This window comes from Frankia sp. CgMI4, assembly GCF_001756285.1.
GTDB classification, from domain to species: Bacteria; Actinomycetota; Actinomycetes; order Frankiales; family Frankiaceae; genus Frankia; species Frankia casuarinae.
Genome location: NZ_MAQZ01000043.1, coordinates 115343 through 173013, shown reverse-complemented (window position 1 = coordinate 173013; position 57671 = coordinate 115343). Strand labels below are relative to the sequence as shown.

General features: G+C 69.7%; 46 protein-coding genes (2 of these 46 running past the window's edge). 20 read left to right on the top strand and 26 right to left on the bottom strand.

The features are described 5' to 3' along the window. The 3 genes from sdhC to Manayef4_RS03900 form a co-directional block, all read right to left on the bottom strand. Positions 1-243, bottom strand: the 5' portion of a protein-coding gene (gene sdhC, locus Manayef4_RS03910) for a succinate dehydrogenase, cytochrome b556 subunit (protein WP_011435134.1). Its footprint begins 153 nt before the window's first position; only the first 243 of its 396 coding nucleotides appear in the window; the start codon lies at positions 241-243; its stop codon lies off the left edge, out of view. Positions 244-493: 250 nt separating this feature from the next. Continuing rightward, positions 494-2518 (bottom strand): serine/threonine-protein kinase, encoded by a 2025-nt coding sequence (locus Manayef4_RS03905; protein WP_070130631.1) that lies wholly within the window; start codon positions 2516-2518, stop codon positions 494-496. 93 nt (positions 2519-2611) lie between these two features. Then, the gene (locus Manayef4_RS03900; protein ID WP_070130652.1) at positions 2612-4771 is read right to left on the bottom strand and encodes a serine/threonine-protein kinase; all 2160 of its coding nucleotides are present in this window, start codon (positions 4769-4771) and stop codon (positions 2612-2614) included. A 121-nt stretch (positions 4772-4892) separates the two neighbouring features. On the opposite strand from Manayef4_RS03900, the gene Manayef4_RS03895 reads away from it, so the two are divergent. From Manayef4_RS03895 to Manayef4_RS03880, 4 genes are all read left to right on the top strand, one after another. Further along, positions 4893-5327: a cytidine deaminase gene (locus Manayef4_RS03895; protein WP_035730893.1), complete on the top strand. Its 435-nt coding sequence runs from the start codon at positions 4893-4895 to the stop codon at positions 5325-5327. Continuing rightward, positions 5324-6628, top strand: a complete 1305-nt coding sequence (locus tag Manayef4_RS03890; RefSeq protein ID WP_070130630.1) for a thymidine phosphorylase — start codon at positions 5324-5326, stop codon at positions 6626-6628. The genes Manayef4_RS03895 and Manayef4_RS03890 overlap by 4 nt, the downstream gene beginning before the upstream one ends. 87 nt (positions 6629-6715) lie before the next feature. Continuing rightward, complete coding sequence (locus Manayef4_RS03885; protein ID WP_070130651.1) at positions 6716-7816, top strand: adenosine deaminase; 1101 nt, start codon at positions 6716-6718, stop codon at positions 7814-7816. A gap of 167 nt (positions 7817-7983) precedes the next feature. Then, on the top strand, positions 7984-8574 hold the full coding sequence (locus tag Manayef4_RS03880) for a DNA-3-methyladenine glycosylase I (protein WP_035730889.1): 591 nt from the start codon (positions 7984-7986) through the stop codon (positions 8572-8574). A gap of 102 nt (positions 8575-8676) precedes the next feature. Here Manayef4_RS03880 and deoC read toward each other — a convergent pair whose 3' ends face one another. Further along, a complete protein-coding gene (deoC, locus tag Manayef4_RS03875) occupies positions 8677-9456 on the bottom strand; it encodes a deoxyribose-phosphate aldolase (RefSeq protein ID WP_108913196.1) in 780 nt (259 codons plus the stop codon). Positions 9457-9496: 40 nt separating this feature from the next. Here deoC and upp point away from each other — a divergent pair, with 40 nt between their 5' ends. Further along, the gene (gene upp / locus Manayef4_RS03870; RefSeq protein WP_070130629.1) at positions 9497-10135 is read left to right on the top strand and encodes a uracil phosphoribosyltransferase; all 639 of its coding nucleotides are present in this window, start codon (positions 9497-9499) and stop codon (positions 10133-10135) included. Here the strand turns inward: upp and Manayef4_RS03865 are convergent. Continuing rightward, positions 10081-12105, bottom strand: a complete 2025-nt coding sequence (locus Manayef4_RS03865) for a phospho-sugar mutase (RefSeq protein ID WP_070130628.1) — start codon at positions 12103-12105, stop codon at positions 10081-10083. The two genes, upp and Manayef4_RS03865, sit on opposite strands and share 55 nt — an antisense overlap. A gap of 18 nt (positions 12106-12123) precedes the next feature. Next, entirely contained in the window at positions 12124-12936 is an 813-nt protein-coding gene (locus tag Manayef4_RS03860; RefSeq protein WP_070130627.1) for a purine-nucleoside phosphorylase, read from the bottom strand. Between the two features lie 39 nt (positions 12937-12975). On the opposite strand from Manayef4_RS03860, the gene Manayef4_RS03855 reads away from it, so the two are divergent. The 4 genes from Manayef4_RS03855 (at position 12976) to Manayef4_RS03840 (ending at position 18075) form a co-directional block, all read left to right on the top strand. After that, positions 12976-13362, top strand: coding sequence for a hypothetical protein (locus Manayef4_RS03855; RefSeq protein ID WP_023839883.1), 387 nt, complete (start codon positions 12976-12978; stop codon positions 13360-13362). A 199-nt stretch (positions 13363-13561) separates the two neighbouring features. Next, positions 13562-15412 (top strand): aspartate--tRNA ligase, encoded by a 1851-nt coding sequence (gene aspS, locus Manayef4_RS03850; RefSeq protein ID WP_070130626.1) that lies wholly within the window; start codon positions 13562-13564, stop codon positions 15410-15412. A gap of 221 nt (positions 15413-15633) precedes the next feature. After that, the gene (locus tag Manayef4_RS03845; RefSeq protein ID WP_070130625.1) at positions 15634-16782 is read left to right on the top strand and encodes a glutamate--cysteine ligase; all 1149 of its coding nucleotides are present in this window, start codon (positions 15634-15636) and stop codon (positions 16780-16782) included. 75 nt (positions 16783-16857) lie between these two features. Next, the gene (locus Manayef4_RS03840) at positions 16858-18075 is read left to right on the top strand and encodes an amidohydrolase (RefSeq protein ID WP_070130624.1); all 1218 of its coding nucleotides are present in this window, start codon (positions 16858-16860) and stop codon (positions 18073-18075) included. A gap of 88 nt (positions 18076-18163) precedes the next feature. Here Manayef4_RS03840 and Manayef4_RS03835 read toward each other — a convergent pair whose 3' ends face one another. Beyond that, positions 18164-18604 (bottom strand): gamma-glutamylcyclotransferase, encoded by a 441-nt coding sequence (locus tag Manayef4_RS03835; protein WP_070130623.1) that lies wholly within the window; start codon positions 18602-18604, stop codon positions 18164-18166. Between the two features lie 193 nt (positions 18605-18797). On the opposite strand from Manayef4_RS03835, the gene Manayef4_RS03830 reads away from it, so the two are divergent. Continuing rightward, positions 18798-20279 carry an NAD(P)H-quinone dehydrogenase gene (locus tag Manayef4_RS03830; RefSeq protein WP_070130622.1) on the top strand — a complete coding sequence of 494 codons (1482 nt, stop codon included), beginning with the start codon at positions 18798-18800 and terminating at the stop codon, positions 20277-20279. 190 nt (positions 20280-20469) lie between these two features. On the opposite strand, the gene Manayef4_RS03825 is transcribed toward Manayef4_RS03830, so the two are convergent. From Manayef4_RS03825 to Manayef4_RS03810, 4 genes are all read right to left on the bottom strand, one after another. Continuing rightward, positions 20470-20880 carry a DUF5313 family protein gene (locus Manayef4_RS03825; protein ID WP_011435150.1) on the bottom strand — a complete coding sequence of 137 codons (411 nt, stop codon included), beginning with the start codon at positions 20878-20880 and terminating at the stop codon, positions 20470-20472. A gap of 71 nt (positions 20881-20951) precedes the next feature. Next, complete coding sequence (locus Manayef4_RS03820; protein ID WP_070130621.1) at positions 20952-22709, bottom strand: biotin carboxylase N-terminal domain-containing protein; 1758 nt, start codon at positions 22707-22709, stop codon at positions 20952-20954. A gap of 116 nt (positions 22710-22825) precedes the next feature. Next, on the bottom strand, positions 22826-23077 hold the full coding sequence (locus tag Manayef4_RS22375) for an acyl-CoA carboxylase subunit epsilon (RefSeq protein ID WP_083282261.1): 252 nt from the start codon (positions 23075-23077) through the stop codon (positions 22826-22828). A gap of 125 nt (positions 23078-23202) precedes the next feature. Then, positions 23203-24798, bottom strand: coding sequence for an acyl-CoA carboxylase subunit beta (locus Manayef4_RS03810; protein WP_070130619.1), 1596 nt, complete (start codon positions 24796-24798; stop codon positions 23203-23205). A 234-nt stretch (positions 24799-25032) separates the two neighbouring features. Between Manayef4_RS03810 and Manayef4_RS03805 the strand changes: the two genes are divergently transcribed. After that, positions 25033-25965, top strand: coding sequence for a biotin--[acetyl-CoA-carboxylase] ligase (locus Manayef4_RS03805; RefSeq protein ID WP_083282260.1), 933 nt, complete (start codon positions 25033-25035; stop codon positions 25963-25965). Positions 25966-26014: 49 nt separating this feature from the next. Further along, a complete protein-coding gene (locus Manayef4_RS03800) occupies positions 26015-26524 on the top strand; it encodes a PH domain-containing protein (protein WP_070130618.1) in 510 nt (169 codons plus the stop codon). 38 nt (positions 26525-26562) lie between these two features. Here the strand turns inward: Manayef4_RS03800 and Manayef4_RS03795 are convergent, their stop codons facing one another. The 3 genes from Manayef4_RS03795 to Manayef4_RS25655 all read right to left on the bottom strand — a co-directional run bounded on the left by Manayef4_RS03795 (position 26563) and on the right by Manayef4_RS25655 (position 29898). Beyond that, on the bottom strand, positions 26563-27276 hold the full coding sequence (locus Manayef4_RS03795) for a hypothetical protein (protein WP_011435156.1): 714 nt from the start codon (positions 27274-27276) through the stop codon (positions 26563-26565). A gap of 29 nt (positions 27277-27305) precedes the next feature. Next, positions 27306-28571 (bottom strand): hypothetical protein, encoded by a 1266-nt coding sequence (locus tag Manayef4_RS23850; protein ID WP_139139992.1) that lies wholly within the window; start codon positions 28569-28571, stop codon positions 27306-27308. An 874-nt stretch (positions 28572-29445) separates the two neighbouring features. Further along, positions 29446-29898, bottom strand: a complete 453-nt coding sequence (locus tag Manayef4_RS25655; RefSeq protein WP_139139991.1) for a hypothetical protein — start codon at positions 29896-29898, stop codon at positions 29446-29448. A gap of 315 nt (positions 29899-30213) precedes the next feature. Between Manayef4_RS25655 and Manayef4_RS25650 the strand changes: the two genes are divergently transcribed. Beyond that, entirely contained in the window at positions 30214-30720 is a 507-nt protein-coding gene (locus tag Manayef4_RS25650) for a hypothetical protein (RefSeq protein ID WP_175443309.1), read from the top strand. A 216-nt stretch (positions 30721-30936) separates the two neighbouring features. Here Manayef4_RS25650 and Manayef4_RS03780 read toward each other — a convergent pair whose 3' ends face one another. Both Manayef4_RS03780 and Manayef4_RS03775 read right to left on the bottom strand, forming a co-directional pair. Beyond that, the gene (locus tag Manayef4_RS03780) at positions 30937-31533 is read right to left on the bottom strand and encodes a TetR/AcrR family transcriptional regulator (protein WP_070130616.1); all 597 of its coding nucleotides are present in this window, start codon (positions 31531-31533) and stop codon (positions 30937-30939) included. A 358-nt stretch (positions 31534-31891) separates the two neighbouring features. After that, a complete protein-coding gene (locus tag Manayef4_RS03775) occupies positions 31892-32353 on the bottom strand; it encodes a GtrA family protein (RefSeq protein ID WP_049761041.1) in 462 nt (153 codons plus the stop codon). Between the two features lie 545 nt (positions 32354-32898). Between Manayef4_RS03775 and Manayef4_RS03770 the strand changes: the two genes are divergently transcribed. Continuing rightward, positions 32899-33417, top strand: coding sequence for a carbonic anhydrase (locus Manayef4_RS03770; RefSeq protein ID WP_232234962.1), 519 nt, complete (start codon positions 32899-32901; stop codon positions 33415-33417). Positions 33418-33495: 78 nt separating this feature from the next. Here the strand turns inward: Manayef4_RS03770 and Manayef4_RS03765 are convergent, their stop codons facing one another. The 4 genes from Manayef4_RS03765 to Manayef4_RS03750 all read right to left on the bottom strand — a co-directional run bounded on the left by Manayef4_RS03765 (position 33496) and on the right by Manayef4_RS03750 (position 39415). After that, entirely contained in the window at positions 33496-34830 is a 1335-nt protein-coding gene (locus Manayef4_RS03765) for a UDP-glucose/GDP-mannose dehydrogenase family protein (protein ID WP_070130615.1), read from the bottom strand. 159 nt (positions 34831-34989) lie between these two features. Further along, the gene (locus Manayef4_RS03760) at positions 34990-35895 is read right to left on the bottom strand and encodes a TIGR03089 family protein (RefSeq protein ID WP_011435163.1); all 906 of its coding nucleotides are present in this window, start codon (positions 35893-35895) and stop codon (positions 34990-34992) included. Then, positions 35892-37487, bottom strand: coding sequence for an LCP family protein (locus Manayef4_RS03755; protein WP_308726840.1), 1596 nt, complete (start codon positions 37485-37487; stop codon positions 35892-35894). Before Manayef4_RS03755 ends, Manayef4_RS03760 begins: the two co-directional genes overlap by 4 nt. A gap of 260 nt (positions 37488-37747) precedes the next feature. Further along, positions 37748-39415: an LCP family protein gene (locus tag Manayef4_RS03750; protein WP_070130614.1), complete on the bottom strand. Its 1668-nt coding sequence runs from the start codon at positions 39413-39415 to the stop codon at positions 37748-37750. Between the two features lie 284 nt (positions 39416-39699). Between Manayef4_RS03750 and Manayef4_RS03745 the strand changes: the two genes are divergently transcribed. Continuing rightward, the gene (locus Manayef4_RS03745; protein ID WP_070130613.1) at positions 39700-40776 is read left to right on the top strand and encodes a glucose-1-phosphate thymidylyltransferase; all 1077 of its coding nucleotides are present in this window, start codon (positions 39700-39702) and stop codon (positions 40774-40776) included. Here the strand turns inward: Manayef4_RS03745 and Manayef4_RS03740 are convergent. Continuing rightward, positions 40760-42583, bottom strand: coding sequence for a phospholipid carrier-dependent glycosyltransferase (locus Manayef4_RS03740; protein WP_070130648.1), 1824 nt, complete (start codon positions 42581-42583; stop codon positions 40760-40762). The genes Manayef4_RS03745 and Manayef4_RS03740 overlap by 17 nt on opposite strands. Positions 42584-42891: 308 nt before the next feature. On the opposite strand from Manayef4_RS03740, the gene rfbD reads away from it, so the two are divergent. From rfbD to Manayef4_RS03720, 4 genes are all read left to right on the top strand, one after another. Next, on the top strand, positions 42892-43800 hold the full coding sequence (gene rfbD, locus Manayef4_RS03735; protein ID WP_232234961.1) for a dTDP-4-dehydrorhamnose reductase: 909 nt from the start codon (positions 42892-42894) through the stop codon (positions 43798-43800). Between the two features lie 297 nt (positions 43801-44097). Then, a complete protein-coding gene (locus Manayef4_RS03730; protein WP_070130612.1) occupies positions 44098-44985 on the top strand; it encodes a TetR family transcriptional regulator in 888 nt (295 codons plus the stop codon). A gap of 49 nt (positions 44986-45034) precedes the next feature. Next, positions 45035-46720: an MDR family MFS transporter gene (locus Manayef4_RS03725; protein ID WP_070130611.1), complete on the top strand. Its 1686-nt coding sequence runs from the start codon at positions 45035-45037 to the stop codon at positions 46718-46720. Between the two features lie 98 nt (positions 46721-46818). Then, a complete protein-coding gene (locus tag Manayef4_RS03720; protein ID WP_070130610.1) occupies positions 46819-48231 on the top strand; it encodes a hypothetical protein in 1413 nt (470 codons plus the stop codon). A 1821-nt stretch (positions 48232-50052) separates the two neighbouring features. On the opposite strand, the gene Manayef4_RS22355 is transcribed toward Manayef4_RS03720, so the two are convergent. The 5 genes from Manayef4_RS22355 to Manayef4_RS03695 form a co-directional block, all read right to left on the bottom strand. Then, positions 50053-51279 (bottom strand): glycosyltransferase family 1 protein, encoded by a 1227-nt coding sequence (locus tag Manayef4_RS22355; RefSeq protein ID WP_011435173.1) that lies wholly within the window; start codon positions 51277-51279, stop codon positions 50053-50055. A 45-nt stretch (positions 51280-51324) separates the two neighbouring features. Continuing rightward, on the bottom strand, positions 51325-52929 hold the full coding sequence (locus Manayef4_RS03710) for a glycosyltransferase (RefSeq protein ID WP_070130608.1): 1605 nt from the start codon (positions 52927-52929) through the stop codon (positions 51325-51327). Next, a complete protein-coding gene (locus Manayef4_RS03705; protein ID WP_070130607.1) occupies positions 52926-54344 on the bottom strand; it encodes a glycosyltransferase family 2 protein in 1419 nt (472 codons plus the stop codon). The genes Manayef4_RS03710 and Manayef4_RS03705 overlap by 4 nt, the downstream gene beginning before the upstream one ends. Next, positions 54341-55603, bottom strand: a complete 1263-nt coding sequence (locus Manayef4_RS03700; protein WP_070130606.1) for an ABC transporter ATP-binding protein — start codon at positions 55601-55603, stop codon at positions 54341-54343. The genes Manayef4_RS03705 and Manayef4_RS03700 overlap by 4 nt, the downstream gene beginning before the upstream one ends. Before the next feature lie 119 nt (positions 55604-55722). After that, positions 55723-56679, bottom strand: coding sequence for an ABC transporter permease (locus tag Manayef4_RS03695; RefSeq protein ID WP_070130605.1), 957 nt, complete (start codon positions 56677-56679; stop codon positions 55723-55725). Positions 56680-57193: 514 nt separating this feature from the next. Between Manayef4_RS03695 and Manayef4_RS03690 the strand changes: the two genes are divergently transcribed. After that, positions 57194-57671: the 5' portion of a haloacid dehalogenase gene (locus tag Manayef4_RS03690; RefSeq protein ID WP_070130604.1), read on the top strand. Its footprint extends 2111 nt past the window's final position; the window shows 478 of its 2589 coding nt (coding positions 1-478); the start codon lies at positions 57194-57196; the stop codon falls past the right edge of the window.

Here is a 57671-nt window from a genome sequence, read left to right as displayed (position 1 = left end):
GATGCCGTTGAGGGCGTGGTACAGCACCGCCGCGACCAGGCCGACCTCGAGCAGGTTGACGATCGGGCTCTTGTAGACCTCGATCACCTCGTTGTACGACGTGGGGGAGACCCGGACGAGAGCGGTGTCGAGCACGTGGGCGAAGAGGAAGAAGAAGACCAGGACACCGGTGATCCGGTGGGCCACCCAGGACCACATACCCTCTCGACCGCGGTACAGCGTGCCCGCTGGTGCCTTCGGCAATGAAAGCTCCTCCGGATCGGCCCAGCCGATGGGCCGGAAAGGTCATGTCTGGGGGCGCTCTGGCGACCCGACACATCGTCGAGACGATGGTGCATCTCACCCAGATGCTAGTGCCGGGCCTGGTGGAGGGCATGTTCGGGCCGGGCGCGTCCGGGTGAACTCGGCCACAGGCGGCACTGGGACGCCCCACCCCCGGTTCCGGCGCCGTCCGGTGCCGGCCCGCTCCCCGAGCCGTCCCTCGACCGGGTCGTCAGGGCACGAAGGTGGTGGTTCCGGTCGGCGCCGGTGCCGTCGTCGAAACGACGGGCGGCGTTGTGCCCCCTGGAGAGGCCGGCGCCGTCCGGCTCGGCGAGGGGGTGACCCTGGGGGGTGGTGTCTGGGTCGGCGGCGGGGAGGTCTGAACCTGGGTGCTCGGCTGGGGAGTCGGGGTGGGTGTCTCCGTCGTCGGCGTCGTCGTTGGGGTCGCGGACGACGACGGCCGGGGGCGGGGGGTATAGCGCGGGGAGTCCGGGGCGACTACCTCAGACGCGGCGGACCGTGAAGTCACGGCCGGGGGGGATGAAGCGATGGTCGCGATGGGCGGTGGCGTGGTCTGCTGCGCGGTGACATCGTTCGGCCCGGGGGTCGAGCCGCCGGAGGTCAGACCGACGGTCAGGGCGATGGCCGCGCCCATCACGAGCATGGCCGCTCCGGCCACGACCGCGATCGTCCGCTGCCGACGCCGCTGGGGGTCGCCCGGTCCGCGACCGTGTCCGTCGTGGCGGGCAGGCTCGGCGCGGCGCCGGGCCTCGCCGAGGGGCAACAGTCCGGCGGCGTGATTGTCGTCGTCGAACAGATCCAGGTCGGAGGTCGCCGACACGGGGGTGACCGCGCCGATGCGGGTCACGTCGTCGTCCACCGAAGGCCCCGCCACGCTGTTGAGCCCGATGCTGGTCGGCGCGTCGTGGTCGGGGTCGGGCCGCGTCCGGCCGGGCGGTGCTGCGCGGTTCTGCGGCGTGGTCCGATCCGGCGGGATCACGCGGTTCGATGGGCCGGCGCGGTCGGGTTCCCTACGACCGGTGCGCGACCCGGCAGCGCCCGCGGCCGCCACGGCGGCCCCGCCAAGGGGGTTGAGCAGGGGATCCACGGTGACGTCGCGGTCAGCGGGGACGGGCGGCGCGGCGGCGGACGCCGGGCGGTTCGCCGGGCCCGGGACAGCCCCCTGGTCTCCCACGGCCGCCGAAGCTGCCTCGCCCGCCTGGACTCCCGCGGTCCCGGCGACACCGCCGCTCGACCCCGACCGGGAATCCGCGGCCGGTCCGGCGCCTGCTGCCGGCTCGGCCGGGTCGTCGAGGTTCTCCAGGCCGACGTCGACGGAACTCGCGTCCGTCTCCTCGTCAGTCCGAGGACGGGCGTGMATGACCGAAGCCGGTACCGGATTCGCATTGCGCGCGATCGGGATCAGCCGCCGGCGGATCTCCGTCACGTCGGGCCGCTCCTCGGCCGGCCGGTCCATCAGGTCACTGAGCAGGTTGCGCAACGGACCGGCTAGCCGGAAGGCCCGCCGGCGGCCCTCCACCACGGCGGTCAGTACGGCGTAGGTCTCCGGGCCCTCGAACGGAGGCTGACCCTCGACGGCCGAGTACAGCGTCGCGCCGAGCCCCCACAGGTCGCTCGCGGGAGTACCGGAGGAGCCCCGGACCCGCTCGGGAGCGATGTAGGCCGGGGAACCGACCAGGGCCCCAGTGCCGGTCAGGGTCACGTCGCCCTCGGTCGCGGCGATGCCGAAGTCGGTGAGCCKCACCCGGCCGTCCCGCCCGAGCAGGACGTTCCCGGGCTTGACGTCGCGGTGGAGCACGYCCGCCGAATGAGCCGCGGCGAGCGCGTCGGTCAGCRCCAGCCCGATCGCGGCGACCTGGTCGAAAGGCAGCGGGCCCTGGTTGCGGATCACATCGCCGAGGCTGTCCGCGTCGACGAGTTCCATGATGATCCAGTGCCGCTGATGTTCCTCGACCACGTCGTACACCGAGACGATGGCGGGACTGTGCAGCCTGGCCAGGGCGCGGGCCTCGCGAAGAACCCGGGCCCGAATCGCGTCGCGCTCGTTCTGCGCGCCGGCCATCGGCACGAGGATCTCTTTGATGGCGACCGGACGCTGGAGTAGTTCGTCCTCACCGCGCCAGACGACACCGGCTCCACCACGCCCGATGGGCGTGTCGAGCCGGTAGCGTTGCGCTACGTAGCGAGGTGTGCCGTGCCGGGAGGTGTCCGGGGGCACGCTTGCCGATTTAGCCATCGTGTCAAGTCTGACAGATGGACTGATGCGCGCGCCGGACGGCCCGCATCTTTCCGAACACTACGGGCACCGCAAATCCATCGATGACCGACATCACGGACCGGGCCGGAAGGTGGCGAACAACTGGCGCATCAACGGTTGATCCTGCAGCCACAGATCCTCCCTGGTATGCCAGTACAGGGCATATCCGTGGYCGTTGCGAATCGCACCCCGGTTGAGCACATGCACCATGACCCCGTCCGACCCGCGGTACCCGAACTCCCAGTCGGCCTGGTTGGTGCCATCCCCACCATCGCTGGKAGCCAGCCGTATCTGCCGATAATCCCGCACGCTCTGCCGGAAGCCGGCCTCGTTGCGTTGCCAGTCGCCGATGGCAGAGGTGTTTGCCTGCCTGACGCTACCGACACGTAGGAAGGACCGGGTAGCCGGGTCCACGAAGTCGACGTTTCCGGGTCCGCCGGGCCCCTCGCGGCGCTGCCAGTCCGAGGGGTACGCCACGGACCAGCCGGYGGTGGGATCGACGTAGGACACCCAGCCAGGCGGGCCCGTAACCGGGGTGGTTTCCCGGGCGACGGGGTCCCTGGCCGCCGCCGGATCCGCCAGGGCCGACCCGCCGGCTCCGGTCGGCGACGAGATGCCGCCGGTCTGGTTGGCCGAGGTGTCGCGGCTCCTGTCGTCCGGGCCCCCTGTCACCACGATCACGATGCCAATGATCGCGGCGGCGACCAGCGCCACGAGCGTCGCCACGGCGATGGTCACGCGACGTCGATCCCCGGCGCCGGGGTCGCGTGGCGGATCTTCCGCCGGCCCGATTCCTGCCGGCTCGATTCCCGCCGGCCCGTCGGGCGCCGGCCGCAGCCGGGCGGTCGACGGCGGGGAGGCCGGTGCGGCAGTGGCGAAGAGATTAGCCAGTTCGACGTCGCCGCCGGTGAGACCGTTGCCGTGCCCTCGGCCGATGAGCCGGGCCCGGGCCGGGATTCCGCCCAGGGCACGCATCCGGTCGATCGAGTGCATGCGCTCCAACGGCCCGGTGGGACGGGACCGAGGTGTCCGCGACGGCGTGGCCTCCTGACGCGTCTCGGTGTCCTGACGCGTCTCGGTGTCCTGACGCGTCTCGGTGTCCTGACGCGTCTCGGTGTCCTGACGCGTCTCGGTGTCCTGACGCGTCTCGGTGTCCGGCGTGGTCAGGGCGGCCACCGGTGCCGGGACGGCACTGATCCCGGAGACGGCACTGGTCTCCGACCGGACCTCGGTCTCCGGGAACCCGGTGACGTCGCCGGAGGGGACGGCTTCGGTGGCGGACTCGGCCGGTGTGGTCGGTATGGCCCGTGCGGCCGGGGAGGTGGTACGTGTCGATGAGCGGGGGCGAGTGGGCCGAGAAGGACGCGAGGGCCGGCGGACCGCATCTCGTTCGACTATCTCGCGCAGTCGCCTGCGTACGACGGTGAGYGGTGGTCGGCTCGCCTCGTGCGGGGCCATCAGGTCGTCGATCACCGGTATAAGCGGTCCGGCCAGCCGGAAGGGCTGGCGTCGTCCCTGAACCAGGGCGGCGAGCACCKAAATCGGGTCACCGCCGGTGAAGGGCGGGTAACCTTCGACGGTGGTGAACAGCGTGGCGCCCAGTCCCCACCGGTCACCCGCGGCGCTGCCGGCATCGCCACGGGCGCGTTCCGGCGGCAGGTAGGCGGGGGAGCCCATCACCATCCCGGTGCTGGTAAGCCGGGGATCCCCCTGGCTGACCGCGATGCCGAAGTCGGTCAGCCGGGCCCGGCCGTCCGCGGTCACCAGCACGTTGCTCGGCTTGACGTCGCGGTGCACCACGCCGAGCCGGTGCGCGGCCTCCAGGGCGTAGGCGAGGCTGATGCCGATCCGGCACGTCTCCTCGACCGGCAGCGGTCCGCGATCGTTGATGATTGTGGCGAGGGACCGGCCGTCAACGTATTCCATGATGATCCAGGGMAGCTCGCCATCGTCGATGACGTCGAGGACGGCGACGGCACCGGGATGATGCAGCCGACCGGCGGCGCGCGCCTCGCGCAGGACCCGCTCGCGGGTCAGGCCGCGTTCGTCCGCGTTCTCCCCGAGCGGCAGCCGTACTTCCTTGACTGCAACCACGCGCTGGAGCAGCTCGTCGGTGGCCCGGTGCACGACGCCGAATCCGCCGCGTCCGATGACCCCGTCGAGCCGGTACCGTCCCCCGACGAGGGTCACCGCCCTGGCCGAACCCGGATTGTCCGGGGACTCGCCTGCCATCCCGTCGTCCCTTCCGATCGCCGGTGGGGCCCGCGTCCATGGGATCACATCGTGGCCGGATCGTGGGGGGTCGGGCATGCTGGCRACAGCGACCGAACGGACCACGGACATGGGGTGGAGTGTGAACGACAAAGACTGGGAGCGGTTGCGGAACGCTGCTGTCCGTGTCGCACAGAGTGCCTACGCGCCCTACTCGGGTCTGCGGGTTGGTGCTGCCGCACTGGTCGTGGATCTGCCGGACGCCGCCGGACGTACCACCGGTGACGACCCGTGGATCGTCGTCGGCTGCAATGTCGAGAACGCGTCCTACGGCCTCGGGCTGTGCGCCGAATGCGGTCTCGTCTCGGCGCTGCACGCCAGAGGCGGTGGTCGGCTGCTGGCGTTCGCTTGCGTCGACTCCGACGGTGCGCCGTTGGCGCCCTGCGGACGGTGCCGTCAGCTGCTCTACGAGCACGGCGGGCCGGATCTGCTCGTCGCCATGGGCGACGGCGTGCGCACCATCGCGGACCTGCTCCCCGCAGCGTTCGGACCGCACGATCTGCCGGGTGTCGCGTGAGCGGAAGCTTCGACGTCGTCGATCTGATCCGGGCCAAGCGGGACGGTCGACCCGTCGATCCCCGGGCCGTCGACTGGCTCGTCGACGCCTACACCCGGGGTCTGGTTGCCGACGAGCAGATGTCGGCGTACCTGATGGCGGTGGTGTGGCGCGGGATGACTCCCGCCGAGCTGGACCGCTGGACCGCCGCAATGATCGACAGTGGGGAGCGCCTGGATCTGACCGGTGTGGGACGTCCCACCGTCGACAAACACTCCACCGGAGGGGTCGGCGACAAGGTCTCGCTCGTGCTGGTGCCGCTGGTCGCCGCCTGTGGGGCCGCGGTCCCACAGCTCGCCGGGCGGGGGCTCGGTCACACCGGTGGAACGCTGGACAAGATGGAGGCGATCCMCGGCTGGCGGGCGGATCTGTCGGCCGCCCGGATGCGTGAGCTCCTCGCCGAGGTGGGTGCGGTGATCGCCGCCGCGGGTGCCGGCCTCGCCCCGGCCGACCGCCGGCTCTACGCGCTGCGGGACGTCACCGGAACCGTCGAGTCGATCCCGCTCATCGCATCGTCGATCATGAGCAAGAAGATCGCCGAGGGCACGTCGGCGCTGGTCCTGGACGTCAAGGTCGGCTCCGGGGCCTTCATGACGTCGGTGGATGAGGCCCGTGAGCTCGCCCGGACGATGGTTCGGATCGGCGTTGCCGCCGGGGTCCGCACCGAGGCCCTGCTGACCGGGATGGACCATCCCCTCGGCCGGACCGCCGGGCATGCGCTGGAGGTGGCCGAGGCCGTGGAGACCCTCCGTGGTGGTGGGCCGGCGGATCTGGTGGAGGTCACCGTCGCGCTGGCCAGGGTGATGATCGACCTCGTCGCCGCCGAACTCGGCCACCGGTCCGGTGCTCTTCATGATCCCGCGCAGGTACTGGCTGCCGGGGACGCTTTTGCGGTGTGGCGGGCGATGGTCGCGGCCCAGGGCGGCGATCCGGACGCGCCGCTTCCGGCGGCGAGCCATGTCGAGACCGTCCCCGCGCCGGCGACCGGCCATCTCCACCGCCTGGACGCCCGAGCGGTCGGCCTGGCGGCCTGGCGGCTTGGCGCGGGCCGGGTCCGCAAGGAGGACGCGGTCTCCGCGACGGCGGGCGTGCGGTGGCGGGTGGGAATCGGTGACCCGGTCACGGCCGGCGAGCCGTTGCTGGAACTGCACACCGATGACCCGGCCAGCGTCGAGCGGGCCCGGGAGGCCCTGGCGGGAGCGGTGGAGGTCGCCGCGACGCCGCCCCCGAGCACACCGCTTGTCCTCGATCACATCAGCTGAACCGGTCCCGGCGGTCCGGGTCGTCATCGTGCCGTCGCTGTTCTGTCGTACCCGTGGCCTACCGTCGAGACGATGACGGAGGACATGATGACGAACGACGCACGGTCCCCGACGATCACGGTCGAGGATATCCGCCGGGTACCGAAGGTACTGCTTCATGATCATCTTGATGGCGGGCTCCGGCCGGCCACGGTGGTAGAGCTCGCCGACGAGACCGGTTACCGCGATCTGCCGACCACGGACGTCCACGCCCTGAGCACCTGGTTCCGTGGCGGCGCGCACAGCGGTTCGCTCGTCCGCTACCTGGAGACGTTCCGGCACACGGTGGGGGTGATGCAGACCCAGGATGCGATCATGCGGGTGGCGCGGGAGTGCGCGGAGGATCTCGCGGCCGACGGCGTCGTCTACGCCGAGGTACGGTTCGCACCCGAGCTGCACCTCGAGCGCGGGCTGTCCCTGGACGCGGTGGTCGAGGCCGTGCTTGACGGGTTCCGAGCCGGTTCGGCCGGCACACCGCTGCACCTTCGCGCCCTRCTCACCGCGATGCGCCATCAGGCCCGTTCGCTGGAGATCGCGCAGCTCGCGGTCCGGTGGCGCGATGCCGGCGTGGTCGGGTTCGACATCGCGGGCGCCGAGGCGGGTAATCCGCCCACCCGTCACCTGGATGCCTTCCAATACATCCAGCGGGCGAACGGCCACTTCAYGATCCATGCGGGCGAGGCGTTCGGCCTGCCGTCGATCTGGGAGGCCGTGCAGTGGTGCAACGCCGATCGGCTGGGGCACGCAGTGCGCATCGTCGATGACATCACGGTCGATCCGGACGGTAAGGCGATCCTCGGTGATCTCGCGAACTACGTGCGCGACGTCCGGGTGCCGCTGGAGATGTGTCCCTCGTCGAACGTGCACACCGGAGCCGCGCCAAGCATCGAGCGGCACCCCATCGGGCTGCTTCGCCGGCTGCAGTTCCGGGTCACGGTCAACACGGACAACAGGCTGATGAGCGGCGTGTCGCTGTCGAGTGAGTTCGCGACCCTCGTGGACGTCAACGGCTACGGCTGGTCCGACATCCGCTGGCTTACCCTCAACGCGATGRAGTCCGCCTTCCTGCCCTTCGACCGGCGGCTCGATTTCATCAACGACGTCATCAAGCCGGGCTATGCGGAGCTCGTCTCCGCGGAGTCAGCCTGATGAGCGGTGGTCCGCTGAGCGGTGGTCCGCTGAGCGGTGGTCCGCTGAGCGGCGGTCCGCCGGGCGCTGAACCCGATCTGCTCGGTAGCGGGATCTCCGGGTCCGGGACGTCCGGGCCGGTGAGGCCCGCCTCGGATGTCCCGGTGAGGCCCGCCTCGGATGTCCCGGTGAGGCCCGCCTCGGATGTCGTGGTGGGAGCCGATGGTTGCCCGCGATGCCCGTGGGGTCTGTCCACGCCGGAGTACGTCGCCTACCACGACTACGAGTGGGGGCGTCCGGTCAGGGACACGGTCGGTCTGTTCGAGCGGCTGACCCTGGAGGCGTTCCAGTCCGGCCTGTCGTGGTTGACGATCCTGCGCAAGCGGTCGGCGTTCCGGGCGGCGTTCGCCGGATTCGACCCGGCAGCCGTGGCCGCGTTCGGTTCCGCGGATGTCGACCGGTTGCTCGCCGACGCCGGCATCGTCCGAAACCGTCGCAAGATCGAGGCGACGATCGTCAACGCCCGCGCCGTCCTTACGCTCGACCATCCTCTGGAGGAGCTGATCTGGTCGTTCCAGCCGGAGCCGACGGGGCGGGCGGCGCCGGCCACCCTCGCCGACGTGCCGGCGAAGACCCCCGAGTCGGTGGCGCTCGCCAAGGGGCTGCGCGCGGCCGGGTTCGTCTTCGTCGGTCCGACCACCGCCTATGCTCTGATGCAGGCCTGCGGGCTCGTTGATGATCATCTGTCTGGCTGCTGGGTGGCGGGGGGCGTGGGCTAGCCGTCAGATCTCGGCTGTGGCCGTCGGCGGCGGTTCAGTCCGTGGCCGTGAACCGGCCGGATGGGCTGGGTGGAGCTCCGGCGGATCATCCGGGGAAGCCGGTCACCTGGGAAAGCCGGCGAGCACATCCGCGGAGGCGGACAGCCCGAGCCGGGTCGCGCCGGCCTCGATCATCTCGATCGCCTTCTCGGTGGTGCGGATGCCGCCCGAGGCTTTGATGCCGAGCCGGCCACCCACGGCCGCCGCCATCGCCCGCACTGCGCGCACGCTGGCCCCGCCGGCCGGGTGGAAACCGGTGGAGGTCTTGACGAACTCGGCGCCGCCGGCCTCCGCTGCCCGGCAGGCGGCGCCGATGCTCTCGTCCGGCAGCAGGGCCGTCTCCAGGATGACCTTGAGCACGACGTCCGGCGGCACCGACAGCCGGACCTCGGTGATTTCGGTCTCGATCGCTCGCCAGTTCTCGTCCATCGCGTTGGCGATGTCGATGACCATGTCGATCTCCGTGGCGCCGTCCGCGACCGCCCGCCGCGCCTCCTCGGCCTTGATGACGGTCAGGTGCGTGCCGTGCGGAAAGCCGATGACAGAGGCGACGCCGAAGGCCGGCCTGACCTCACCGCGGTCCCGTCGGGTACTCGCGGCGGCCAGGTAGACATGGGTCGGCGCCACACAGACGGCACCGACACCCAGCTTGGCAGCCTCCCCGCACAGCGCGAGTATCTCCTCGCCGGTGGCGGACGGCTGTAGCAGTGTGTGGTCGACCATCCGGGCCACCTCGGCGCGCCGCAGGGTGGGGCGAGCGCCGGCGGCCGGTCGGGAGGGGGACTTCTCGGGTTCCTCGCCGGGACGGTCCGATCCTGCCGGAGCCGTTGTCATACGTTGCATCATTGCCGATCGCCCGGCTTCGCGTACGAGGAGTCCTTCCGTGCAGCTGYACATCGTCGACCATCCCCTCGCGGCCTCGTCGCTGACCGTCCTGCGGGACGAGCGCACGCCCCGGTCCCGGTTCCGGCCCGTCCTGTACGACCTGGCGATGATGCTCGTGTACGAGGCGACCCGTACGCTGCCGACGATGCCGGTCGCCGTCACGACTCCGCTGGCCACGACCTCCGGGGTGCGGCTGGCCGCGGAGCCGGTCGTCGTCCCGGTGCTGCGGGCCGGGCTCGGCATGCTGCCGGCGGCGCTCAACCTGCTTCCCGACGCCCACACCGCGTTCATCGGGCTCTCCCGCGACGAGACGACCTTCGAACCCACGGTCTACCTGGAGGCGGTGCCCAGCGATCTGGYCGGCCGCCCGGTGCTGCTGCTCGACCCGATGCTCGCCACCGGCGGTTCGGCCCTGCACTGTCTGCGGCTGCTCGCCGACCGCGGGGCGCGGGGCGTCACCGTGGTCTCCGTGGTGGCAGCACCGGAGGGCCTTGCGGCGCTGGAATCCGGTGGCCCTGCGGTCGGCACGGCGGACCTGACCGTTGTGACCGCCGTGGTCGACGAGAGATTGAACGAGACGGCCTATATTGTGCCCGGGCTCGGCGACGCGGGTGATCGGATCTTCGGCGAGATGTGATCTCCGTCGCGTCCGTCGAGMAGATTGCCCGCGGCCGTATGCAGGTGGAGCAGGCGTGCCGCGGCCTGGTCCCGAGCCGCGGGCACCGCGTCAACGGCATGCCCCGGCACCGGCTCCACGGTCTCGAGGTACACCTTCAGTTTGGGTTCGGTCCCGCTCGGGCGGAAGATCACCCGGTCCTCGTCGAGGAACAGCATGAGCACGTCGGCGGGTGGCAGAACCGGATGCGCCGCGTCGGCGCGGTCCACGGGGCGTGCGGGTCGAGGGGGAATGCCTCCCGCCGGTGCGTCCCCGTCCCGCGGACCGGCCAGCAGGTCACGGACCGCGGTGACGGGACGCCCGGCGAGGCTGGTCGGCGGCTGGGCCCGCAGGCGGTGCATCGTCTCGTCGATCTGGGTGACGTCGTCGAAGCGCGCCGAGCGTTGCCCCGTGAGATGGACACCGAGTCGTGCGGACAACTCGTCGAGCAGGTCTGGCAAGGTCCGGCCTCGTTGCTTCGCCCGCGCGGCGACCAGGGCGATGGCGAGGGCGGCGGTGATGCCGTCCTTGTCGCGGACCAGCTCCGGGGCGACGGCGTAGCCGAGTGCCTCCTCGTAGCCGAAGACCAGCCGCGCGTCCGCACGCATGATCCACTTGAATCCGGTCAGCGTCTCGGCGTAAGGAACGCCGACCTCGGCGGCCAGCGCACGCAGACCGGAGGAGCTGACGATGGTGGTCGCCACCGGACCGGGGCAGGAGTGCAGGACATGATCGGCGAGAAGCAGACCGACCTCGTCGCCGCTGAGTACCCGCCCTCCGACGGCGACGGCGCACCGGTCGGCGTCGGGATCGTTGGCGAGTACCAGATCGGCGTCGATGCGCTCGCCGAGCGCCAGAACCCGGTCCATYGCCCCCGCCTCCTCGGGGTTCGGCCACTGGACTGTCGGAAACTCCGGATCGGGTTCGGCCTGCTCGTGGACGACCCTGGGTGCGGCGAGACCCGCGGCGGTGAACACGGCGCCGAGAACGCCTGCGCCGACACCGTGCAACGGGGTGTACGCAACGGTCAGGGCCGTCGGGTCTGTGGTCACGTCTGTGCGTAGGTCGGTGGCTGTGGCGGTGGCGGTGGCGGTGGCGGTGGCTGCCCGGCCGGCCGTGGCCGCCGCGTGTATGTAGTCGTCGACGACATCCGCATCGAGCCTCCGCYAGGTCTCGGCGAGTGGGATCGCCCGGGCGGGGCCGGCAGCCGCGATCATTCCTTCGATCTCACGGTCCGCCGGAGCCACGAGCTGCGCTCCCCTCGCGGCGTCAGAGGAAGCATCACCCAGGTAGACCTTGTAGCCGTTGTCGGTGGCCGGATTGTGGCTGGCCGTGACCATCACGCCGGCGTCCGCGCCCAGCCTGCGCACGGCGAAGGCCAGCACCGGAGTGGGTAGCGGCCCGGGGAGTACCAGCGCCCGCAATCCGGCACCGGCGAACACCCGGGCGCTGTCGAGGGCGAACGCCTCGCTGCGATGCCGGGCGTCGTAGCCGACRACGACGGTCGCCGTCGAGGAATTCGGGGCCGCGGCCGAGCCCGGTGCGGCGTTCATGGAGCTCCCGGCCGTGGCCGGATCCGGCTTCGGTGCCGCCGGTGCTGGTGGTGCCGGTGCTGGTGGTGCCCTGCTCGTGAGCCAGGTGGCGAGTCCGGCGGCGGCGCGGCGCACCACGGCAGTGTTCATGCCGGCTGGACCGGCGCGCAGTGGCCCGCGCAACCCGGCTGTGCCGAACCGCAGCGGTCCGTGGAAACGTGTGGTCAGTTCCGCGAGCAGCGTGGCATCGTGACCCGCGCCGTCGCGCAGCCGGGCCAGTTCGGCCCGGTCGGCGGGATCCGGATCATCGTTCAGCCAGGCCTCGACCTGCTCGGCGAGCGGGCTGGGCAGGGACGTCGGGCTGGGCAGGGACGTCGGGCTGGGCAGGGACGTCGGGCCGGGTCGGGACGCGGACGGCATCGCGATTCCGCCGCGGTCCTACAGCCGGGTGACGATGTCGGCGAGCAGGATACCCAGGCGTTCCGCGGCGGCGGCTCCCGCGGTCAGCACCTCGAGATGATCCAGCGGCTTGCCGCTCATCCCCGCCGCGAGGTTGGTGACCAGGGACAGGGCCAGCACCTCCGCTCCGGCGGCCCGCGCCGCGATCGTCTCGTGCACGGTCGACATGCCGACCAGGTCGGCTCCCAGGAGCCGCAGCATGCGGATCTCCGCGGGTGTCTCGAAGTGCGGACCGGGCAGTCCCGCATACACCCCTTCGGTCAGGGTGGGATCGACCTCGCGGGCAAGCGTCCGTAGCCGGGGGGAATAGGCGTCGGTCAGGTCGGTGAACGCCGGGCCGACCAGGGGCGAGCGGCCGGTCAGGTTCAGATGGTCAGCGACGAGGACGGGCTGGCCGACGTACATGTCCGCGCGCAGACCGCCGGCGGCGTTCGTCAGTATGACGGTCGACGCGCCGGCCGCACAGGCCAGGYGGACCGCGTGGACCACCCGGGACAGGTCATGGCCCTCGTACGGATGCACGCGACCCAGATAGATCAACAGGCGACGGTCGCCGAGCTGGACGGAGCGTGCGGTCGGCTTGTGCCCGGGAACGTCGGTGTTGGAGGGGAAGCCGCCGAGTTGGGTAAACGTGACCTCGGTGACGTCGGTCGCCTGCCGGGACAGTACATCGGCGGCCGGGGGCCAGCCCGATCCCAGCACAATCGCRATGTCGTGCCGGTCGGCTCCGGTCAGCTCGGCCAGGGTGGCGGCCGAGGCCGCCGCATTCGGTTCGTCCGCCTGTGCCCTCACCCGGCGACTGTACGGGGTGTGTGGAGGACACTGACGCCCGTGCCCCTGATACCGTCCCACCGTCGTCTCCCGGCAGTGCCCCTGGAGTCCGGCGAGTTCACCGAGGTCGTGCTGCGCGGTCGGCTCACCGACCCGAGTGGACCCGGACGGTTCACGGCGAAGGTCGAATCCTTCGTCGGACACCGGTTCGGGGCCTCGCGCTGGATCGTGCTGACCGATCGGCGGCTGCTGGTCCTCGCCCCCTTCCCGCGGGAGGGCGACTGGTTCGACGTCGTCTTCGACCGTCGTGAGGTGACGGCGTCCCGAGGCGTCAAGCACGGAGATGTGATCACCGTCGAGCTCACCACTCCCCGCGGCCGTCAGGTTCTGCGCATCCCGGCCCGGCTACGCGGGGAGGCGAGCCGTTTCATCCGCGCGCTGCGCTAACAGTGAACGATCTCGCCGTGCGGCCTGTGCGGCCTGTGCGGCCTGTGTGGCCCGTGCGGCCGCCGGGAGCGGCGGTCTCGCGGTTACCGGCCGATAGGGTCAGGACTGGATCCCGCGACGGGCGCGGTGACATCGCCACACATCTGGCGAGAAAAGTACCCGGCGGGCCGGACCAGACTGCGATGGGAACAACGGATCGATGACTACGACCCAGTCGACCACCGGCGAGCTACCGATCCCGGTGGCGGGGGCCGCCACCTCGGGCGGGCGGCAGCGCACGGCCATGCGCACACATATGTGCGGTGATCTGCGATCGGATCACGTTGACCAGACCGTGACGGTGTGTGGCTGGGTGGCGCATCGCCGTCAGCATGGYCAGTCGCTGACCTTCGTCGACCTGCGTGACCATTCCGGGATCATTCAGGCGGTCGTCGACGGCTCGGTCGACGTCCGGACCGAGTACGTATTGCGGATCACCGGTACCGTCGCCGTCCGCCCGGAGGGGACCGCGAACCCCGCCCTGGCCACGGGCGAGGTCGAACTACGCGACTGCGAGGTGCAGGTGCTCTCGGTCGCGACACCGCCGCCGTTCCCGCTGGACGATCGAGCCGACTCCGTCGATGAGGCCACTCGTCTCGCCTACCGCTATCTCGATCTGCGCCGTGACCGGATGCAGCGCAACCTGCGGATCCGCTCGGCGGTTCTTGCGGCGATGCGCTCGGCGCTTGCCCCGCTGGACTTCGTCGAGGTCGAGACGCCGCTGCTGATGCCCTCGACCCCGGAGGGAGCACGGGAGTTCATCGTTCCGTCGCGCCAGTTCCCAGGCAGTTTTTACGCCCTCCCGCAGTCACCCCAGCTTTTCAAGCAGCTGCTCATGGTGGGTGGGACGGATCGCTATTTCCAGTTCGCCCGGTGCCTGCGCGACGAGGACCTACGGGCCGACCGGCAGTACGAGTTCACCCAGCTCGACCTCGAGATGAGCTTCGTGGACCAGGACGACGTGCTCGACGTGACGTCGGCGGCGGTTTTGGCCGCGGCCCGGGCGGTGACCGGCGGCCCCGTGCCGCCGATCGAGCGGATGTCCTGGCACGAGGCGATGAACCGCTTCGGGGTCGACAAGCCGGACCTGCGGTTCGGCATGGAACTCGTAGAGCTGACCGCGGTCTTCGCGGGTAGCGGTTTCAAGGCGTTCGCCGGGGCCGAGGCCGTCAAGGGAATCCGCGTACCCGGCGGATCGGCCTCGCACAACCGGCGCAAGCTCGACGATCTCACCGCGCGGGCGAAGGGACTGGGCGCGAAGGGCCTGGTCTGGATGCGGGTCGGTCCCGGCGGTGAACTGGAGTCCCCGGTGGCGAAGTTTCTCTCCGCCGAGGAACTCGCCGGCATCGTCGCGGCAACCGCGGCGGTGGCGGGAGACCTTCTTCTCCTGGTCGCCGACGAGTGGGCGACCACCTGCGAGGTACTCGGCCAGCTTCGCAACGATCTGGGCCGCCCACCGGCCGGCGAAGGTCCGTTGCGGTTCGTGTGGGTCGTCGACTTCCCGCTGTTCGTCGGGGTGGACCCTGGCACCGGACGGCCGAAGCCGGGGCATCACCCCTTCACCCGTCCGCACCCCGACGATGTGGACAAGCTGGAGACCGATCCGCTCGCGGTGCGTAGCCGGGCGTACGATCTGGTGCTCAACGGCTGGGAACTCGGATCCGGTTCGATCCGGATCCATGAGAGCGGTCTCCAGCAGCGCATCTTCGGGATCCTCGGAATCTCGCCGGCGGAGGCGAAGGCTCGATTCGGCTTCTTCCTCACCCCTTTTGGCTACGGGRCACCACCGCACGGCGGATTCGCGGTGGGGATCGACCGGTTGGTGGCGATCCTCGCCGGTGAGGAGAACATCCGGGAGGTCATCGCCTTTCCCAAGACCCAGTCGGGACTCGACCCGTTGACGGGSGCCCCGACGCCCGTGACCGATCGTCAGCTGCGTGAGCTGGGGGTGCGGGTGGTCACGGCACCGGCACCGGCACCGGGACAGGGGCAGGGCCCGGTAGCCGTCTGAGTGCGTCGGGCCTGGCCGATGAGCGGTGCGGTGGTCGGGGCCGGGCATTGCCGCGACCAGGCCTTTGGCCAGCTTCCCCGGTGGGGTGGTGGGGTAGGAACGGGCCGAATGGGGTAGTCACCTTCTGCTGCCCGTGAGCCGAGCCGGTGGGTGACGGCTGTCTGGTGCTGTTACCGACCCCGAGCTGTTACCGACCCCGAGACCCGACCCCAGGAGGCCAGGTGCAGATCCCTTTCTCGTCGTCGTCGAGCACCAGTCTCGGCATCGAATGGGAGCTGCAGCTCGTCGACCAGCAATCGCGCGAACTTCGCGGCGAGGCCAGCGGGATTCTTCACGAGCTGCGGGCGAAGGTCGGGGAGTGCGAGGCGGCCAAGGCCAAGCACGAGCTGTTCGAGTCGACCATCGAGGTCATCACCGGGGTCTGCGACTCGGTGGAGGAAGCGACCGCGGACCTGTCTGGAACCGTCTCGCTGCTGCGCGATCTGGCGGAACGGCGCGGGATCGGGCTGATGTGCAGCGGCACGCACCCAGCCAGTGACTATATGGGACAGCGCATCACCGAGGATCATCGCTATTTCCGGTTGGTCAGCCAGATGCAGTGGTTGGCCCGGCGGCTGCTCATCTTCGGCGTCCACGTACATGTCGGAGTGCGGTCTGCGGACAAGGCCATGCCGATCGTGAACRCTCTGATGGCCTATGTCCCACATTTTCTCGCCTTGTCGGCGTCGTCGCCCTACTGGCTGGGYGGAGACACCGGGCTGGCCTCATCGCGATCACAGGTCTTCGCGAGCCTGCCCACYGCGGGGCTGCCGTACCCGTTGGAGGACTGGCCGGGTTTCGAGTCGTTCATGGAGACACTGATTGTCTCCGGCACCATCGAGACGATCCGCGAGGTCTGGTGGGACATCCGTCCACATCCCAACTTCGGCACCGTGGAACTGCGGGTCTGCGATGGTCTGCCGTCCCTGATGGAGGTGGGGGCGGTTGCGGCTCTCGCGCAGTGCCTGGTTGACCGCATGAACACCCAGATCGATCGTGGGTATCGTCTCCCGACCCCGCAACGATGGCTCGTGCAGGAGAACAAGTGGCGGGCGGCCCGGTACGGTCTGGACGCGCAGATCATCGTCGATGGTCGGGGCGGTATCCGGCCGGTCCGGGATGACATCACCGATCTCGTGGAGGATCTGCTTCCGGTCGCCCACCGTCTCGGTTGTTCATCCGAGCTCTCCGACACGCTGACCATCCTGCGGACGGGCGCGAGCTATATCCGGCAGCGGGACGCCGCCCGGCGGGCCGGTGGAGATCTCACCCGGGTCGTCGATACCCTTCTCGAAGAGATGAACACCGGCCGTCCGGTAGTCGAYGGCTAGACACGCCGGCGAATACCCCGAACCGCCTGCGTTCAGGGCCCGCGTGGCGTGTGCAGGGAGGAGCCCGGCCGGCAGATGARGGTTGACGAGACCGCGGCGGTCGCCGGGTGGGTGGCCGCGCACGAATCCGAGCTGATCGCGTTGCGTCGCGATCTCCACGCTCACCCGGAGCTCGGCCGRCAGGAGCACCGCACCGCCGAGCAGGTCGAGGCGCGGCTTCGGGCCGCGGGACTGTCGCCGCAGCGCCTGCCGGACCTTCCTGGCCTGTGGTGTGACATCGGTGCCGGCGTCGATCATGATCCAGGCGCTCCCGTGATCATGCTGCGGGCCGACATGGACGCTCTTCCGCTCTCGGATATCAAGGACGTGCCGTACCGCTCCACCGTTCCGGGTGTGGCTCACGCCTGCGGACATGACGTACACACGACCGTGGCGCTCGGCGCCGGACTCGCGCTTGCCGAGGTCGCACGCGTGTCCACGCTGCCCGGGACCGTGCGCCTGGTGTTCCAGCCCGCGGAGGAGCTCATGCYGGGCGGCGCGTTGGACATCATCGACGCGGGCGTGCTGAAGCCGGTGACCACGGCGATCGCGCTRCACTGCGATCCGGCGCTCGACCTGGGCATGATCGGTCTGCGGACGGGTCCGATCACCTCTGCCGCCGATGCCGTCGAAATCACGCTGGCCGGGCCCGGYGGTCACACCTCCCGGCCACAGAACACAGTCGACCTGGTGTACGCGCTCGTCCGCCTTGCGGCCGATCTCCCTGCCGCGTTGGGGCGACTGGTCGATCCCAGGTCGGCGCTCTCCCTGGTCTGGGGTCAGGTGCAGGCGGGAACCGTTGCCAACGCCATCCCTCGTACCGGTCAGCTTCGAGGCACGGTCCGCACCCTGTCCCGGGAGACCTGGGAGAGCGTGCCGGCGCTGGTCACTCAGGTTGCCGAGCAGCTCGTCGCACCGTACGGAGCACAGATCGTGGTCGACTACCGCCGTGGCGTGCCGCCCGTGGTGAACAGCGTGGATGTCGTCGAGGTCCTTCGGACCGTCGTCGACCGCGTGTTTGGTCATGGGGCCTCCACCATGGTGGCGCAATCGCTTGGTGGCGAGGACTTCGGTTGGTATCTGAACCACGTGCCGGGGGCCTTGGCCCGATTGGGCACTCGGACACCCGGCGGCCACACCTACGACCTTCACCAGGGCAGCTTCGACGTGGACGAGAGGGCGATCGGTGTGGGCGTGAAGCTGCTTGCCGGCGCGGCTCTCGATCTGCTGACCCATACGCCCCCGGCGCCGTGACGCTACGTCCGCCTCTGTCCGGATCCGCGGCCGCGCCTCATGGTGTGATGCGTCACGCTGCCGTGATGCGTCACGCTGCCGTGATGCGTCATGCGGTCGGTCGCGAACGGAGTTCGGCCACGTAATCGGCGGGTGCCCCGGCCTTCTCCGCGGAATCGGCGATCATCTCGAGGTACCGGCGCGACGGGAGTCCTCCCTCGTAGGCGTCGAGAACATAGGTCCAGGCGAGGGCCTCCCCATCAAGGGTGGAGACCCGCACCCGGATGCGGRTGTACAGGCCGGTGTCCGCGCCCTCCCAGACGTCGAGCCGTTCCAGGTCGTAACGGTCGAGGTCGTACAGAAGGACGTACGCGTGAGCACCYGGAGCCTCGACGATGGTCGGCAAGGCTCCATCCCAACCGACGTTTTCACCGCCGAACGTGAGACGCCAGCCATTGATCCATMCAGTGCCGGTCACGGGCGAGTGCGGGGCCCGCTCCTTCATCTGCGCCGGGTCGAGGTTGCCGGCGTAAGCCGCGTACAAGGTCATTGTGATCTCTCGGAGGGTTACGGTGCGTGATTGTAACTGTAATTTCCGCTCATGAAAGGAGGAAGATGGCCCTACCTGACATCGCCGATGTCGGACTCCGTCTGCGATCCTACGGAGCCTCCCGCACCGGCAGGAGAGCGGCCGCGGCGGCGGGGCAAGATGATAAGGAAGCGATACCGGATCGGGAGGGCACGTGACTCGCATCGTCATTCTTGGTGGAGGGCCCGGAGGCTACGAGGCGGCTCTCGTCGGCGCCTCACTCGGCGCGACGGTCACCGTCATCGACTCGGAGGGGGTCGGTGGTGCCTGTGTGCTCACCGACTGCGTTCCCTCCAAAACCTTGATCGCAACTTCGGAGACCATGACGAACCTCGCTCTAGCTCCYGGCCTGGGTGTCCGCCCGCATAGTCTTGGCTCTGGGCCGGAACCGGCGTTGCCCCCCGTGGCCTGGGGGATCAGTACCGGCACGGACTCGGGCACCCGGCCGCTCACGCCCCCGGAGGTCGTCAATGTGGATGCGGAGCAGGTGTACGAACGGGTCCGTGATCTAGCCAAGGCCCAGTCCCTGGACATCGAGCGCCGGCTCGAGCGCGAGAAGGTCGATGTCGTGCACGCCTCTGGGCGCCTCGTCGGGCCGCACGCAGTCGAGACYAGCACCGGTGAAACCTTCGTCGGTGATGTGATTTTGATCGCGACCGGCGCCTCACCACGCGACCTCCCCACGGCCCGGCCAGATGGTGAGCGGATTCTCACCTGGCGCCACCTCTACGACCTCAAGGAGATACCCGAACATCTGGTCGTCGTCGGTTCCGGCGTCACCGGAGCCGAGTTCGCCAGCGCGTATCGGGCGCTTGGCGCCGAGGTCACGCTGGTTTCCTCGCGCGAACGCGTGCTGCCGGGGGAGGACCCGGATGCCGCCCGGGTCATCGAGGATGTGTTCGTGCGGCGTGGGATCGAGGTGCTCAACCGATCGAGGGCGGCGTCGGTACGGCGCATCGGGGACGGTGTGATCGTCGAGCTGACCGACGGCCGGACCGTTACGGGAAGCCACGCTCTGATGGCGGTTGGTTCGGTACCACGCACCAAGGGCCTGGGACTGACTGACGTGGGGGTACGGCTTGGGCCTGGTGGGCATGTGAACGTGGACCGGATGTCGCGGACCTCGGTGCCGGGTGTCTACGCGGCCGGTGACTGCACCGGAGTCCTCCCGCTCGCATCGGTCGCCGCGATGCAGGGGCGTATCGCCATGTGGCACGCCCTCGRCGAGGCCGTCACACCCTTGCGGCTCGGGACGGTGTCGTCCAACATCTTCACCGAGCCGGAAATCGCCACCGTCGKAGTCACGCAGGTGATGAAGGACACCGGGGCAGTCGCAGCCGAGGTGACCAYAGTTCCACTCTCGCGGAATCCGCGGGCGAAGATGATGGGTATTGAGGACGGCTTCGTGAAACTGTTCTGCCGTCCGGGGAGTGGAAGTGTGCTTGGCGGTGTCATTGTCGCGCCGCGTGCATCCGAACTCATCCTCTCTATCTCGCTCGCGGTCGAACACGGTCTGACCGTCGATCAAATCGCACATACGTTCTCGATCTACCCGTCGCTCTCCGGATCGATCACCGAGGCGGCTCGCGTCCTGCGTACGCGCGACTTCTTCGCGGGATTCGACAACCCAGAGTGAGCAGGGGCCCGGCAGGGCCGCGCGCGGCACCTCCTGCCATCTTGGGCTGCCGTGTTGGGCCGCGGACGGCAGTCGCCGCTGCCGGGCGCTGCCCGCAGACGCAGACGAGTGGCGCGGGCACCGACCCGTCCCGACTCTCATGACGAAGGTCGGCGCGGCGAGTACTGCCGACGCCTGCCTGTGGAGAAGGCTACGAGTTGTCCCCGTCCCCCTCGTCCTCATCGTCGCTCGTGGGGAAAATTGGAGGAAAGCCATGCTGTTCCAGCCGGCGGTTCCGGAAGAACCCGCTGGTGGCGAAGCCGAGCCCGATCCCAGAAATCAGAAGAAACGCGACGACGATGGCTCGGACTTCGAGCTCACCGGGCAGCAGGGCAAAGATCAGCGCGAAGGGCAACATCAGCAGGAAGGGCCGTGTCGCCTGGCGCAGCCTCCAGCCGGGGCCGGTGAGGTCATGYGAGACCCAGTCGTTGTAGGCCGGAGGAAGGGTCCCCCCAAGCAGGTAGTGCACTCGCCCGGTCAGCGGTGGTCGCTGAACGACCGGGCGGGCCACCGCCAGCTTCCGGTCCTGGCCGCTCACCGTCGGGCTGTCGTTACCGTCCATACCTCGCAGCCTATGAAGTCTGCGGTGGAGAGGTGGCAGCCGACGGTGGGCAGGTCGAGCTTCAGTGTGCTCTAGTCTTTGATCTCACAGAGCAMGGTGCCGCTGGTGACAACGGCGCCGACGGTCGCAGCCAGTCCGGTGACCGTGCCATCCCGATGCGCGTTGATCGGCTGTTCCATCTTCATCGCTTCCAGAACAATGATCAGATCACCCGCGGAAACGGTGTCGCCGTCGTTGACCGCGACCTTCACGATGGTGCCCTGCATGGGACTGGCCAGGGCGTCGCCCGTGACCCTGGCCGCCGCCGTGCCGCGAGCGCGCCGCTTGGGCGCCGCTCCCCGGGAAGCGGCGACGGGGGCAGAACCGAATCCGGCGGGTAGCACGACTTCGAGGCGTTTGCCGCTCACCTCGACAACCACGGTCTCCCGCGGCTCGGGGGTGGTGTCGGCCTCAGTCCCTCCCGCGAAGGCCGGGATGGTGTTGTCGAACTCGGTTTCGATCCAGCGGTTGTGGATACGGAAAGGCTCTGCGGCGTCCTCCGGGGCGAAGGCGGGATCCCGTACGACCGCGCGGTGGAACGGCAGCGCCGTCGCCATTCCCTCGATGACCATCTCATCGAGGGCACGCCGAGCCCGCTGCAGAACTTCCTGCCGGGTTGCTCCGGTGATGATGAGCTTTGCGAGCAGGGAGTCGAAGGCGCCGCCGATGACGCTGCCGCTTTCGATGCCGGTATCGAGCCGGACGCCGGGGCCGGCCGGCGCGATCAGCTTGGTGACCGTGCCGGGTGCGGGAAGGAAGTTACGGCCGGGATCCTCACCGTTGATGCGGAATTCGATGGAGTGACCGCGAGGAGCCGGATCGGTGAAGTCGAGTGCCTCACCCTCGGCGATACGGAACTGGGCACGAACCAGGTCCACTCCGGAGACCTCTTCGGTCACCGGATGCTCGACCTGGAGGCGGGTGTTGACTTCAAGGAAGCTGATCATGCCATCGCGGGCGACGAGGAACTCGACGGTCCCGGCCCCGACATAGCCGGCTTTCTTGCAGATCGCCCTCGAGGCGTCGTACAGCGAGTGGAGCTGAGCCTCCGAGAGAAACGGTGCCGGCGCCTCCTCCACGAGCTTCTGGTAACGGCGCTGGAGTGAGCAGTCGCGGGTACCGACCACGACGACGTTGCCGTGCGTATCCGCCAGGATCTGGGTCTCGACGTGGCGCGGCTGGTCCAGATACCGCTCGACGAAGCATTCCCCGCGACCGAACGCCGCGACCGCCTCCCGGACGGCACTGTCAAACAGTTCGGGGAGCTCCTCCGCGGTCCAAGCGACCTTCAGTCCGCGCCCTCCGCCACCAAAAGCGGCCTTGATGGCAACCGGAAGGCCGTACTGCCCGGCGAAGGTGACAACCTCATCGACGCCGGCCACGGGGTCTGCGGTGCCGGGCGCGAGCGGCGCGCCGACCGCTAGTGCAATATGCCGGGCCGCGGTCTTGTCTCCGAGACGGCGGATGGCCTCCGGCGGCGGGCCGATCCAGGTGAGGCCTGCGGAGATCACGGCCTCCGCGAAGTCCGCATTCTCCGAGAGAAAACCGTATCCCGGGTGGACGGCGTCGGCCCCGGAGGACTCGCAGGCATCGAGAATTTTGTCGATGCGYAGGTACGAATCACCAGGGGTCGCGCCTCCCAACGCAAATGCCTCGTCAGCAACGCGTACGTGCAGGGCATTGATATCTGGTTCCGCGTAGACTGCGACGCTGGTGTATCCGGCGTCGCGGCAGGCGCGGGCCACTCGAACCGCGATTTCTCCCCGATTGGCGATGAGGATCTTACGCACGTCGCTCCCGTCCTCGTCCGGCCTGCCTGCGTGTAGGTGAGTCGGGCCGCACATTTTGCTGTCATTGTACCCAGATGTGATGCTGCAGACATCCCGACGTCATGTCTATCGGTTGATCACCAGTCGGCTCGAGTGCGCGCACCCGGCGTCATCCCGGACCTTTGCCAMGCCCCCGGTCCGGTGGTGAGACTGCCACGGAGCGCCAGCRTCGGGCTGGCCCAGGACGAACGGCGGGTGGCCGGTGCCGACGAGGGAACGGCGCGAGCCGTCAGGAGCGCCACCACGGCGGCGATCTCCTCCGGCGTCGCCTCACCGCRGATCAGCTGCAGCCGAGGCTGACTCGCCCGCCTGTCATCGTCCTGAACCACGTTTTTCTCCTCGGTACCTCGAGTAGCTGGTGCGTCGTACGTATGCCGTCCGTGGGCCCGCGGCCCGGGAGATCTCCGCCGCGGGCGGATTCCCCTTCCGGCGAGCCGGCGACGGCAGATCCCGCCTATAGCGGGATGTTGCCGTGCTTCTTCGGTGGCAGGGATTCACGCTTGGTACGCAGCAGACGCAGTGCTCGAATGAGCTCGCGCCGCGTTTCCGACGGGCTGATGACCGCGTCGAGATAGCCCCGTTCCGCCGCGATGTAAGGGGTCGCGAAGTGATCGGTGTAGTCTTGGATCAGCTCGGCCCGACGAGTCTCCGGTGACTCGGACCTGGCTAGATCCCGTCGATAGATGATGTTGAYGGCACCCCGGGCGCCCATCACCGCGATCTCGGCGGTTGGCCAGGCAAGGTTGATGTCCGCCCGCAGGTGCTTGGACCCCATGACGTCGTAGGCACCGCCGTAGGCCTTCCGAGTGAWCACCGTCACTTTCGGTACGGTGGCCTCTGCGTAGGCGTAGATCAGCTTGGCGCCACGGCGAATGATGCCGTTCCACTCCTGGGAGGTGCCGGGAAGGAAGCCGGGGACGTCGACCAGAGTCAGCACCGGGATGTTGAATGCGTCGCAGGTCCGGACGAACCGGGCGGCCTTCTCGCTGGCGTCGATGTCGAGGGTGCCGGCGAACTGCATCGGCTGGTTGGCGACCACCCCGATAGAACGTCCATCCACCCGGCCGAATCCGACGATCATGTTCTGGGCGAACTGAGCGTGGACCTCGAGAAAGTCACCCTCGTCGAGGACCCGCTCGATGATCTGGTGCATGTCGTACGGAGTGTTCGGGGAGTCGGGGATGAACGTGTCGAGATCCGGGTCGATCTCGGCGTCCAGATCGTCCACGGCGTCGTAGCTCGGGGCGTCGTCGAGATTGTTCGACGGAAGGAACGACAGCAGCGCACGGGCGAGTTCGAGGCACTCCGTCTCGTCGGCCGACTGGAAGTGCGCGACACCGCTGCGGGAGTTGTGGGTGTGTGCGCCACCCAGTTCCTCCATGCCCACGTCCTCGCCGGTGACCTCCTTGATCACGTCGGGGCCGGTGATGAACATGTGGCTGGTCTGGTCGACCATCAGGGTAAAGTCGGTGATCGCCGGAGAGTACACGGCGCCACCGGCGCATGGCCCCATGATCAGTGAGAGCTGTGGGACGACGCCGGAGGCCATCACGTTGCGGTAGAAGATTTCGCCGTACAGACCGAGGGAGACGACACCCTCCTGGATACGCGCTCCGCCGGAGTCGTTGATGCCCACGACGGGGCAGCCCGTCTTCAACGCAAGATCCATGATTTTGACGATCTTCTCACCGAAGACCTCACCCAGGCTGCCACCGAAAACGGTGAAGTCCTGGCTGAACACGCAGACCTGCCGGCCGTCGACAGTCCCGTACCCGGTCACCACGCCGTCGCCGTACGGCCGGTTGGCCTGGACGCCGAAGTCGTGCGCGCGATGGCGGGCGAAGGCGTCGGTCTCGACGAACGACCCGGGGTCGAGGAAGGCCTCGACCCGTTCGCGGGCTGTCATCTTGCCCTTGGCATGCTGCGCGTCGACCGCTCGCTGGGACCCGGCGTGGACGGCATCATCGTTCACGCGCCGCAGGTGGGCGAGTCGGCCTGCGGTGGTGTGCGGGTCGGGAGCGGAATCCTCTGCGGACGCGGGAAGAGCCATAACCGGCAGCGTACGACCCCCGTGGGTCCACGCGTGTGATTGATGTGCAGCGGATCTCACCGGATAGGCGAGATTCGTGGGCCTCCGGCGAGTTGACCGTATCCCGGATCAGCTCGCCGATCGTCCGCCGATCGTCCGCCGATCGTCCGCCGATCGTCCGCCGATCGTCCGCCGATCGTCCGCCGATCGTCCGAGTCGCCGACGGGTGACCGGACGGTCTGGCAGGGTGGACCGGTGCCACCCTCGAAGGAGCCCGCACCCGCGGGACCCTCTCCCGAGCAGCCCGCGTCCGGCAAGCTCCCGTCCGGCAAGCCCTCGCCGGCGTCCCCTCGGGCCCGCCCTGCCGGAGAGGGGCGATTCTCGTCCGTCGGAACACGTGAACCGCTGGACGCCGCACGCCTCGCGGCCCGTGCCGCCGCGGTCGGTCTCGACCTGACGGTGGTAGAGGAGACCGACTCGACCAACGCCGCGCTGGCGCGCATCGCCCGGGGCGAAGACACCGCCCGGGGCGAAGACACCGCCCGCGGCCGGGGACGGGTTCTCGTCRCCGAACGGCAGACGGCGGGTCGTGGTCGGCTCGACCGATCATGGGAGTCTCGCCCTGGTGCCGGGTTGACGGTCTCGCTGCTGCTGCAACCCCGGCTACCGATGTCACTGTTCGGCTGGCTGCCCATGGTGGTCGGAACCTCGCTTCTGGCGACGCTACGCGAGGTGGCGGCGGTTCCCGCAGTCCTGAAATGGCCCAATGACGTTCTCGTTGACGATGCGAAGCTCGCCGGCATCCTGGTCGAGGTCGTCCAGGTCCCACTATCGTCACCCTCGGTGATTATCGGTTTTGGGTTGAATGTCATGGCGGAGCGTGACGAGCTCCCGGAGCGGTCGACAAGCCTGCTGCTCAGCGGCGCGCTTCCGGCGGCTCTGGACCGGACCGAGCTGCTCGGGGTGGTACTCGCGGATCTCGTCGGGGCGATCACTGGCTGGGAGGCCGACCCGCAAGCGGCTCGCGCGGAGTACCTACGGGTGTGCGCGACGATCGGCAGGCGGGTGCGCGTCGAGCTGCCGGACGGTTCGGCGGTGCTCGGGACCGCCACCGACGTTGACCCCGACGGCCGGCTCGTCGTCAACGGGCGACCCTACAGCGCCGCCGACATCGTTCACCTGCGGTGACGAGGGACCCGGCAGTGATCTGTCCGCCCGAGATGCGACGATCGTTGCCGTGGCGTTTCCCGACGATATCCTCACCCAGGACGAAGAGGTTGTCCTTCATGTGCACCCGCACTGGGTCAGCCTGGTAGTCCCGGCGTTCTGGACGGTTGCCGCCCTCCTTTTCGCCGTGCTGGGGGTTTTCTTCGCACCCGGAGGGGTGTTGCAGAAGCCCATCCAGTATCTCGTGCTTCTGGTCGCCTTCGGTGCGATCGGTTACCTGAGTGTGATGCCATGGTTACGTCGGATGACGACCCATTACGTCGTGACGAACCATCGACTGGTGATCCGCGAAGGGGTCGTCACGCGGGTCGGGCGTGACGTCCCGCTCGCCTGGTTGGTTGGCGCGACGGTGCAGCAGAACGTCATCGWCCGGCTTCTGGGCTCGGGTGAGCTGATCATTGAGKCGGTGGGGCAGCGGGGCCGGGTCAGCCTGTCGTGTATGCCGCACGCCGAGCGGGTGCAGGAAACCCTCGCCGATCTCTCCGCGCCCTACCAGTCACGGGGCTATCCGGGGGCCTGACGCCGGGACGGCCGGAGGCGGTAAGCACGGCAGATCCGTCACACCGGATCGAACTCCCGCCACCATGCGAGCAATTTGTCGGCCTGCGGATCCTCCGTGGCGAAGCCGAGACGCTCGTCGTCAACCGTCCAGAACACCGAGAACCGGCCGGGTCTTGCATCGCACAGGAAGGTGCCACGGCGTCGGGAGCCGCGTGCCCAGCGTTCGATGCCGGTCTGTCCCTGATAACAGTCGCCGACGTCGGCGAGGGCTGCGGACCGGCGGGCGATGTCGCGGGTCAGGGCCGAGGCGTCCCGGTAACGCAGGACGAGGATTCGAGCGGGGGCTGGAGCGTCGGTCGCCACCCCGGGGACGCAGCTGAGGGCCGCCTCCACGCCATCGGGTACCGCCTGTCCCTCGCTGGGCGGCGCACTCGTGCACTCGTCGACCGCGAACGGCTTGAGCGAGGACCGCAGCCGGGCCTCGGCGGCGTCGAGCGTCGGGCCCGGCGACGGTCCGACGCCGGGCCCTCCGGAGGCCACGGTGCCTGCGGTGCCCGTCGTGCCGGACGCCGACGGGTGGCGACCGGCGGGGCTGTCGCTCGGATCGTGGGTCACGGCGAGTCCGATGGTGATGCCACTCGCGATCAGAGCCGCGATGATCAGGACGATCGCGGTGAGGGGTCCACGACGCCACCACGAGCCGGTTCCACCGGATGGATCCTCGTCACCGTCGGCCGGATTCCGCGGGAATCCGTCTTCGGAACCGTTCACAGGTATCCGGCCTCCCGAGGAAGGTCAGCTCAATGGCGGAGTGGATCGAACGACTTCCACCATCTGTTGAGGTTACCCGGATCTTGATCATCCGCGGAGAACGCGATTCGATAGTCGTCGTAGGTCCAGAACTCGTAGAAACGCTTCGCGAAGAAGTAGCACAGCCGGGTGCCACCGGTCGACTCGGCCGGCGAGCTCCACTGCTCCGAGCTCTGCTGGCCATCGTCGCAGTTCCCCTCGTCATAGTAGTACGTTTCACGGGCGCCGATCTGCCGGTCCATGGCGGACTGACTCGGGAAGTGGAAGGCGGTGACCTCGATGCCGCTGGAATCCTTGCAGACGAGGGCGGCGTCGGCGTAGGCGCTGTCACGGTGTGCGGGGACGGCGCATCCCGTCATGACGACCGGGTTCAGTAGTGAGCGGAGGATCTCCTGTGGATTGCCGGCCGGCTGTCCACCGCTCCCCGACGCTTCGATGGTCGATGTTCTGGCGACGGATTGTCCGCTCGTCGTGTCGGCGCCGTCCCCGCCGGTGAAGACGACGACTCCGAGCAGGATCACCAGGGTCAGGAGGAGACCGCCGCCCGCGAACAGCAGGCGTCGATCCACGCTGACCTCGTGCCGGGAGGCCGTGCCGCGCTTGGCCATGGGGGCCAGGGGGGCCACGGCGCGCTCGGTGAGCCCGGGTCCGGCCGCGCCGGCGGGGATTCCCGTCGGGTGGACGGGCGGCTCCGGCGGAAGTCCCGGCAACAGCCCCGGTAACGACGAGGGCCGTCTGGAATCCGCAGGCGCGCCGAGCCGCACGGCGGTGGCCGTGTCGACCGAGGGGGCGGACGTGCCGAGGAGATTGACGGGCGCCGACGCTGGAAAGCCGCCGGTCGGGACAGGCGTCCCGCCCGTCAACGGGTGGTCGGCGGGTGATACGGGAAGCGGAGATGCGCCGGATGTGACCGGAGTTCCGCTCACCGAAGGGARTCCGTTCGGCGGGTTGACACCGATTGTCGCTCCGGGAGTTGGCGCCGGATAACCGATGGGCGGTGCGGACGGCTCGGCCTGCGCGTCAACGCCGTTCGTGGACCTGCCCCGGGCCTCGAAGGCTCCGAGGAAGGCCGTGTCACCGTTCGTGCCGAGCCCGGTGCCGGTTTCGGCCGCGAGGGTTCCGGGCTGGTTCGCGAGGGTTCCGGGCTGGTTAGGGTCGCCGCCCTGGATGCCGGGCCGTCCGGTGGGCGGGGTCAGGCGATAGGTGAGGTCGCCGTCGTCCGGCCACGGTGACGATGGGGTGTGGTGTGGGGACATCGACACTCCGGAGGACGTCTGAGGTCCCGAAGGCAGGGGGGGGCCGAAGGCCACCGGGGAGTCAGAGCTGCCGGATCTGGTTGGCGAGCCGTAGTAGAGCGGACCGGGCGGGCCGGCCATGCCTGTGGGTGGCCCGGGGGGGCCCGGGGGGCCGGGAGGTCCCTGCGTCCCCGACCGAGCCGGCAGGCCAGGCGGTCCCTGCCCGCCCGGACCAGGCTGGTCCGCCCGGGCGGACCAGGCGGGGGGGCCGGTGGGCGGGGCGGAGCCGGGCGGGGCGAGAGATTCGGGTGGCCCGGGGGGAGCGGGAGGCCATGACGGAGTGGAGGGCGCGGGCGGCCCCGGCAGGCCACCCGGACCGGGCAGTCCCCCGAAGCGGGGGGGAACCGTGGGAACCGCGGGAACCGGCGGGCCCGGTGGCAGAACCGGGCCTTGCGGTATGGAACCCGGCGGCGGTCCCGAGCCCAGGGCCGACGGCGGTGGGACCGGATTCGTGTATGGCGGAGGCGACAAGGCATGCCCCGGCTCCACCCCTKGTCCCCGGTGCAGTGGATACAGGATGGTCCGGTCAGGCCCGTCCGGGTCTGCATCGGGGCCGCTCCCTGGCCGCGGCAAGTCCGGCGGTGGCTCGGACACCTGCGACGCTTCGTTGTCGCCTTGGCCGGGGCTGGGCACGGTTCCTCCCGAGATGGGTGACAGGTGCGACCCCAGCGTAGGCCCCTCACCACCCGGATATGGGCGATGTCAGGCTACTGCGTCACAAATACTGCTCTATCACCACCCGCCCGGCCGAAGGCAAGCAGGCAAGATCGAATTCACAGCAAACGGCGCCCCGCCGTGTGGACGTGGYCGCGTCCCGGCGGCGTCCACCGCGACGTCAGGCCTTGGGCACCGGATCGAAATTACTCCACCATTCGTACAGGGCCRCCCCGTCGGGGCCGGTCGCCATGAAGGAGACCAACGTGGAGTTGTAGGACCAGAAGATGAAATGATCACCGTCACGTACGTTGCAGACGGCCGTGCCCTGGGTCGCACCCTCGTGGAAGTTCCAGGTAAAGACCTCGTCGCCGCCCTGCTCGCATTTGCCTCCGGTGGTGGTGACCAGGGACTTGCGCACCTCGACGTCGCTGTTCAGATCACTGGTGGTCGCGTAGGAGTAGGCGGCTACCACCTTCCCATCATCCGAGTTGCAGAACAACGACGCCTTGATGTGGCCGCCCTCGGCTTCGCTGTTGGGCTCGCAGTCCATCATCACGGACGAGTCGAGCTTGGCCAGCAGGGCGTGCTGCGCCGAGGTGAACTGCGCCGAGGGACTCACACTCGGACTCACACTCGGACTCGGACTCGGACTTGGCGAGGGCGATGACGATGGGCTTGTCGAGGTCGGCGAGGCGCTGGGGCTTTCGGACGCGGCCACCGTGCCCGGGTTGTCGGAACCTCCGGAGAGGAGCGCAACCGAAACAACGATCAGGAGGAGTGTCGCCGCCACCGCGGCAGCGATGATGGTGTTACGCCGACGTTGAGAGCCGCCGGGCCGGGGGGGCGCCCCCGGCGGCGGATAGCCTCCGTAACCGTCCGCCGCGGGGTAGCCCTGCTGCTGATAGCCCTGTTGGTAACCCGGCTGATAGTTCTGCTGATATGCCTGTTGCGGATAACTCTCCGTGGGATAGCCGCCGACGGGATAATCCTGGCCGTAGCCCTCGCCGGGTGGGTAGCCCCCACTGGGTGGGTGGACCGCCGTCGGGGGGTACTGATCGGTGCCGCGGTACGGATTCTGTGCGTACTGGTGCTGGGGGTGCTGGTGCTGGGGGTACTGGTGCTGGGGGTGCTGGTGCTGGGGGTGCTGGTGCTGTGCGTACGGATTCTGTGCGTACTGGTGCTGGGGGTGCTGGTGCTGGGGGTGCTGGTGCTGTGCGTACGGATTCTGTGCGTACTGGTGCTGGGGGTGCTGGTGCTGGGAGTACTGTGCCGTGGGCGGGTAGCCGCCGGGCTGGTTGACGCCGGGTGCGCTGTCGCCGATCAGGTGGGTCTCGTCTTCGTCGCCGAACGGTGCCGAGCCCGCGGAGTACGGCGAGGCGGAATAGGAACCACCAGCGTTGCCGTCAACCCCTTGGGTCTGGGCGTCCGGGTCCTGGGGGCCTGGGCCCGGTGACTGCATGACGTCCTCCTGCGCTGCGCGAAGAGCGGCCCCTGCYCGCACTCGTGATCTTGCTGATCCCGCCGTGGTGCCGGGCGGTTCTCGCAACCGTCCATCTGTGTTAGAGCGGGACGGATCGCCCCGTTCGGCCCAGGTCGGGCTCGATGCTCGATGTTAGGAGCTTTGTGTTCGGAGGGGGATCCCGGGTCGTCTTGGAGACAAGGTGTCGGATCAGGCCGCGTAACGGATCACGATGTCGTCGACGATCATCTCCAGGAACGTCTGATCGACCGGGTCTCCGGTCAGCAGCACCCGTTGGAGGATGACGGCGGTTCCGAGTTCTATGAGTACCGTGCGGTCGACGTCCGGGCGGACCTCGCCGCGGGCGATCCCGCGTTCGATGATGGCTTCCGAGCTCGCCTGGYGTTGCATCCAGAGGCCGCGGCGCAGGGCGTCGCGCAGACCGGGATTGCGCGGCATCTCCGAGATCAGTTCCGCGAGGATCCGTCCCCGATCGCCGCGGATCGCGTCATGGAACGAGGTCAGGAACTCAAGGATGTCCAGGCGGAGGGAGCCGTTGTCGGGTGCCGGCATCCGCTGCTCGGTGAAGGCGTTGACCGCGTCCATCACCAGGGCGAGCTTTGACGGCCAGCGCCGGTAGATGGTGGCCTTGCCGGCTCGCGCCCGGGTGGCCACCCGGTCCATCGTCACACCGTCGTATCCGACCTCGGCCAGAAGGTCCAGGGTGGCGGTGCGGATCGCCTGGTCCCGGCTCTCGTCGCGAGGTCGGCCGCCGGGGTGCGACGACGCGAGCGAGAACGGGGTCACGACACACCCTCCAGGTTGCTGCGGACTGGACGGCGCTCCACGCGGCRTTCCCGGTAGCCGATGTGTCTCGCTGGATGGAGGGCTGTGGGCGCGCGGCGCCAGCCTGGCCCGCCGAGCGTAGCCCACCGGCGAAGGTTCGGGAACCGTTCGGTATCGGAACTGGGTTGTTCCCGACTTGTCCGCCGGGGACGGTGAGAGGGCGGAACGTMCTGTTCCGCTGTCGTGCCGTGTCGGCGGGCGTGTTGGGCGTCCGGGGTGGCGGCGATGCGCGGTGCGCCTGAAACGGCCGGTCCGGTGCCGGAGCAGGTGGCGGAATGCGCGCCGGGCCGGGGTGTCGGGCCGGTGGCCGCTGGTGCGGTCAGATCCGGCCCGCATGCTCCGGGATGTGCCGACGACCGTCCTGACGGGCTCCGCAGCTCGTGGCGGCCTTGGGGTGGTCCGGGTGGAGGAAGACCCACTTCTTGTAGGCCCAGAACCGGAATACGGTGCCCAGCCCGGTGCCGATGATGTTACCGAACAGGTTGAACGCAAGTACGCCCTTGAGATCGAGTACATAGCGTGCGAACCCGAGGCAGCCGAGCGCGATCAGCAACCCGACCGTATTCAGGATCACGAAGAGTGTGTACTCGCGACGTAGACCGGTTCGGGCGCGATGGTTGAACGACCATTGCCGGTTCCCGATGTAGGAAAAGGTGGCGGCGACCACCGTGGAGACGGTCTTCGCGCTGAGCGGACCCATTCCGAGAAGCGTGTGGCACAGGTTGGAGACGAGAAAGTCGATGGCGTAACACGCACCGCCGACCAGCCCGAACTTGCCCATCTCGTGGACGAGTACCTGCACCGGTGAGCGGGTCTGTCGGTGTCTCACCACGGGCGACCCCGATCGATATTTACCACCCAGAGAGAGTACCGGCTGCTCCCGGCCGCCCACCGTGCCACCCCCGTCGACGGTGGCGTGGTGGACATCCGCGGCGAGGCCGGCTCACCGGACATGATGCCGGACGTAGCGGTGAACGCGCCGGCGCGTGGTGGAGTCACCGGGTAGCTGTTCCCATCTCTACGCTAGGTGATGCCACCAATCCGGTGCGGCGGGCAACGTGAGTGGCACAACTTCGGCAAAAACTCGGGAACGTTGGCGAAGCTGGGCCCATGGACGGCATCCTGGCAGTTGGAGAGTGGGGACCATTGATCGGAAGGACGCATCATCATGATCCGCTCGAGTCGTTGGCCGAGCCGTTGATGCCGACGTCAAGGACCGATGACCACGTGGACACCGATGACCACACCGCTGTCGACCCCGTTGCCGATGTCCATGCAGACGATGTCCATGCGGACACCGTGCGCCCCGCGGATACGGTGAGCCCGGTGAGCGGCGCTGCCACGGCGACCGAACTCCTGCTGAGCTACGCTGCAGGTCACCCCGCCCGGCGGCGGGAGGCCGGGCTACCTGCCCTGCCCGGCGCGCGGCCGCGCCTGGGCGTCGCGGTGGTTGCGTGTATGGACGTGCGGATCCAGGTGGAGGCCTTGCTCGGTCTTGTCGAAGGTGACGCCCACATCCTGCGCAACGCCGGTGGTGTCATCACCCCGGATGTGGTCCGCTCRCTCGCCGTGAGCCAGCACGTGCTGGGAACGACGGAGATCATTCTTTTGCATCACACCGGGTGTGGTCTCGAAAGGATCACCGACGACGGGTTCCGGGACCAGTTGGAGTGCAAGACGGGCGTTCGTCCCGAATGGGCCGTGTATTCCTTTCCCGATGTCGAGGAGGACGTGCGCAAGTCCGTCAGGGTGCTGCGTTCGTCGCCGTTCCTGCAGTCCACCACCTCGGTACGCGGGTTCGTCTACCAGGTGGAGACCGGGGCACTGGTCGAGGTTCTGCCGTAGAGCGGTCCACGGCGGCGTGGGGATAGGCCGCATTGTCGGATCGTCGTCGGACCAAGCTTGCTCGGTCCGGTCGGTGGGTCACGCGAGTGGCCGTCCGAGCGCGTGGTAGATCCAGCCGGCATCCCGCCAGACCGCGGGATCCAGGACGTGCCGTCCGTCGATGACGATGGGTCTGCTGACGTGCGGCCGTAGGGCGGCCGGGTCGATCTCGCGGAACTCACTCCATTCCGTCAGGACCAGGACGATCTCCGCGCCTGCCACGGCCCGTATCACCGAGTCGGTGTAGTGCAGGTACGGATAGTGAATGCGGGCGTTCGGGATCGCCGCGGGGTCGTAGACGGACACGTGGCCGCCGGCGCGGTGCAGCGCGGTGGCCACGTCGAGGGCGGGCGAGTCGCGGATGTCATCGGAATTCGGTTTGAAGGCGGCACCGAGGACCGCCACCATCCGGCCCGTCGGCGAGCCCCCCAGCGCCTTGGTGGCCAGCGCCACCGTCCGCGTCCGGGCCCGCGTGTTGACGGCGTCGACCTCGGTGAGGAAGGCCAGCGCGGAGCCGACTCCCAGCTCGTCCGCACGGGCCTGGAAGGCACGGATGTCCTTGGGTAGGCAGCCGCCGCCGAAGCCGATGCCGGCCTGGAGGAACCGGGGCCCGATCCTGGGGTCGTGGGCCAGGGCGGCGGCGAGTTCGGTCACGTCCCCCCCGGTCATGTCGCAGATCTCGGCCATCGCGTTGATGAAGGAGATTTTCGTCGCGAGGAAGGCGTTCGCGGCGACCTTCACGATTTCGGCCGTGACGAAGTCGGTGACGATGACGGGTGTGCCTTCTTTGATCGTTCTGGCGTAGACCGTCCGCAGCCGTGCCTCGGCGGTGCCACCCGGGACGACCCCGAAGACCAGGCGGTCCGGCCGCAGGGTGTCGTCGACGGCGGACCCCTCCCGGAGGAACTCGGGATTCCACGCAAGTTCCGCGCCCGGGGCGCCGGCGGCAAGTCGTCCGGCCAGCCGGGCCGCGGTGCCCGTGGGAACCGTCGACTTGCCCACCACCAGCGTCCCGGGCCGCAGCCCGGCCGCGATCAGACCATTCGTCGCCGCCTCGACGTGGCGCAGGTCCGTCGCGCCGGAATCGGGCCGTTGCGGTGTTCCCACGCAGATGAAATGCACCTCGGCCCGGTCAACCGCCTCGGCGAGCGAACTCGAGAAGGTCAGCCGTCCCGCCTCCAGGTTCTTGCGGAGTAGCCCTTCCAGACCGGGCTCGAAGAAGGGCACCTCACCCGCGGCGAGCCGCTGCGTCCTGGTCGCGTCGATATCGACACCGATGACCTCGAAACCCAGTTCCGCCATGCACACGGCATGTRTCGCGCCCAGATAGCCGGTGCCGATGACGCTGAGGTGAAGAACCGGTGACGTGCTCACGTCTGAGTGACCTCCGCTGCACGTGGTAAAGACGGCCGCCGCGCTGCCCCAATTCTCGTTGGCCGTCGCGCCGTTCGATGGTCACGCCGTCTGTGAGCCGCCCGGATGTCGGGTATGGTCATTCCCCGGCCGCGGCCCGATACGGGGGTCGTACGGGTTTCACCCGAGGCGGGGGAGCGGCAGCGACCGGACCCCCGCGGGCAGTGGGCTGGGCGCGTGCCGCAGGACTGACCGGCCGACGGCGGTGATTTTCTCCGTCTCGATGCGCCGCGGGAGCGCGGCGCTGTCGAGATGCCGGCACAGCACGATCGACGAGCCTGCGACCAGGGGAGCAAGCAGCGAACCGACCAGGCCCTCGGTCGTGGCGAGCGGCGCGGTGAACAGCACCCGGTCCGCGGGTCCCAGGCCCCACGCCCCCGCGATCGCGGTACCCGCGCGCAGCAGCGCGGCCTGCCCAGGCGGCGCTGCCGGGGCGGCGAACCGATCGCCGTGCGGGGGCACCTCCGCGGCGTAGTCGAGAACCCCGGCGACGGGCCTGCGCATCCGACCACCCAGCGGGCGCAGTGACAGGGCCACGATCTCGTCCACCATCAGGCCGAATGCCTCGTCGAGCCGGTCCTCGGCCACGAACAGCGCGTCGAGGGGGGTCGCGACCGGGAGCTCCCCGCCGGCCTTCTCGGCGTCCCCGCCGTCCTGCTCGCCGGCTGCGTCCCGGACGAGGACCGCGTCCATCCCGGCCGACCAGGTGGCGAGCAGGATGACCGAACTGAGCCAGTGCGTCGGCAGGTGGACGCCGACCCGGTCACCGATGCCGAGGCCGAGCGTGTCGACCAGCATGTTCGCGGTCTTCGCCACCCAGTTGTCGAAGGTGGTCGCCGAGAATTCCACGCGTTCGCCGGTCGCGTCGTCGTAGAAGGTGACCAGCGGGCGGGCGGGATCGGTGGCCAGCCGGTGCGCGAGGACGGACGCGATGCCGCGAACCCCCGCCGCGGGTGCGGCGTCGGCGTCCGCGGCCGGGCCAAGCAGCGTCCGTGCGGCGACCAGCCGCGGCACGGAGGCGCTCATGGCGTGCACGAGGGGTCGGAGGGAACGGGACCGACCGGAGCGGCCGCGGTGCCTGTGGTGCCGCCGACGCCGGCCCCGCCGGCCGCCGGGGTCGGCGTCGCGGTGCCGCCGATCGTGGTCGCCCGGGTGTCACCACCGGCGGCGGTCGAGGTCGTCGAGATCCTCGTGCCGACGGTTGCCGCCGCGCCCGGCAGCCCACCGCTGGGCAGGCCGGAGCTGGGCAGGCCGGTGAAGGTGGATCCGAGGACGAGGACGAGGCCGGCCCCGGAGCGGCCGGCGTCCGCGACGATCCGGCTGCCGGGGATCGTCGCCGCCAGGGTGCGTGCCGCAGCCTCCTGGCCCGGGGGATGGCGTACCTCGGTCAGAGTCTGGCGGGTCGATGTCGCGGCGGTCATCGGCCCAGTGAAGCCGCGTGCCCGCAGTCCGTCGACCGTGCCGGTGGCGAGTCCGGCACGTCCCGAGGCGTTGCGGACGGCGGCGATCGAGACCTGGGCGGGGTCGAGAGTTCGCTGTGCGGGAGGCTTGGTGCCCGCGGGCAGCAGCGGAGCGAGGACCTGGTCGAGGCCGGCCTGATCGACGATGAGTACGGCCCCGTGCGGGGGAATCGAACCCAGGTCGTCAACCGCGCCATCGGAGCGCAGCGCGATGTGCGTAGGGACTGTCACGAAGTGAATTCTTCCCGGACCCAGCTCGCTGACCCGCTTCGCGAGCTTGAGCATCGCGGTCTGGTCGAGACCCTGGTCGATCCGCAGCGCGCTGCCGACCGCACCGATCAGTGAAGTGATCTTGGCTGGGTTGGTGAGCACTCCGCTGCTGGTCGCTGTCGCCAGCAGCTTGGAGAGGAACTGCTGCTGGCGCAGAATGCGAAGGCGTTCGTCCCCGAGCGCGTAACGGGTCCGGACGAAGGCCAGCGCCTGATCACCGTTGAGACGGTTCTCGCCGAGCCGTCCGCTCCATCCCGACATCGAGTCGTGCAGGTTGCGGGTGCTGCCGTTCGGTAGGGGCGTCACGCACACGCTCACGCCTCCCACCGCGTCGGTCATCGTCTTGAAACCGGCGAGATTGATCGAGATGGTATGGTCGATCTTCAGGCCGGTCAGGGACTCCAGCGTGGTGACGAGACCGGGGACGTCCGCCAGCCCGAGCACCTCGGTGAGCTTCGACCGGCCGTCGTGGGCGGTGGCCTTCTCCCGCGGCACCACCGGGACGAGCATGTCCCGGGGGAAGGACAGTAACGTGGCCGAGCCGTCCTTGCCGAAGTGGGCGATGATGGTGGTGTCGGACCGGACGCCGTCCACCACGCCGTACTCACCCCCGGTGCCCTCCCGGCTGTCGTCGCCGAGCAGCAGGACGTTCTCCTCGCCGTCCGCGCTCGCCGGGCGGGCACCCTCGATGTCCCAGTCGACGCGCGTGACGGCCTTGTCGAACTGTCGGTAGGCGGCCCACCCGATGGTGCTCAGACCGAGAACCAGCACGGACAGCAGAGCGACGGCTCCAACGGACAGCCGTCGCAGCGGGGAGCGGTGGCGACGGGGCCCACGTGGGTCCAACGCGGACGGCAGGGCCGGCGGGCGCATGGTATCGGGGCTCACCTGAGTCGAAAGCCCTCCTCGTTCAGGCGGCCGGGGCGGGAGAACCCCCGCCGGAACGCATGCCGCGGCCGTCGTGGTCGTGATGTGGCAGCCGTGTCCGTCTAACTGGACGKTCCGGACGGCCAAGACGTTGCCATGACAAGCACGGATGTTCGCGGCGGGGTTGATCTCGTCTCCGGCCGTAGTGCGGACGGCGCGGAATGTGATCGGACGGTCGGGTGAACGATCAGTCAGCCGGCGGTGAGTCAGACGGCGAGCGGTTAGTACGTGCACCCCGAGGTGAGATCCGCGGCCGTTGACGGTGAGGCGGGAGGCGGGTCCGCCGTAGCGGACCCGCCGGTCGCCCCGGCGGCTGTGCCGGTACCACCGGTCGATCCGGCGCCCCCGGCCGCTGGACTCGGGTTCACCCCGTTGTAGGACGTGCCCAGGACGAGGGCGATGTGGCCGGCGGGGACGGAGGCGTCCGCGCGCAACCGGCTGCCGGGCACGTCGGCCTGCACGGCATGGGCGGCGGCCTGTTCGCTTGGGCGGTAGCGCACCTGCGTCGTCTCCACCACGCCGGCCTGCCACGTCTGCGGCGGGCCGACCCGGAAACCGGCCTGCCGCAGCGCCCCGGCGGCCTTGGCGGCGAGGCCCCCCACTCCGGCGCCGTTGTAGACGTCGATCAGCACCTGCGCCGGGTCGACCGTCGGAGTCGGTGCCGGGGTAACGGAGGACTCCCGCGTGTCACGGGCCCGCCCGCGCAGCGGAGCGAGGAACTTCTCCAGCGTCTCGGGGTCGTAAAGCTGCACGGAGYCGAACCTCGGCAGCTCCCCCACGGCGTTGCCGCCCTCGGCCGGCGTCGGGGTGTGTACGGGGATCGTCTCGAACCGGATCTGATCGGCGGACATCCCGCGCAGCCGTGTCGCGAGCGCGCGCATGTCGTTCATGCTGGTGCCGTCATCGACGGTGAGCGCCCTGGTCGCGGCCTGGAGCAGGTTCTCCAGCCTGACCGGGTTGGCGAGCACCCCGGTCGTGGTTGCCTGGGTGAAGACGGCGCCGATGAACTGCTGCTGACGGCGGATGCGATCAAAATCGTTGTCGGGTAGGCCGTGGCGTTGGCGGACGAAGGCGAGTGCCTGCTCTCCGTTGAGATAATTCTTGCCTACCGTGCCCCGCCACTGTGACCACGGATCGTACAGATTGGACTTTCCGCYGTTTGGTAGCGGTTTTACGCAGACGGTGACACCGCCGATGGCGTCGGTCATCTCCTTGAAACCGRCCAGATCGACCGAGACGTAGTGGTCGATCTTGATGTCGGTGAGATTCTCGATCGTTCTGATCAGGAGACTGGGACCGCCGAGGGTGATCGCCGAGTTCAGCTTGCCGAGGCCGTGCCCCGGAATGCGCACGAGGGTRTCCCTCGGAAAGGAGACCATCGTCGTGGTCCCGTCCACGTCGAGGTGGGCCAGCATCGTCGTGTCCGACCGTTCGTCGGTCACCGCTCCCTGGCTCTCGTACTCGCCGCCGGTGCCCGCCCTGCTGTCCGATCCGACCAGCAGGAAGTTCCGGGTGCCCTCCGCGGCCTCCGCCGGCCGGTCCCCGCCGAGCCCGAGGCGGATCCGGTTGATCTGGGCGTCAAAATACTCGTAGGCGGTCCAGCCGCCCACCGCGGCAAGGAGTACCACGGCGGCGAGCATCGCTGCGACTACCGTGAGCAGGCGGGACGTCAGAGACCGCTCCCGGCGAGTGTCGTGTTCGTCGTCGCGTGCCTGGTGGTCGTCGCGTGCCTGGTGGTCGTCGCGTGCCTGGTGGTCGTCGCGTGCCTGGTGGTCGTCCCGGGTCGGAGACGGGCCTCGATACGCACGGGCGGTCGGATTCAGACGATTTCGTCGCCGCGGGGGCGGGCCCTGGGACCYCGCGGACAGACGCGGCGGCGCGTCGGTCACCGTGTCCCCCTCCCAGGCGGCCCGAGATGTCTGCTGAGTCTGGAACGATCAGATGCGCGGTAAGGTTTCCCGCCGACTGGCCGCCCCGAACCCTKCGACTACCCAACGTACCCGTATTGGGCGGGGTGTGCCTGTCGCCGGCCCGGTGCGCCTGGAAATACCCGTTGCACATGTGGGTGTTCACGGTGACGGGCGGGYAAAGATGGATCGAGCCGTCATGTGATAGGAATCACATCGGCGGTTACTTTCTGTCAGCTCAAAGCGGCACGATAGGGTTTCGGATCATGAAGGCCCTCGTCCTTGCTGGTGGTTCGGGAACCCGTCTGCGGCCGATCACCCACACCTCGGCCAAACAGCTTGTTCCAGTGGCGAACAAGCCGGTGCTTTTCTACGGCCTGGAGGCCATCCGTGACGCCGGTATCACCGATGTCGGGATCATCGTGGGGGAGACGGCCGGCGAGATCCAGGCGGCGGTAGGTGACGGCTCGGYATTCGGGATCCAGGTCACCTACATCCGCCAGGACGCGCCGCTCGGACTGGYACATGCCGTGCTCATCGCCCGCGACTTCCTCGTCGATGAACCGTTCGTCATGTACCTCGGCGACAACCTGATTATCGGTGGGATCTCCAGCCTGGTCGAGGAATTCCGACGGACCACTCCGGACGCCMTGATCCTGCTGACCAGGGTCGACAACCCCTCCGCCTTCGGTGTCGCCGAGCTCGGTGCGGATCGGCAGATCATTCGACTGGTCGAGAAGCCGCTCGTTCCGCCGAGTGACCTGGCGCTCGTCGGCGTCTACATGTTCGGCACCCCCATCCACGACGCCGTGGGGGCGATCAAACCGTCGGCCCGCGGCGAGCTGGAGATCACCGAGGCGATCCAGTGGCTCGTCGACGGCGGATACGAGGTCGCCTCCCACCTGGTCGAGGGTTACTGGAAGGACACCGGCCGACTCGACGACATGCTCGAGACGAACCGCCATCTCCTCGAGTCGATCGAGCCGGCGATCCGTGGCAGCGTTGACGAGCACAGCACGATCGTTGGCCGTGTGGTGATCGAGGAGGSCGCCTCGCTGGTCCGGTCCACCGTGCGCGGGCCGGCCATCATCGGCCGGGACACCACCCTCGTCGATACCTATGTCGGCCCGTTCACCTCGATCTTTCACTCCTGCGTCATCGAACGGACCGAGATCGAGTACTCGATTGTGCTGGAGCGGGCGACGATCCGTGGGATCGGGCGGATCGAGGACTCGCTGATCGGCCGGGATGTCGAGGTCGTCCCCTCCGCGGCCCTGCCCAGGGCGCATCGGCTCATGCTGGGCGACCACTCCCGCGTCTCGGTGGCTACGACGGGGACCTGAGGCCTGCCCGGAGCGGATGTCCCTTGCGCATCCGTGACGGACTTCGTGGGGCGGGCGTCGGCCGGTGACCGCCCGATCCCGATCCCGATCCCGGACCCGATCCCGGACCCGTGATCGCGGCCTCCCGCGTGCCCCTGGCTCCGCCCGCCCGCACCGCGACGGCGAGGCAGAGAACGACGAGCACCGCCGACAGCGCGAAGACCGTGATCGTGACGCCGATCGGGAACGGCGCCCAGCGGCCGGCCCCCGCGACGATCTCGGGAACGCGGGCCGGGGTGAAGGACACCTGGCGCGGCAACCAGTAGTACGAACAGACCGCCAGCAGCCCCAGACCCTGCATCAGCAGCGCGCCGACCAGCGTGACGGCGGGTGCCAGTCGCTCCCGGCCGCGCAGCGCCGCGCGCAGGCCCAGAGCGAACACCACCCCCAGACCGACCAGCCCCAGGTAGAGATACCGGCCCTGGACGGCGATGCCGCGGGTGTACTGCTGGTACTCCGCCCAGCTGCGCTGCCCGACCATCAGATAGGCGAAGGCGACCGGGAGCAGCAGTACCGCCGGCCCGGCGGTACTCGCCAGCCGGTCCGGCCGCGCGGCGCGGCGGGGTMCGGCGGCCAGCGCGGCCGCGCACAGTCCGACAACCGCCCCGGTCGCCACGACGATGGCGACCGGGGAGAGCTGGGGCGGCTCGAACAGGCCAAGCCCGCCCCAGAAGCGGCTGATCATAGTCCGGAAGAAGTACCAGAACCAGGTGAGGAAGGAGTCCGGAAGCAGCAGTGGTTCCCGCCGCGGCGGGTTCGTCGCCCACCCGTTCGGCTGGACGGAGTCGTACAGGACGTAGTTCCTGATCCACCACCAACCTCCCAGGGCGAGCCCGAGGCCGACCGCCAGCGTGGCCGGCGTCCATGGCAGGGAGCCGATCGCGCGACGCGACGCGAAAAGCCGGCCGGCCGGATACGCGGACCGTTCCGGTGCCTGCCGCCCCGCACGCCGCAGGCGCCACCAGCCGACCAGATAGGCGGCGACGATCATGGCCGGCAGGGCCAGCGCGAACGCCTTGGTCAGCAGGGCGATTCCCAACCAGATCCCGGCCCGGGCGGCGGTGCGGCGACGCATGTCGCCGCGCAGCACACCCACGAGAGTGACGGTCAGCCCGCCGGTGGCGAGCATCAGGAGGCCGTCATTGTTGAAGGTGGCACCGACCCTGGTGAACCCGGGCACGGCGAGTGGCAGGGTCGCCGCGGCGAGGGCCGATGGTTGATCCAGTCCGAAGCGGCGTGCCGCCAGCCATGCCAGCAGGGGCAGCGGCGCGACCACCAGGATGTTCAACAGACGCAGGACGAAGACCTGCTGGTCATAGGCCCAGTGCTTGGAGCCCGGCAGGGCGTCGAGCAGCCTGGCGCCGACCACGTAGATCAACGGTGGATGCTGCACCATCTGGTTGGAGAGACGGCCGTCGCCGACGGGGGCAACCCCGCCGAGGGCGTCGAACGACTGGCGCTGGCCGCGTGGCGTCGGATCGATCTCGGCGAAGGACGGGGAGCCCCGCCGTTTCCCACMGGCCTGGAACATGTCCTGGAAGCGGCCGCGGTCGAAGTCGTCAGAGGTCGCGGCTACACCCGTCGAGATGATCTTTTTGCCTGGTGCGGGCCAGCCGACTCCGTGCTGCAGGCCGTAGACCATGTCCACGTGCTGAGCCTCGTCGTATCCCGTCCAGGTCGGATACACGAACGCGTAGCTGAGCAGCAGGCCGAGGTGAACCGCCGTGATGAGGAGCAATAACACCGGCACGCGCCGCGGACCGGGCATCGACACCGCCTCGGCGGCTGGCCTCGTCCCTGCCGGCCTCGTCCCTGCCGGCCTCGTCCCTGCCGGCCTCGTCCCTGCCGGCCTGGTCTCCGCCGCGGGATCGGGCGTGGAACCGGTGGTGTAGATGCAGTCGATGATCGACGGCTCTGGGGCATCCATGGTTGACGCCAGCGTAGACGACCGATGTGAGAGGTTGGACGAGCTCGGCGTGGGGTAACCGTTGCCTGTCTGYCGCACTCTTCTCGACACGGGCTGATCCTGGGCGGATCCTGAACCGGGCGGGTCACGGTGTCTGCGACACTCGGAAGGTGCGTTTTCTCGTGACCGGTGCCGCCGGTCAGCTCGGGGCCGACCTCTGCCGGCTGCTCGAGGCCCGAGCCGCGGAACCGGGCTCCCCGGTGTCCGGCTGGGCCGGTCTGACTCGGGCGGAATTCGACATCACTGATCCGGCCCGGGTGCGCGCCGTCCTGCGCGACCAGGCGCGTCCTGCGAAGATCCAGGGTGGGCTGGTCGTCTTCAACACGGCGGCCTGGACAAACGTCGACGCGGCGGAGTCGGACGAGGCCGGCGCCTATGCGGTCAACGCCACGGGGCCGGCGCACCTCGCCGCGGCCTGCGCCGAGGTCGGCGCGACCCTGATCCATATTTCGACTGACTACGTCTTCGACGGGCGGGCCGCCAAGCCCTACGAGGTCAAYGATCCTACCGGTCCCGTCTCGGCGTACGGCCGGACGAAACTGGCCGGGGAGGAGGCTGTCCGAGCCCTGCTGCCCGATGCCTCGTATGTGGTGCGCACCGCATGGGTCTATGGCCGGACCGGCAGCAACTTCGTGAAGACGATCTCACGCCTGGCCCGTGAGCGGGACACGCTGTCCGTTGTGGACGATCAGGTGGGCTCGCCGACCTGGTCGGCCGATCTCGCGTCGGGGCTGCTCGAACTCGCTTCCTCGACGGCACCGACCGGCGTCTACCACTGCACGAACGCCGGCGAGACCACGTGGTTCGGCTTCGCCCGCGAGATTGTCGCCGCTCTGGGCCAGGACCCGGCCAAGGTGACGCCGACGACGACGGAGGCATTTCCCCGTCCGGCCCGGCGCCCGGCCTACGCGGTGCTCTCCGGGCGGTCATGGGTGGACGCGGGACTCACTCCTCCGCGGGCCTGGGACGCCGCGCTGTCCGCGGCCTTCGCCGCGGCGGGCGACGCGCTGCGCGGCTGATCGTTCTGCCGGGTACCGATCTTTCTGTCGATCGTTGCGCGACCGGCCAGCGTCGACCCACCGCACCCCGGCCGTGGGCGGGGGCGCGCCTGACTCTCGCCTGATGTCCGGTCCCCGCCCGGCCCCGTCTTCCCGATCTACCTGGCCCGATCTACCTGGSCCTTCGGCGACGGTTCCCGGTGGGCGCCGATCGTGTTGACTGTCACAGTAGAATTTTGCACGATGAGAATAAGTGCGCGTGCTGCAAAGTTATCGAGAAAGAGGATATCGAGGGAGCGGATCGAGATCGGGGAAGCGGTGACGGGGAAGGATCCGACGGCGGCACCTGCGGCGACCGTCCCGGGTCGGGCTGGCGAGCCCGGGAGGTCGTCCGGGCCGGGGCTGCGGGAGCGCAAGAAGCGGCAGACCCGCCGGGCCCTGCGGGCCGCGGCCATCCGGCTTGTCGCGGAGCGTGGTCTGGAGAACGTTTCGGTCGACGAGATCGCCGCCGCGGCCGAGGTTTCCACCCGGACGTTCTTCAACTACTTCCCGACGAAGGACGACGCGATCGCCGGCATCGATCCCGAGGACATCACCGAGATCAGCACGGCGCTGGCGGAGCGTCCTCCCGAGGAGGAGCCGCTGGCGGCGTTGCGGGCGGTCATGCTGGACCGGGCCGCCTTCGTCGCACCCGATCAGGTCGAGCTGTGGCGCGTCCGGCTTGCGATCATCCGTGCCCATCCTCATCTGACCATGGCCTACGCGGCCAGTTGGAGTTCCTACGAACGTGCTCTCGCCGAGGCGATCGGCCGGCGTTGCGGGCTCGATCCCGATCGTGACCCCTACCCCGTCGTGCTGGTCGCGACGACGTTGGCCGTCGTGCGGACCCTGACCGTGCGGTGGCAGGAGTCCCCGGATGACGCTTCGTTGCCCGACACTCTCGGCCGCRCCTTCGACATCCTGGCCCGCGGCCTGGCTCCGCCCGGCCCCTCCGGCCCCTCCGGCCCCTCCGGCACCTTGGGCACCTTGGGCGGGTCCGGCGCCCCACCCGAGTCCGGCGGGTCGGACGGATTCGACGTGGTGGGCACCCCGAACGCGCCGATCATGTCGTCCCACCGGGAGCACCGGGAGCACCGGGAGCACCGGGAGYACCGGGAGCACCGGGAGCACCGGGAACGAGAACAACGAGGACAGCGACCCGAATGAGATCGACCGAGCACGTCGACGTCAGCGACGACCATGAAGGGAGCCGGTCATGACGCAGGCTCGATCAGCGGAGTCCGCCGAGCCCGTGGACTCCGTGGACTCCGTGGACTCCGTCGAGTCCGCCAGAACCGGCGCCGGCACGTCTCCGGCGCCCCGCGGCGGCGCCGTGATCCCCTCGCCGGTCTCCGACCAGCGCCGGCTCTGGCTGATCATGGGAGCGCTGCTCCTCGGAATCCTGCTGGCCTCGCTGGATCAGACGATCGTGTCGACGGCACTGCCGACGATCGTCGGGGATCTCGGCGGCGCCACCCATCTCTCCTGGGTGGTGACTGCCTACCTGCTGGCCTCCACGGTGTCCACACCGGTCTGGGGCAAGCTCGGTGATCTGTACGGCCGCAAGATCCTGTTCCAGGTGGCGATCGTCATCTTCCTGGTGGGCTCGATGATCGCCGGTGCCAGTACGTCGATGGGGCAGCTGATCGCCTTCCGTGCCATCCAAGGGCTCGGCGGCGGCGGGTTGATCATCAGTRCGATGACGATCATCAGTGATCTCGTTCCGCCGCGCGATCGAGGCCGTTACCAGGGGCTGTTCGGCGCGACGTTCGGTGTGTCGTCGGTGGTCGGTCCGCTGCTCGGCGGCCTGTTCGTCGACCATCTCTCCTGGCGCTGGGTCTTCTACGTGAACCTGCCGGTGGGCGCGGTCGCCCTGGTGGTGACGGCGTTGGCGCTCCCGGCGACGAGGAACCGCATCAGGCACGTCATCGACTACCTCGGCACCGTGCTCCTGGCCATGGCAACGACCAGCCTCGTGTTGCTGACCAGCCTGGGCGGCACCACCTACGCCTGGGGATCACCGGAGATCATCGGGATGGGCGTCGCGGGAGTCGTGCTCCTCGTCGGGTTCGTGTTCGTCGAACGAGTGGCGGTCGAACCCGTGCTGCCGCTGACGCTGTTCCGGGTCCGGGTGTTCTCGGTGGCCGGCGCGGTCGGCTTCGTCGTCGGCTTCGCGATGTTCGGCGCGATCGTCTTCCTGCCGCTGTTCCTCCAGGTGGTGAAGGGAGTCGACCCGACGGACTCCGGCCTGCAGATGCTGCCGGTGATGGGTGGGCTGCTGCTCAGCTCGATCATCTCCGGCCGGCTCATCAGCCGGTGGGGCCGTTACAAGATCTTCCCGGTCGTCGGTACCGCGATGATGTCGATCGGCCTGTTCCTGCTGTCGTTCATCAGTCCCGACATCTCCACGCTGCAGCTCACGTTGTCCATGTTCGTCCTCGGGGTCGGGATCGGCGCGGTCCTGCAGGTCCTGGTCATGGCCGTGCAGAATGCCGTCGACTACCGGCAGATGGGCGTGGCCACCTCGGGTGCGACCTTCTTCCGGTCCATCGGCGGGTCGTTCGGTACCGCCGTGTTCGGCGCGATCTTCGCGAACCAGCTCAGGGGTAACCTCGCCGAGCGGTTTGCGGGCATCCCGTTGCCATCCGGTCTGTCCGCCTCCGGTTCCAACCTCAGCCCCCAGGTGCTCCACAGGCTGCCCCCGACGATCCGGGACGGATTCGTCCAGGCGTTCTCGGACGCGATGCAGACCGTCTTCCTGGTGGCGGTGCCGATCGGTCTGTGCGCCTTCGCGCTGGCCTGGTTGCTGCCCGAGATCCGCCTGGGAAACACCGTCGGCGGCCCGCGGCCCGCGGCGCCGGGCTCGGCGAAGGCGGATGAGACCGCGGAGGTCCTCAAGTAGCCGCGATTTCGACCGCGCGTCGGCGTCTGCGCGGGACGCCCCGTCGGCACGCGGTCTTTCTGCTGCTGGTCGCCGCCGGGATCGCCGCTCGGGTCCTGGTGATCGTCACCTACCCGCCCGCGCTGATGTACCTCGGGGATTCGGCGGCCTACCTCGACCAGGCGTGGCGGGACATTTGGCCGGGCGACTGGCGGCCGTCGGGCTACCCGATGTTCCTGCGGATCCTCGACGGCCAGGCCCACCTGACGCGGGTCGTCGTCGTCCAGCACCTGCTCACGCTGGGCGCGGCGGTGGCGCTCTATGCGGTGGCGCTGCGGGTCGTCCGCCGGCCGTGGCTCGCCGCCCTCGCCGCCACCCCCGCGCTGCTCTCCCCGTGGGTGCTGGACCTCGGCCAGTTCGTCCTCGCCGACAGCCTGTTCGGGGTGCTCGTCTCGGTCGGCGTGGCGTTGCTCGCGTTACCGGGACGCCCTCGGCCCGTTGCCTGCGCCGCCGCCGGCCTGCTGCTCGGCGCAGGCCTGTGCGTGCGGACAGTGGGCTACGGCCCGCTGGCGGTCGGCCTGGTCGTCCTGCTCGGCACCGTGGTGGCCGACCGGCGGCGCGCGACTTCCCGGGCCGGGTCGGTTGCCGCTCCTCGGGCGGCCCGACCCGTCCTCGCCTTCGTGCTGGCCGCCGCCGCGCCGATCCTGGCCTACTCCGGGTGGAGCGCCTCGGCGGGAGGGGGCTTCGCCGTCTCCGCGCACTCCGGGTTCTTCCTGTACGGGCGGGTGGCGCCGTTCGCGGATTGTTCCGCGCTGTCACGAGCGGACCTGCGCACCCTGTGCGACCCACGGCCGGTCGACGAGCGTGGTTCGCCGGTTCGCTACCTGTGGCCGGCCGGCTCCCCTCTGCGTCAGGGGCACCGGCACATCCCAMCGGGGCGGGAGGACCTCGCGGCCGAGTTCGCGGACGAGGTCGTGCGTCACCAGCCGTGGATGCTGGTGACGACGTCGGCCCGGTACCTCGTCGGCTATCTCTCCCCGGTCCGGCATGAGACGACGAAGACCTCGCGGGCGGACACCTGGGAACTGCCGTCCGGCGTGACCAACGTGCTGACCCCGGACGATCCGCATGCCGACGACGGCTATTTCGTCGCGACCGAGGTGCACAACCCCACGGCGGGCTGGCTGGCCGGCTACTCTCGCCTGGCCTACGCTCCGATGCCGCTTGTCGGCCTGGGTCTGCTGGCGGGTCTCGCGGCAGTACTGCTCGAGGCCGTTCGCCGGGTACGCAGGAGTGGGGTGACGGCGGCGTGGCCGGGGCTCGGGCGGCTGTTCTGGCTGGCCGCCGGGGCCGGCCTGTCGACCCTCGTGCTGTCCGCGCTGACCTCCGGATTCGACTACCGCTACCTCGCCGCGGTCATCGGGCCGATCGGATCGGCCGCGGTCCTGGGCGCGGCCGGCTTAGTTGCCGCGCTCCAAAGCCGGACCGCCGGACAGCGCCGAYCGCCGGATAACAGCCCGCCGGACAGCTGACGCCAAGCGGACGATACCGTCGTATCCGCCAAACGATCGTCGCTGATGTTCGATGGGCTGACCGGCGTTGCGGCGTGGTAGTCGGGGCGACACTACCCGGCCGAGGCGGAGAGGGTTGCCGACGTGCCTGGCGGGGATGCGTGGCAGGCGGTCGAGACCTCCATGCGGGTGCCTGGGACCGGTGCGGCGCCGGAGGCTTGGCGGGTGGCGGATCCGGGGCGGCGCTGGCTTGTGATCGGGGTGGTCGCGGCCGGCATGGTTTTCTCCGCGCTCGGCGTGCTCGTCGCCGCGGTCGTGCCTCCCTTCACCTCGGCCGACGAGGCACAGCACACCGCCTACGCGTTCGACGTCGCCGACGGCTCGTTGCCCGTGCTCGACTCGCCCGTGCACTCCCGCATCCCGAGCATGCCGGGACTGCCCGCCGACTGCGTGGTGCCRCCGCCGCAGGCGCGGGCCGCGGTGGCCTCCCACGTCGATCGGCTCTGTGGGGTGCGCCTCGGCCGACCACTGGCGAACGTCGACCTCACCTACACCGCGAACCATCCACCACTGTTCTACGCGGTCGAGGCCGTCCCGCTCCGGACGGGCGTCGCGCTGGATCATCCGCTGGCCGGTTTCCGGGCCGCCCGCCTTCTCAACGTGGCGTTTGGGATTACCGCGGTGATCGCGACTGCGGCGCTGGTCCGCGGTGTGCTGCCGGGGCGGCCCGGTGTCGCGGTCGGCGCGGCGGCGATTGTCGGCGTGGTCGGCATGTTCGTCCTCATCTCCGGCCAGGTCTACAACGACACCCTGGCGGTGGCGACCATCACCGGCCTGCTCGCGGTGACCGTTGCGATCATCCGCCGGGGACCGGGGCCGCGGACCTTGGCGGCACTGGCGGTGCTCGGCCCGGCGGCGGCGGCGAGCCGGGCCAGCGGCGCGCTGGCCGTCGCGGTGGTCGTCCCGGCTCTCGCTGTCGCCGTCTCGATGTGGACGTCCGGTGGCGCGCTGCGGCGAGCCGGGCGTGGCCTGACGGCCGCGGTCGTGCTCGTCGCGCTGACCTTCGCCGCGACCGGCTGGTTCTACCTGCGTAACGTGCGCCGGTACGGCGATCCCACCGCCTCGGGCCGGGTCGCCGAGATGTTCCCGATCCGCGATGGGCGGACGTCGGCCTGGCAGGTGTCACGCGACAGCGACTTCTGGTGGCACATCTACCGCGGGTTCTTCGGACGTTCCGTCCTGCTGACCGGTCACGCCCGGACGATCGCCGTCGGGGTCGCGGTCGTGACCGGTGCGGGTCTGGTCGCGGCGGGGATTCGGGTCCTGGGCGCCCGGCTGCGGACCGTTGCGCGGCCGGGCACTCGGATCGCGGATACCACCGATACCCGGCCGGCGGACGACGGGGCGGACGACGGGCATCCCGAGGCGGATCCACCGGGAGGTCGGCTGGCCGGCAGCGTCGTCATCGGCCTTCTGCTCACCCTGCACTGCCTGCTCGTCGTCGCCACCCTGGTGGGCTACGTCGCCGTCGGAGGCGCGCCGTTCACCCGGTACCTGCTGCCGATACTGCCGATCCTCGCCCTTGTCGTCGCGGCCTGCTGCGGATCGCTGCCGCTGGGCCGTCGCGGCCTGCCGACGGTCGCGGTCGTCGCCGCGCTGGCGGCGCTCACCGTGGTCATGCTCATCCGTGACCTGGCATTCAAGCGGCCCGCGCTCGCCCCGCTGGCGAACCTGGACCGGCTGCGGACCGCCTGGGACCAGACGGCCCCGGGCCCGCCCGACCTCGGGCTGTCGTGCCTGGCGGGATGGGCCGTTCTCGGCGGTGTCCTGCTCGTCGTCGCGTTATGGAAGCTCGCTGACCCGGCGGTAGACGGCCGCGGTGAGCTGCGCGGTGCGCCGCCAGGTGAACGTGCGGGCGTGCGCCCGGCCGGCGTCGGTGTCGCCGGGGGAGTCGAGCAGCTCCAGGATCGCTTCGGCGAGGTCGTCGGCGAACGAGTCGCGGTCGGTCTGCCGAACGAGCCGCACCGGACTGGTGGAGCGGGTGATGGTCAGCCCGGGGGCCTGGCCAGGGGTCTGCTCAGGGGACCGGCAGGCGGGGGCGGCGACGTCGACGAGAGCGGCGGTGACCTCCCGCACGGTCGGGATGTCGGCGGCGACCACCGGAGTCCCGGCGGCGAGCGCCTCCAGGGGGGGTAGCCCGAAGCCCTCGTACCGGGACGGGAAGCACAGCACGCTCGCTCCGGCGACGGTCATCCGCAGTGCCTCGCTGTCGAGATAACCGGCGACGACGACGGCGTCGGACGGCAGGTTCGCCAGGTCCAGTGCCGGTCCCCACCCCGGAGGCCCGACGAGCACCAACGGCGGAGCGTCGATTTTCGCCGCGTGCAGCCGGCGGACCGCCTCCAGCAGCGCCGGGAGGTTCTTGCGGGGCTCCACCGAACCGACGAACAGCAGGTACCGCTCGGGCAGGCCACGGGCCCTGCGCCAGGCGAGGCTCGGCTTCGCCGTGGTGAACCAGGCGTCGTCGACGCCGAGCGGCGTCGGGGTCACCAGCGCGGGGTCGAGCCGGTAGGCCGTCACCACCTCGTCGGCCACCGCGCGGCTGGGCGTCAGCACGGCGGACGCCCGGCGCAGGCCGCGGGGGACCAGATCGCTGTAGCGGGCGGACGCCGCCGTCACCGTGTCCGGGGTACGCAGGTAGGACAGGTCATGGATGGTCAGCACACCGCGGGCCCGGCGCAGCGGTGGAAGGACGAAGTTCGTCGCGTGCACGACGTCGGCGGGGCCGGTGAGCCACTCGACGGGCGGGTACTCCGAGCGGGCCCAGGCATCCTGCAACAGCCGGGCCGGTGCCCGCCGGGCCGCCGTTCGCACCCCGGCCGGCAGCGCGCCCGGCAGCTCGTCCAGCCCGCGCCAGGTGAACGCCGTCGCCGCGAGTTCCCACCCGGCCCCGGCTTCCCGCCCGGGCTCGGTGGCGAGCCGGGCGAGCCCGGTCAGCAGATGCTCGGTGTAGCGGCCGACCCCGGTGCGTTGCCCGAGCAACGGCGTGCCGTCCAGCACGACCCTCATGCCGGAATCATCCCCTCCTTTCCGGGAGTGCCACGCCCCGCCGGTTCACCGCTCGTACAACCCGTGYCGGATGGCGATCTCCCGCCATTGCCGCGCGAACGCCGCATCGGAGAAGGTCTGGGCGCGTTCGATCGCCGCGGCGGCGAGYCGACCGCGTAGACCGTCCTCGGCGGCGAGCCGGCGAGTGAAGGAGGCAACCTGCTCCGGGCCGGTCCATCGGTAGCCGTCGATTCCGTGCCGGACGATCTCTCGCTGGCCGGCCCGGTCGATGACGACGGGAACGCAGCCCCCGGCCATCGCCTCGACGGTGGTCATCCCGAAGTGCTCCGCCGTCCAGGGACGCCGGTCATCGTCCTCGCCGTACCCGGTGGCCGACCAGAACACCGAGCTGGTCGAGAGCAGCCGTTCGACCTCGGCGCGCGGGGCATTGGGATGGATCTCCACCGGCAGCCCCGCGCCGGCCGCCCGGACCTGTTCCAGGTAGGGCAGTTGAGAGTCCTCACAGCCGCCGACGACGTGCATCGTCCAGTCGGGCAGGTTGCCCGCACGGTACAGGTCGCCGAACCACTGCACCATCTCCAGCTGTCGCTTGGCGTGGCCGAGGCCGGGGGCGAAGAACCGGCCGACGGTGACGACGGCCTTCTCCCGCCGCGGCGCCGGATGCAACCGTTCCACCTGGATGGGGGGGAACAGCAGGTCGGCGTCGCGCTTCCACAACCGGCGGATCCAGCCGCGGGTGAACCGCGAGTTGGCCATGACCACGTCGTAGCCGTCGAGGTAGCCGAGGTCGGCCGGGTCCCGCAGCAGCCAGGGGAAACGCAGCGGGAGCCGGGCGATCGGCCCCTCGCCACCATCGGTGACCCGGGGGCGGCTCACCGCCACGCCGAGTTCGCGCACGTCCGCCGCGCCTGGCGAGAACGCGTCACTGACCAGGGTGAGCYCGGTACCGTTCGCCGACGGCGGCAGCGATACCTCGAACGGGGTGAAGTCGGTGCCGATCCGCAGCTTGGCCAGCACGCCGCCGTCGGCGTCGAGGAGGCGCAACGCCGTACCGACGGGCGCGCCGGGCCGGCCGATATCGGCGCGCAGGGTGCGCCGCTTGCCCGGGCTGACGGCGAGGATGCCCGCCCCGTTCGTCCAGGTCCACTGCCGGCGGCGGCCGCCCTCCGGCGGGTACCAGCCCTGGCCGAAGCTCACCGCTGGGCGAACCCCGCGCAGCAGCGGCCCGGCCGTGCGGACCGCGGCCTTGCGCCAGGCCGCCATGTCGTGGTCGAACGGCGTCGGGAAGAAGCACAGGTACGCCGAGTGGCGGGCCTTCGGCATGATCCGGCTMATGTACGAACCGTTTACGAACAGGTCGTAGCGTCTGGAGAGGACGGCGATGGCCTCCTCGCCCCGGTCCGGCAACCGCACGTACCGGCAGTCGGCGAGATCCAGCCCGAGATGCTCGCCGAGCGCCGCGAGGTCGACCTCGGAGTGCCCGAGGAGATCGACCACGGCGCCCTCGGCGGCCAGTACCTGGGCGATCATGCCGTTGTGGCGTTCCCCGCCGCCCATGGAGTGCCAGAACCGGTTGTAGRCCGCCGCCCGCACCCCGTCGGCCGGTTGGTCGTTCTCGGCCGGTTGGCCGGCTCTCGCGGGATCGTTCATCGGGACACCAGCCAGCTCTGCAGGCTCGCCCGCCGTTGCGCGGCGCTGCGCCCGATCTCGCGCCGGGCCCGCAGCATGTCGGGCAGCAGCCGCAGGTAGGAGCCATACACCCGCAGCCGCAGCAGGGTCGGTCGGATCGCGGGCTGGCTGCGCGCGCGCCAGGCCTGGCGCAGCGTGCGCACCGCGATCGAGACGGTGGTCAGCGGGTAGCGGATCACGGCGGCCAGCGCCATCGGCGCGGTCGCGTCCTTGGTGAGCATCAGCAGCCGGTTGCGGTCGGTGTGGAAGACGAACAGCGGTGACCATTCGACGCTCGACGCCGAGTGGATGTGACGCAGCACCGCCCCCGGGACGTAGCGGATGCCGTACCCGCGGGCCCGGATCCGCCAGGACAGGTCGGTGTCCTCGTAGTAGAGGAAGAACGCGTCGTCGAACCAGCCGAGCTCGTGGCCGAGCGACGAACGGATCGCCATCCCGTTCCCGCAGGCGGTGAACACGTCCTCCGGCTGGTCGAACTGGCCGACGTCGACCTGCTGGTAACCACGGTCGGCACCGTAACCGTCGGTCAGGACGATGCCGCCGACGTTGTTGATGACGTCCACCCGCGGCGCCTCACCGCCGACGGTCAGCGACACCGTCGTCGACTCGGGGCCCACCGCGAGGTCCGCTCGCCCTCCGGCCGACGTGCCGGTCGGGCCGTCCCAGCTCAGGGTGACCTGTTTGCGCGATTCCGCCGCCCAGGTGAACCCGAGGGTGACCGGGCCGCCGTCGGGGATCGGCACGCACAGTTCGCCGTCCCCTCGGGTCCAGAAGTACGGCGAGCCGCTCGGTCCCTCGGCACCATAGGTGAGGTTCTCCCAGAGCACCTCGCGCAACGCCTCGCGCCCGTCCACCGTCACCGAGGACACCCGCACCCCCAGCTCGCGGGAGTCGTGCGGACCCGGGACGAAGGTAGGCGTGTGCAGCCTGATCCGCAGGAACCGGGGGAGGAAGACGACCTTGCCGGTGGTGGCGCCGAGATGCCGGCCGCCGGGCTCGTCGAACGGCGCCAGCAGCGCCGCGAGCCAGGTGGGCTCGGGGATCGCGTCGTTGTTCACCAGGACCGCGAACGGCGTCGTGACCTGGCGCAGCRCCAGGTTGTTGCCGCCGGCGAAACCGAGGTTGCATTCCGCGGGCACCACGCGTACCCAGGGGTAGCGCTCGGCGAGCAGCTCCCGCGAGCCGTCGGACGAGGCGTTGTCGACCACCCAGGTCTGGTAGGCGAAATCCGCCTCCTGCTTGGCGATGCCGTCCAGGCAGGCCGGGAGGAGATGCGCGCCGTTCCAGTTGACGATCACGATGGTCGCCAGCGGCTCGACGGTCTTCGACTCGACGGCCGATCCCGCCTCCGGCCGGGTCGGGCGTTCCTCGCTCATCCGCGCAACCTCGCATCGTAGTCGACCTTGAGCAGTCCGTCCGCCTGCGCACCACCGACGCCGAACAGCTCCTCGAACCGGCGGGTGGTGACCGGGACGCCGGTGGCGGCGTCCGAGACGTGCACCTTCACCGCGAAGGCGCCGAGCAGCTCGGGCAGGCGTGGTACCGAGAAGTCGACGATGTGGCGGCCTGGCCCGATGGCGAGCCCGCCGAGTGGCGTCTCCATCATCCAGATCGGCACCTCGTTCTGGCCGACGATGTAGGTGTGCAGGTACACGTGCTCGGGGGCACCCTCGGTGACGTCGAACTCGACGCTGACGGTGAGGGACTCGCCGGGGCCGTACTGCACGGTGGGCGGCCCGCCCGGCTCGTGGCTGAAGGTGACCGACTCCGGCCTGACCGTGGCGTACTGGTAGGAGACCGGTTCCCCCGCGGGCAGGCTGCCCAGCTTCTGCCGCAGCAGTTTGGTACCCACGGCCGGCGGGCCGTCGAAGAACAGCGACCCGGACTCCAAGACCAGGATGCGATCGCACATGTTCTCGATGAGGTCGAGGGAGTGCGTCACGAACAGGATCGTGCGGCCCTGGGCCCGGAATTCGGCGATCTTGGCCAGGCACTTGCGCTGGAACGCCTCGTCCCCGACGGCCAGGACCTCGTCGACGAGYAGCACGTCCGGGTCGACGTGCACGGCGACGGCGAAGCCGAGGCGGACGTACTGGCCCGACGAGTAGTGCTTGACGTCATCGTCGATCTTGTGGCGCAGCTCGGAGAAGTCGACGATGGAGTCGAAGAGCTGATCGATCTCCCGTTTGGACAGTCCGAGCAGGGACGCGTTGAGGTAGACGTTGTCCCGGCCGGAGAGCTCGCCGTTGAACCCGGCACCGAGTTCGAGCAGCGAGGCGATCCGACCGTGTACCGAGACCCGTCCGTCTGTCGGRCGCAGGATCCCGGCGAGCACCTTGAGCAGCGTCGACTTGCCCGAGCCGTTCGCACCGGCGAGACCGACCGTCTGGCCTCGTCCGATCGTCACGTCGATGTCGCGCAGTGCCCAGAAGTCGTCCCCGGCGGGGCCGCCCCGACGGACGAACCGTTCCTTCAGACTGGTCGCCCGGTTGTGGTACGAGACGAATTTCTTGCTCACTCCGGCGGCCTCGATCACCACGGGCGCCTCGCGYGCCGGGTCGGGTGACGCGGCGGCCTCCCTGCCCTCGGGCGGGGCGGYGGGGCTCGGCGGGTACGCGGACGAGTATCGGGCCACTACTGCTACTCCTTGCTGGCCGCCTGCGGACGTCCCATCATGATCGCACCGCGGTCGGCGTGCTGGCTCCCGGGGCCTTCGGCGGGCGACGAGGACAGGGCCGGTCCGCCACGGGCCGACTACAGATCCTCGGCGAAGTCCGCCTGCAGGGCGCGGAACACGTGCAGCCCCAGCCACAGCAGGGCGAGGGAGATCACCCCGGCGACGGCGAGATGTTCCAGGTAGAACGTGTAACCGGGGTTCGCCAGGATGGGGGCGGRGCCCGTCGAGTTACCCGGGGGTGGATCGTAGATCGCCCGCTGGAACGTGATGACCACGACGGCCATCGGGTTGAGCAGATACACCCAGGTCAGGTCGRCCAACCTGTTCTGGATGAGGCCGAAGGCGTACACCATGGGATTCAGCCAGAACCAGGCKAGCAGCGCCACGTCGAGCAGATGGGCGGTGTCGCGGTAACGCACGTTGAGCGCGCTGACCAGCAGGGACAGTGCCACGGTGAAGGTGAGGGCGACGGCTCCGGCCGGGACGAGCAGCAGCAGCTCGGGGCCGARCAGGCTGTAGCCGAGCGCGAGGATCACCACGAACAGGACCAGCAGTTGCAGCAGGAAGTGCACCGCGGCGAAGCCGACCGCCGACAGGGGGAGCACGGCGAGGGGAAAGCGGACCTTCTTGACGAGGTTCGCGYTCGCCACGACGCTGCCGCAGGACGCGGACACGCTGCCCGAGAAGGCGTTCCAGACGAGCAGCCCGGACATCAGGTAAATACCGAAGCGGGGGATTCCTGATTTCAGCACGATCTGGAACACGAAGGTATACACGACGAGAAGGAGCATCGGGTTCGCCAGTGACCAGGCGAATCCCAGCGTCGACCCCTTGTACTTGACCTTGAGATCCTTGCGGATGAGATTGCGCAGCAGTTCCCAGCGCACCCTCGTCTGGGCCCGGCTGCGACGGGCCAGCCGGCTCACGTCCAGCGCGTGATGGTGCTCCGGCCCGGGCGGCCCTGKCGGACCGGTCTGCGGCTCCGGGGCGGACGGAGCCACCGGCGGCAGCGCGGCGTCAGCCAGATGTGACACGGCCCGCCCTCCCCGTCTCCCGAACGCGCGGGTACCGCTCGCCGCCATGGCGCGACTGGAGCTGCACCTGTCCGCTCCTCCTCGACACTTCGGCTCGACACTTCGGCTCGACACTTCGGCTCGACACTTCGGGGACCTGAACACTACCGAGACCGAGGCGCCCCTGGTTCGTCCCACGTCCAAGCGGGTTCCGCGACTCGACCGGCCGTCTTTTCCGGCTACCGAGAGTATCGCCCTGCTTGCGGAAGAATAGTCAATGGTGTCCAGGGTCGAACTGGCCCGCTTCTCGTCAGAATCGGACGGTACCGTGCCATCGCCGGGCGGGCGACGCCACCCACTCCGGTGGCCGACGGCCAGAGCACGGTTCAYAGTATTGATCCGTCCATCTGGCTTCGGCCGGCCGAGGCCGCGGGGGAGAATCCCGACGCACGCCGGCCGTCGTGGCTGACCCGGCGGAGGCGGTCGTAACCGGCCGCATGGAGCGGTCGTAACCGGCCGCACGGAGAGGACGGTCGTGTTCACCGACGTCCGGCTACGCGAAGTGTGGTCGCACCTGGAGTCGGGCGGGGCACAGGCCCTGACTCTGGATGTCTTCGACACCCTCCTGTGGCGCATGGTGCCAGAGCCCGCCCATGCCTTCGTGCTGTTGGGCCGGCGGCTCGCGGACGCGGGCCACCTGCCCGCCAGCGTCTCCCCGGGCGAGTTTGCCCGGCTGCGGGTCCACGCCGAGCAGCTGGCCCGCCTGCACGCCGAGGCCACCCGCGGTACCCATGAGGTGCGGCTGGACGAGATCTGGCAGCTGCTGCTGCCTGCGCTACCCGGTGCCCCCGGCGTCCAGGACCTCCTGGACGCAGAGGTCGCGGTCGAACGCGAGCTCTGCCGCGCCGACCTCGCCGTGGTGGAGCTCGCCGAGCTCGCCATGACGAAGCTCGGCCTGCCGGTCTACCTGCTGTCCGACACGTACTTCTCGGCCGGCCAGCTCGAACGGCTGC

What these genes read in the sequence shown, in the direction of transcription:
- deoC (WP_108913196.1), bottom strand. Translation starts at nt 9,456, where the DNA reads ATGCAACGTATGACAACGGCTCCGGCAGGATCGGACCGTCCCGGCGAG.
- Manayef4_RS03775 (WP_049761041.1), bottom strand. Translation starts at nt 32,353, where the DNA reads ATGGGCAAGTTCGGGCTGGTCGGCGGTGCGTGTTACGCCATCGACTTT.
- Manayef4_RS03760 (WP_011435163.1), bottom strand. Translation starts at nt 35,895, where the DNA reads ATGAGCGCCTCCGTGCCGCGGCTGGTCGCCGCACGGACGCTGCTTGGC.
- Manayef4_RS22355 (WP_011435173.1), bottom strand. Translation starts at nt 51,279, where the DNA reads ATGAGGGTCGTGCTGGACGGCACGCCGTTGCTCGGGCAACGCACCGGG.